This window comes from Phytomonospora endophytica, from assembly GCF_014202425.1.
Lineage (GTDB): Bacteria > Actinomycetota > Actinomycetes > Mycobacteriales > Micromonosporaceae > Phytomonospora > Phytomonospora endophytica.
This window is the reverse complement of record NZ_JACHGT010000011.1, coordinates 129,896-184,442: the sequence shown is the minus strand read 5'-3', so window position 1 is coordinate 184,442 and position 54,547 is coordinate 129,896. Positions and strand designations below refer to the sequence as shown.

56 protein-coding genes and 1 pseudogene (1 of these 57 only partly in view) are annotated in these 54,547 nt (G+C 71.7%); 24 read left to right on the top strand and 33 right to left on the bottom strand.

The window, feature by feature from the left end:
• Together HNR73_RS24695 and HNR73_RS24690 are read left to right on the top strand one after the other, a co-directional pair.
• On the top strand, positions 1 to 2,800 hold the final stretch of the coding sequence (locus tag HNR73_RS24695; protein WP_184789987.1) for a type I polyketide synthase. 7,091 nt of this gene lie to the left of the window's left edge; only the last 2,800 of its 9,891 coding nucleotides appear in the window; its start codon lies beyond the left edge, outside the window; it ends in the stop codon at positions 2,798 to 2,800.
• Between the two features lie 76 nt (positions 2,801 to 2,876).
• Positions 2,877 to 3,332: a YajQ family cyclic di-GMP-binding protein gene (locus tag HNR73_RS24690; RefSeq protein WP_221331136.1), complete on the top strand. Its 456-nt coding sequence runs from the start codon at positions 2,877 to 2,879 to the stop codon at positions 3,330 to 3,332.
• Here HNR73_RS24690 and HNR73_RS24685 read toward each other — a convergent pair.
• The 4 genes from HNR73_RS24685 to HNR73_RS24670 form a co-directional block, all read right to left on the bottom strand.
• Positions 3,316 to 6,345, bottom strand: coding sequence for an AfsR/SARP family transcriptional regulator (locus HNR73_RS24685; protein WP_184789985.1), 3,030 nt, complete (start codon positions 6,343 to 6,345; stop codon positions 3,316 to 3,318). The two genes, HNR73_RS24690 and HNR73_RS24685, sit on opposite strands and share 17 nt — an antisense overlap.
• Before the next feature lie 66 nt (positions 6,346 to 6,411).
• A complete protein-coding gene (locus HNR73_RS24680) occupies positions 6,412 to 7,308 on the bottom strand; it encodes a DUF2797 domain-containing protein (RefSeq protein ID WP_184789984.1) in 897 nt (298 codons plus the stop codon).
• Positions 7,309 to 7,414: 106 nt separating this feature from the next.
• Entirely contained in the window at positions 7,415 to 7,828 is a 414-nt protein-coding gene (locus HNR73_RS24675) for a response regulator transcription factor (RefSeq protein WP_184789983.1), read from the bottom strand.
• Positions 7,829 to 7,967: 139 nt separating this feature from the next.
• Entirely contained in the window at positions 7,968 to 9,797 is a 1,830-nt protein-coding gene (locus HNR73_RS24670) for an APC family permease (RefSeq protein ID WP_203687003.1), read from the bottom strand.
• Between the two features lie 109 nt (positions 9,798 to 9,906).
• Here HNR73_RS24670 and HNR73_RS24665 point away from each other — a divergent pair, with 109 nt between their 5' ends.
• Positions 9,907 to 10,635 carry an alpha/beta fold hydrolase gene (locus tag HNR73_RS24665; RefSeq protein ID WP_184789981.1) on the top strand — a complete coding sequence of 243 codons (729 nt, stop codon included), beginning with the start codon at positions 9,907 to 9,909 and terminating at the stop codon, positions 10,633 to 10,635.
• 30 nt (positions 10,636 to 10,665) lie between these two features.
• A complete protein-coding gene (locus HNR73_RS24660) occupies positions 10,666 to 11,568 on the top strand; it encodes an NADP-dependent oxidoreductase (protein ID WP_184789980.1) in 903 nt (300 codons plus the stop codon).
• On the opposite strand, the gene htpX is transcribed toward HNR73_RS24660, so the two are convergent.
• Complete coding sequence (gene htpX, locus HNR73_RS24655) at positions 11,565 to 12,419, bottom strand: zinc metalloprotease HtpX (RefSeq protein WP_184789979.1); 855 nt, start codon at positions 12,417 to 12,419, stop codon at positions 11,565 to 11,567. The two genes, HNR73_RS24660 and htpX, sit on opposite strands and share 4 nt — an antisense overlap.
• Before the next feature lie 35 nt (positions 12,420 to 12,454).
• Positions 12,455 to 13,324: a helix-turn-helix transcriptional regulator gene (locus HNR73_RS24650; RefSeq protein WP_184789978.1), complete on the bottom strand. Its 870-nt coding sequence runs from the start codon at positions 13,322 to 13,324 to the stop codon at positions 12,455 to 12,457.
• 141 nt (positions 13,325 to 13,465) lie between these two features.
• On the opposite strand from HNR73_RS24650, the gene HNR73_RS24645 reads away from it, so the two are divergent.
• On the top strand, positions 13,466 to 14,245 hold the full coding sequence (locus tag HNR73_RS24645) for an NAD(P)H-dependent oxidoreductase (protein WP_184789977.1): 780 nt from the start codon (positions 13,466 to 13,468) through the stop codon (positions 14,243 to 14,245).
• Here HNR73_RS24645 and HNR73_RS24640 read toward each other — a convergent pair.
• Genes HNR73_RS24640 through nuoK form a run of 4 tightly spaced genes read right to left on the bottom strand, consistent with a single transcriptional unit; the run spans position 14,242 to position 19,388 of the window.
• Complete coding sequence (locus HNR73_RS24640) at positions 14,242 to 15,741, bottom strand: NADH-quinone oxidoreductase subunit N (protein WP_184789976.1); 1,500 nt, start codon at positions 15,739 to 15,741, stop codon at positions 14,242 to 14,244. The two genes, HNR73_RS24645 and HNR73_RS24640, sit on opposite strands and share 4 nt — an antisense overlap.
• 10 nt (positions 15,742 to 15,751) lie before the next feature.
• Complete coding sequence (locus tag HNR73_RS24635) at positions 15,752 to 17,224, bottom strand: complex I subunit 4 family protein (RefSeq protein ID WP_184789975.1); 1,473 nt, start codon at positions 17,222 to 17,224, stop codon at positions 15,752 to 15,754.
• Positions 17,221 to 19,053 carry an NADH-quinone oxidoreductase subunit 5 family protein gene (locus tag HNR73_RS24630; protein WP_184789974.1) on the bottom strand — a complete coding sequence of 611 codons (1,833 nt, stop codon included), beginning with the start codon at positions 19,051 to 19,053 and terminating at the stop codon, positions 17,221 to 17,223. The genes HNR73_RS24635 and HNR73_RS24630 overlap by 4 nt, the downstream gene beginning before the upstream one ends.
• Complete coding sequence (gene nuoK / locus HNR73_RS24625) at positions 19,050 to 19,388, bottom strand: NADH-quinone oxidoreductase subunit NuoK (RefSeq protein ID WP_184789973.1); 339 nt, start codon at positions 19,386 to 19,388, stop codon at positions 19,050 to 19,052. The genes HNR73_RS24630 and nuoK overlap by 4 nt, the downstream gene beginning before the upstream one ends.
• Before the next feature lie 127 nt (positions 19,389 to 19,515).
• On the opposite strand from nuoK, the gene HNR73_RS24620 reads away from it, so the two are divergent.
• Complete coding sequence (locus tag HNR73_RS24620) at positions 19,516 to 19,812, top strand: type II toxin-antitoxin system Phd/YefM family antitoxin (protein ID WP_184789972.1); 297 nt, start codon at positions 19,516 to 19,518, stop codon at positions 19,810 to 19,812.
• Positions 19,809 to 20,087 (top strand): type II toxin-antitoxin system RelE family toxin, encoded by a 279-nt coding sequence (locus HNR73_RS24615; protein ID WP_184789971.1) that lies wholly within the window; start codon positions 19,809 to 19,811, stop codon positions 20,085 to 20,087. Before HNR73_RS24620 ends, HNR73_RS24615 begins: the two co-directional genes overlap by 4 nt.
• On the opposite strand, the gene HNR73_RS24610 is transcribed toward HNR73_RS24615, so the two are convergent.
• The 4 genes and pseudogenes from HNR73_RS24610 to HNR73_RS40095 form a co-directional block, all read right to left on the bottom strand.
• Positions 20,072 to 20,584, bottom strand: a complete 513-nt coding sequence (locus HNR73_RS24610) for an NADH-quinone oxidoreductase subunit J family protein (RefSeq protein ID WP_184789970.1) — start codon at positions 20,582 to 20,584, stop codon at positions 20,072 to 20,074. The genes HNR73_RS24615 and HNR73_RS24610 overlap by 16 nt on opposite strands.
• Positions 20,581 to 21,108, bottom strand: a complete 528-nt coding sequence (locus HNR73_RS24605; RefSeq protein WP_184789969.1) for a 4Fe-4S binding protein — start codon at positions 21,106 to 21,108, stop codon at positions 20,581 to 20,583. Before HNR73_RS24605 ends, HNR73_RS24610 begins: the two co-directional genes overlap by 4 nt.
• Positions 21,109 to 22,071 carry a complex I subunit 1/NuoH family protein gene (locus HNR73_RS24600; protein ID WP_184790091.1) on the bottom strand — a complete coding sequence of 321 codons (963 nt, stop codon included), beginning with the start codon at positions 22,069 to 22,071 and terminating at the stop codon, positions 21,109 to 21,111.
• Between the two features lie 623 nt (positions 22,072 to 22,694).
• Positions 22,695 to 23,258 (bottom strand): annotated as a pseudogene (locus HNR73_RS40095) (NADH-quinone oxidoreductase subunit C); the annotation flags it as partial.
• Between the two features lie 213 nt (positions 23,259 to 23,471).
• On the opposite strand from HNR73_RS40095, the gene HNR73_RS24590 reads away from it, so the two are divergent.
• Positions 23,472 to 23,648, top strand: coding sequence for a hypothetical protein (locus HNR73_RS24590; RefSeq protein ID WP_184789967.1), 177 nt, complete (start codon positions 23,472 to 23,474; stop codon positions 23,646 to 23,648).
• 46 nt (positions 23,649 to 23,694) lie between these two features.
• On the opposite strand, the gene HNR73_RS24585 is transcribed toward HNR73_RS24590, so the two are convergent.
• The 3 genes from HNR73_RS24585 to HNR73_RS24575 all read right to left on the bottom strand — a co-directional run bounded on the left by HNR73_RS24585 (position 23,695) and on the right by HNR73_RS24575 (position 25,928).
• A complete protein-coding gene (locus tag HNR73_RS24585; protein ID WP_184790090.1) occupies positions 23,695 to 24,936 on the bottom strand; it encodes a DUF2252 domain-containing protein in 1,242 nt (413 codons plus the stop codon).
• A gap of 68 nt (positions 24,937 to 25,004) precedes the next feature.
• On the bottom strand, positions 25,005 to 25,523 hold the full coding sequence (locus tag HNR73_RS24580; RefSeq protein ID WP_184789966.1) for an NADH-quinone oxidoreductase subunit B: 519 nt from the start codon (positions 25,521 to 25,523) through the stop codon (positions 25,005 to 25,007).
• A gap of 36 nt (positions 25,524 to 25,559) precedes the next feature.
• On the bottom strand, positions 25,560 to 25,928 hold the full coding sequence (locus HNR73_RS24575; protein ID WP_184789965.1) for an NADH-quinone oxidoreductase subunit A: 369 nt from the start codon (positions 25,926 to 25,928) through the stop codon (positions 25,560 to 25,562).
• Positions 25,929 to 26,020: 92 nt separating this feature from the next.
• On the opposite strand from HNR73_RS24575, the gene HNR73_RS24570 reads away from it, so the two are divergent.
• On the top strand, positions 26,021 to 26,530 hold the full coding sequence (locus tag HNR73_RS24570) for a SigE family RNA polymerase sigma factor (protein WP_184789964.1): 510 nt from the start codon (positions 26,021 to 26,023) through the stop codon (positions 26,528 to 26,530).
• Positions 26,527 to 27,855 (top strand): hypothetical protein, encoded by a 1,329-nt coding sequence (locus tag HNR73_RS24565; protein WP_184789963.1) that lies wholly within the window; start codon positions 26,527 to 26,529, stop codon positions 27,853 to 27,855. The genes HNR73_RS24570 and HNR73_RS24565 overlap by 4 nt, the downstream gene beginning before the upstream one ends.
• 60 nt (positions 27,856 to 27,915) lie before the next feature.
• On the opposite strand, the gene HNR73_RS39140 is transcribed toward HNR73_RS24565, so the two are convergent.
• On the bottom strand, positions 27,916 to 28,494 hold the full coding sequence (locus HNR73_RS39140) for a hypothetical protein (protein WP_203687001.1): 579 nt from the start codon (positions 28,492 to 28,494) through the stop codon (positions 27,916 to 27,918).
• A 361-nt stretch (positions 28,495 to 28,855) separates the two neighbouring features.
• On the opposite strand from HNR73_RS39140, the gene HNR73_RS24555 reads away from it, so the two are divergent.
• From HNR73_RS24555 to HNR73_RS24540, 4 genes are all read left to right on the top strand, one after another.
• Complete coding sequence (locus HNR73_RS24555; RefSeq protein WP_184789962.1) at positions 28,856 to 29,383, top strand: RNA polymerase sigma factor; 528 nt, start codon at positions 28,856 to 28,858, stop codon at positions 29,381 to 29,383.
• Positions 29,376 to 30,404 carry a hypothetical protein gene (locus tag HNR73_RS24550; protein WP_184789961.1) on the top strand — a complete coding sequence of 343 codons (1,029 nt, stop codon included), beginning with the start codon at positions 29,376 to 29,378 and terminating at the stop codon, positions 30,402 to 30,404. The genes HNR73_RS24555 and HNR73_RS24550 overlap by 8 nt, the downstream gene beginning before the upstream one ends.
• 213 nt (positions 30,405 to 30,617) lie before the next feature.
• Positions 30,618 to 32,510: a 2-oxoacid:acceptor oxidoreductase subunit alpha gene (locus tag HNR73_RS24545; protein WP_275414601.1), complete on the top strand. Its 1,893-nt coding sequence runs from the start codon at positions 30,618 to 30,620 to the stop codon at positions 32,508 to 32,510.
• Positions 32,503 to 33,576 carry a 2-oxoacid:ferredoxin oxidoreductase subunit beta gene (locus HNR73_RS24540; protein ID WP_184789959.1) on the top strand — a complete coding sequence of 358 codons (1,074 nt, stop codon included), beginning with the start codon at positions 32,503 to 32,505 and terminating at the stop codon, positions 33,574 to 33,576. Before HNR73_RS24545 ends, HNR73_RS24540 begins: the two co-directional genes overlap by 8 nt.
• Positions 33,577 to 33,625: 49 nt before the next feature.
• Here HNR73_RS24540 and HNR73_RS24535 read toward each other — a convergent pair whose 3' ends face one another.
• The 4 genes from HNR73_RS24535 to HNR73_RS24520 all read right to left on the bottom strand — a co-directional run bounded on the left by HNR73_RS24535 (position 33,626) and on the right by HNR73_RS24520 (position 35,288).
• Positions 33,626 to 34,012, bottom strand: a complete 387-nt coding sequence (locus HNR73_RS24535) for a DUF1304 domain-containing protein (protein WP_184789958.1) — start codon at positions 34,010 to 34,012, stop codon at positions 33,626 to 33,628.
• Positions 34,013 to 34,031: 19 nt separating this feature from the next.
• Positions 34,032 to 34,337, bottom strand: coding sequence for a hypothetical protein (locus HNR73_RS24530; protein ID WP_184789957.1), 306 nt, complete (start codon positions 34,335 to 34,337; stop codon positions 34,032 to 34,034).
• Between the two features lie 28 nt (positions 34,338 to 34,365).
• Positions 34,366 to 34,848, bottom strand: coding sequence for a hypothetical protein (locus HNR73_RS24525; protein ID WP_184789956.1), 483 nt, complete (start codon positions 34,846 to 34,848; stop codon positions 34,366 to 34,368).
• 86 nt (positions 34,849 to 34,934) lie between these two features.
• A complete protein-coding gene (locus tag HNR73_RS24520; protein ID WP_184789955.1) occupies positions 34,935 to 35,288 on the bottom strand; it encodes a hypothetical protein in 354 nt (117 codons plus the stop codon).
• A gap of 99 nt (positions 35,289 to 35,387) precedes the next feature.
• Here HNR73_RS24520 and HNR73_RS24515 point away from each other — a divergent pair, with 99 nt between their 5' ends.
• Positions 35,388 to 35,792: a phage holin family protein gene (locus tag HNR73_RS24515; protein ID WP_239122404.1), complete on the top strand. Its 405-nt coding sequence runs from the start codon at positions 35,388 to 35,390 to the stop codon at positions 35,790 to 35,792.
• Positions 35,793 to 36,480: 688 nt separating this feature from the next.
• Here the strand turns inward: HNR73_RS24515 and HNR73_RS24510 are convergent.
• Positions 36,481 to 37,410: a zinc-binding dehydrogenase gene (locus HNR73_RS24510; protein WP_184789953.1), complete on the bottom strand. Its 930-nt coding sequence runs from the start codon at positions 37,408 to 37,410 to the stop codon at positions 36,481 to 36,483.
• A 393-nt stretch (positions 37,411 to 37,803) separates the two neighbouring features.
• Here HNR73_RS24510 and HNR73_RS24505 point away from each other — a divergent pair, with 393 nt between their 5' ends.
• A complete protein-coding gene (locus tag HNR73_RS24505; RefSeq protein WP_184789952.1) occupies positions 37,804 to 38,421 on the top strand; it encodes a TetR family transcriptional regulator in 618 nt (205 codons plus the stop codon).
• A gap of 4 nt (positions 38,422 to 38,425) precedes the next feature.
• Here HNR73_RS24505 and HNR73_RS24500 read toward each other — a convergent pair whose 3' ends face one another.
• The 6 genes from HNR73_RS24500 to HNR73_RS24475 form a co-directional block, all read right to left on the bottom strand.
• A complete protein-coding gene (locus tag HNR73_RS24500) occupies positions 38,426 to 38,740 on the bottom strand; it encodes a hypothetical protein (RefSeq protein ID WP_184789951.1) in 315 nt (104 codons plus the stop codon).
• Positions 38,741 to 38,843: 103 nt separating this feature from the next.
• The gene (locus HNR73_RS24495) at positions 38,844 to 39,485 is read right to left on the bottom strand and encodes a DsbA family oxidoreductase (RefSeq protein WP_184789950.1); all 642 of its coding nucleotides are present in this window, start codon (positions 39,483 to 39,485) and stop codon (positions 38,844 to 38,846) included.
• Between the two features lie 122 nt (positions 39,486 to 39,607).
• Positions 39,608 to 40,783 (bottom strand): ABC transporter permease, encoded by a 1,176-nt coding sequence (locus HNR73_RS24490; RefSeq protein WP_184789949.1) that lies wholly within the window; start codon positions 40,781 to 40,783, stop codon positions 39,608 to 39,610.
• The gene (locus tag HNR73_RS24485; RefSeq protein ID WP_184789948.1) at positions 40,770 to 41,441 is read right to left on the bottom strand and encodes an ABC transporter ATP-binding protein; all 672 of its coding nucleotides are present in this window, start codon (positions 41,439 to 41,441) and stop codon (positions 40,770 to 40,772) included. The genes HNR73_RS24490 and HNR73_RS24485 overlap by 14 nt, the downstream gene beginning before the upstream one ends.
• Positions 41,438 to 42,490, bottom strand: a complete 1,053-nt coding sequence (locus HNR73_RS24480; RefSeq protein ID WP_184789947.1) for a peptidoglycan-binding protein — start codon at positions 42,488 to 42,490, stop codon at positions 41,438 to 41,440. Before HNR73_RS24480 ends, HNR73_RS24485 begins: the two co-directional genes overlap by 4 nt.
• On the bottom strand, positions 42,490 to 42,987 hold the full coding sequence (locus HNR73_RS24475; protein WP_184789946.1) for a hypothetical protein: 498 nt from the start codon (positions 42,985 to 42,987) through the stop codon (positions 42,490 to 42,492). The genes HNR73_RS24480 and HNR73_RS24475 overlap by 1 nt, the downstream gene beginning before the upstream one ends.
• Positions 42,988 to 43,096: 109 nt before the next feature.
• On the opposite strand from HNR73_RS24475, the gene HNR73_RS24470 reads away from it, so the two are divergent.
• The 3 genes from HNR73_RS24470 (at position 43,097) to HNR73_RS24460 (ending at position 45,541) form a co-directional block, all read left to right on the top strand.
• The gene (locus HNR73_RS24470; protein WP_184789945.1) at positions 43,097 to 43,753 is read left to right on the top strand and encodes a response regulator transcription factor; all 657 of its coding nucleotides are present in this window, start codon (positions 43,097 to 43,099) and stop codon (positions 43,751 to 43,753) included.
• Positions 43,750 to 44,907, top strand: coding sequence for a sensor histidine kinase (locus HNR73_RS24465; RefSeq protein WP_184789944.1), 1,158 nt, complete (start codon positions 43,750 to 43,752; stop codon positions 44,905 to 44,907). The genes HNR73_RS24470 and HNR73_RS24465 overlap by 4 nt, the downstream gene beginning before the upstream one ends.
• A 247-nt stretch (positions 44,908 to 45,154) precedes the next feature.
• Positions 45,155 to 45,541 (top strand): type II toxin-antitoxin system HicB family antitoxin, encoded by a 387-nt coding sequence (locus tag HNR73_RS24460; RefSeq protein WP_184789943.1) that lies wholly within the window; start codon positions 45,155 to 45,157, stop codon positions 45,539 to 45,541.
• An 8-nt stretch (positions 45,542 to 45,549) separates the two neighbouring features.
• Here the strand turns inward: HNR73_RS24460 and HNR73_RS24455 are convergent, their stop codons facing one another.
• Entirely contained in the window at positions 45,550 to 46,230 is a 681-nt protein-coding gene (locus tag HNR73_RS24455) for a response regulator (protein WP_184789942.1), read from the bottom strand.
• Entirely contained in the window at positions 46,227 to 47,438 is a 1,212-nt protein-coding gene (locus HNR73_RS40855; RefSeq protein ID WP_203686999.1) for a sensor histidine kinase, read from the bottom strand. Before HNR73_RS40855 ends, HNR73_RS24455 begins: the two co-directional genes overlap by 4 nt.
• A gap of 166 nt (positions 47,439 to 47,604) precedes the next feature.
• Between HNR73_RS40855 and HNR73_RS24445 the strand changes: the two genes are divergently transcribed.
• Positions 47,605 to 48,543, top strand: a complete 939-nt coding sequence (locus HNR73_RS24445; RefSeq protein WP_184789940.1) for an ABC transporter ATP-binding protein — start codon at positions 47,605 to 47,607, stop codon at positions 48,541 to 48,543.
• The gene (locus tag HNR73_RS24440; protein ID WP_239122403.1) at positions 48,540 to 49,367 is read left to right on the top strand and encodes an ABC transporter permease; all 828 of its coding nucleotides are present in this window, start codon (positions 48,540 to 48,542) and stop codon (positions 49,365 to 49,367) included. The genes HNR73_RS24445 and HNR73_RS24440 overlap by 4 nt, the downstream gene beginning before the upstream one ends.
• 13 nt (positions 49,368 to 49,380) lie before the next feature.
• Here HNR73_RS24440 and HNR73_RS24435 read toward each other — a convergent pair whose 3' ends face one another.
• Together HNR73_RS24435 and HNR73_RS24430 are read right to left on the bottom strand one after the other, a co-directional pair.
• Complete coding sequence (locus HNR73_RS24435) at positions 49,381 to 50,040, bottom strand: response regulator (protein ID WP_184789939.1); 660 nt, start codon at positions 50,038 to 50,040, stop codon at positions 49,381 to 49,383.
• Positions 50,037 to 51,215 carry a sensor histidine kinase gene (locus HNR73_RS24430; protein ID WP_203686997.1) on the bottom strand — a complete coding sequence of 393 codons (1,179 nt, stop codon included), beginning with the start codon at positions 51,213 to 51,215 and terminating at the stop codon, positions 50,037 to 50,039. Before HNR73_RS24430 ends, HNR73_RS24435 begins: the two co-directional genes overlap by 4 nt.
• 166 nt (positions 51,216 to 51,381) lie before the next feature.
• On the opposite strand from HNR73_RS24430, the gene HNR73_RS24425 reads away from it, so the two are divergent.
• The 3 genes from HNR73_RS24425 to HNR73_RS24415 are packed head-to-tail and all read left to right on the top strand — an operon-like array spanning position 51,382 to position 53,884.
• Positions 51,382 to 52,299, top strand: coding sequence for an ABC transporter ATP-binding protein (locus HNR73_RS24425; protein WP_184789937.1), 918 nt, complete (start codon positions 51,382 to 51,384; stop codon positions 52,297 to 52,299).
• Positions 52,296 to 53,099 (top strand): ABC transporter permease, encoded by an 804-nt coding sequence (locus HNR73_RS24420; protein WP_184789936.1) that lies wholly within the window; start codon positions 52,296 to 52,298, stop codon positions 53,097 to 53,099. Before HNR73_RS24425 ends, HNR73_RS24420 begins: the two co-directional genes overlap by 4 nt.
• Complete coding sequence (locus HNR73_RS24415) at positions 53,096 to 53,884, top strand: ABC transporter permease (RefSeq protein WP_184789935.1); 789 nt, start codon at positions 53,096 to 53,098, stop codon at positions 53,882 to 53,884. Before HNR73_RS24420 ends, HNR73_RS24415 begins: the two co-directional genes overlap by 4 nt.
• The last annotated feature ends 663 nt before the right edge of the window (positions 53,885 to 54,547 follow it).

Here is a 54,547-nt window from a genome sequence, read left to right as displayed (position 1 = left end):
GCCGCAGGCGGTCGCCGCGGCCTGCGGCCGCGACTCGCTGTCGTACTCCACATTGGACGCCTTGGCCAACCAGCTGGCGCATCAGCTGCGCTCGCTCGGCGTCCGGCCGTCCGATGTGGTCGGTGTGCTGATGCCGCAGGACCTGCGGCTCGTCGTCACACTCGTCGCCGTCGTCAAGGCCGGAGCCGCTTACCTGCCACTGGATCCGGCGAGCGGCCCCGAAGGCGTCGCACGGATCCTCGCCGACAGCCGCGCCCGGCTCACCGTCGTCGAGCAGGGTCTCGCGACCATGCTGCCCGCCGACGCCGCCAGGCTCCACCCGAGCCCCGCCGAGCTCGACACCTTCCCCAGCACGACCCCCGAGCGCGTCACCACCCCCGACTCCCCCTGCTACGTCCTCTACGATCCGCGCCGGCGCGGACCCGGCGTGGTCGTCGCGCATCGCAGCCTCACCAACCTGAGCGGCTGGTTCCGGCGCCGCTTCCGGGTCGGCGCCGAGGACCGGGTCGCCGCGGTCGCCGGACCGGGCACCGACGCCTCGGTCCTGGAGATCTGGCCCGCCCTGACCTCCGGCGCCTCGATCGTCATGGGCGGCGAGGACGTCCCGCGCGACGGCACGACCCTCGCCGAATGGTTCGGCTTCGCCAAGACGACCATCGCGGTGCTGCCGACCGGTCCGGGCGAGACGATGCTCGCGCTGCCCGCGCAGGCGCAGCCGCAGTCCCTGCGCGCGCTGATCGTCGGCGGGGATCCCCTGTACCGCAGGCCCCCGGCCGAGCTGCCCTACGAGGTCGTCAACGCCTACGGCCCGACCGAGGCGACCGTGATGGTCACCAGCCATCCGGTCACGCCCGGCGGGACGGGCGGTGTGCCGATCGGAACGCCCATCGACAACACCCGCCTCTACGTCCTCGACGGGGCGGGCCGGCCGCTGCCGGTCGGTGTCCCCGGCGAGCTCTACATCGCCGGTGACTGCCTCGCCTCGGGTTACCTGAACGCCGCTTCCCTGACCGCGCAGCACTTCCCGGTCGACGGCGCCGGTCAGCGCTACTACCGCACGGGCGATCTGGCGCGGTGGAACAACGACGGCGTCCTTGAGTACTACGGGCGCGTCACCGACCAGGTCCCGCTCGGCGGGCACAAGGTCGACCCGGCGGCCGTCGCGGGTGTGCTGCGGGCGCGTCCGGGCATCGCCGACGCGGCGGTGCTGGCGCTTCGCGGGCCCGACGGCGCGCCCTACCTGGCGGCCTTCCTCGCGCTCGAAGCAGGCGCCGAGACGCCCGCCGGTCTCGACCGGCTGTTCCCGGCCTATGTGGCGCCCAGGACGTGGACGGTCCTCGACGAGCTGCCGCGCGACGCGAGCGGGACGCACGACTTCACGGCCCTGCTGGCCCATGCCCCCGCGTTGTCCACAGGGGACGCTGAGTCACCTCGGATCGAAGGGGAGGAATCACCACAAGATCCCGCGAATCCACCCGCCGTAGAGCCCGAGCCTGTGGATAAACCTGTGGACGACGTCCTCGCGGGTCCCCTCAACAACGTCCAGAAGGGCATGACCGGCTTCTTCCGGCAGTTCGGTACGGCGCTCAACATCCCCGTCCAGGTCGACCTGTCCGGACCGCTCGACCCGGCCGCCCTCAAAGACGCCTTCACCGCCCTGAACACGCGCCACCACTCGCTGCGCAGCCGCTTCACCGAACACGAGGGCGAGTGGCTCCAGGAGGTTCTCACCGACACCGCCATCCCCGAGTCCCGCCTGAAGATGCTCGACCTGACCGCGCTCGCCGAGGACCAGCGGCCCGCCCGCGCCGACGCGCACGCCGAAGAGGCCCGCGCCGAGGACTTCGACCTCGGCGAGGGACACGCCTGGCGAGGTGTCCTCATCAGACTGTCCGAACAGGACTGGCGGCTGATCCTGGTCTTTCACCACGTCCTCATCGACGACTGGTCCCGCGCACTGTTCGTCACCGAACTCGCCGAGCTGTACAACGCGGCCGTCGAAGAGCGTCCGGCACGCCTCCCGGCGGCCACCCAGGCGATCACGCACGCGCTCGGCGAAGCCGAACCCGACCTCGCGCGCCGCCTCACCTACTGGACCGACCGGCTCGACGGCGTCCCGCTCGACCTGGTCCTCCCCTACGACCGGCCCGGCCGGCGCGACCGGCGGCGGGCGGTGCAGGAACTGATCCTCCCCGCGACGGTCGTCGACGCCGCCGCCGAACTCGGCGAGCGCCAGGACACCGGGCCGTTCGCGGTCTACGCGGCCGCGCTCGGGGTGTTCCTGTCGCGGCTGGCGGGGACGGAGAACCTGTTCCTGCGCACGCATTGCACGCTGCGGGAGGAGCCCGGCGACGAGACGGTGCTGGCGAGCCTGTCGCTGTCGGGCGCGCTGGAGCTGGATCTCACCGGGGATCTGGACTTCGCCGGTCTGGTGGCGCGGACGGGTGACGATCACGCCGACGGTTCGGCGCATCACGTCACCTTCCCGCGTCTGCTGGAGGCCTTGGCGGAGAAGGAGGGCGGCGAGCCGGTCGGGGACGTCGTGCAGTTCCTGTTCCCGGGTTCGACGGTGTCGGCGCTGCACTTCAACGGTGTCGAGGCGTCGTTCACGGCCGAGCCGGTCCACATGGTGCCGGGGACGATCTTCATGTGCGTGCCGGCTGCCGGGGGCTGGCGGCTGGCGTTGCAGTACTCGCCGGGTGAGCTTGACGAGGCGACCGCCGTGGGCTGGCTGGACACGTGGGCGACGGTGCTGGAGCAGTTGTGCGCGGATCCGGATACGCCGATCGCCGACCTGTAACCTGACCGGTGAACCTACGAGCGCAGGAGTTAGCACCGTGGCCAATCCGTCCTTCGACATCGTCAGCAAACTCGACATGCAGGAGCTGGACAACGCGATCAACCAGACCGCGAAGGAGCTGTCCACCCGCTTCGACTTCCGGGGTGTCAACGCCTCGGTCGAGCGCACCGGCGAAGAGGCGGCCACCCTCACCGCGGACACCGACGACCGCGTGAAGGCGGCCCTCGACGTGTTCAAGGAGAAGCTGATCAAGCGCGACATCTCGCTGAAGGCCCTGGAGGCCGGTGAGCCGCGCGCGTCGGGGAAGACCTACAAGATCGACTGCACGTTCACCGTGGGCATCGCCCAGGACGTCGCCAAGAAGATCAACAAGAAGATCCGCGACGAGGGCCCGAAGGGCGTGCAGGCGCAGATCCAGGGTGACCAGATCCGGGTGACGGGCAAGAAGCTCGACGACCTGCAGGCCGTCATCGCGCTGCTGAAGGGCGCCGACGACGTCGAGGTGCCGCTGCAGTTCACGAACTACCGCTAGCGGCGTCGATGCGGGCGCGCAGCCCGGGGACGTCGACGCCGATACGTTCGGCCGCTCCGGCGCCTTCGGCGTAGTCGCGCGCGAGCGCGTGGGCGCCCCGCGCGAGGTGCGCCTCGGCGAGTTCGACGAGGACGAGCGCCCGGGAGACCGGCTGGTGTTCGCCGACCAGGCCCAGTGCCTCCTCGAACAGGCCTATCGCGGTTTCCGTGCGCCCGTGCGCGGCCAGGATCCGGCCCTGGGTGCACAGCGCCGTGGTGATCCGCCCGTTCAGGCGCAGGGCGCGGGTGTCGGCGACGGCGCGCTCGATCGCCACGAGGGCCTCGTCGGGGCGTCCGTCGCGCTGGTACGCCTCGGCGAGTTCGACGCGCACGAAGATCTCCTCGACGCGGTCGCCCGCTTCGGCGAGGAGCACGGCGGCGGCCTCGGTCTGGGCGATGCCTTCGCGGAGTTCGCCGAGGCGCAGGTTCATCAGGCCCTGACCGCCGAGGGTGCGCGCCTCGCCGCCGCGATCGCCCGCGCGGACCATGAAGGGGTGGCCTTCGGCGAAGCTCTCCAGGGCCTCGGCGGGGCCGCGCGTATAGAGCCGCAGGACGGCCAGTTCCTTGTGGCACCAGCCGGTCTGGGCGACGGCGGTGCGGTCGGCGAGGTGTGGGGTGAGCAGCGCGAAGGCGTGCTCGTAGGCGGTGTAGGCCGCGGCGGGCCGGCCGAGGACGCGGAGGTTCTCGGCGAACTGGCAGGTGGCGGACCCGGCGCGGATGTCGTCGCCGAGCCGCAGGTAGAGGCGGCGGGCGAGTCCCGCGGCACGCACGGCCCGGTCGGTTCTGCCGAGTGAGCGGGCCGTGCGGGCGAGGGCCAGGTGCAGGGCGGCTCGCGCCTCGTCGCCGTCGGCCCGGTCGAGCGCCGTGCGGATCAGGACGATCGCGTCGTGGCTGTAGGCGTGCAGGTCCAGGAAGTTGACCATGGTGGTGAGCAGTCGCCAGGCGGTGGCGGGCGCGGCGAGGCCGACGGCGGCCGACAGGAGTTCGCGTTCGGCCTCGAACCAGGCGACCGGGTCGGCGCGGACGGCGGCGATGCTCTCGGGGTGCGGCCGGGGTGTTCGCGCGGGTGGCGGCGGGGTCGGGTAATAGCGGTAGCCGAGGGCGTCGTCGGCGTGGTGGGCCAGGGCGAGGAGTAAACCGAAGGCGCGGTCGAGGGCCGCGCGGATGTCGGCGGGGTCGTCTTCGTCGTCGGCGCGTTCGCGGGCGAAGAGGCGGACGAGGTCGTGCATGAGGTAGCGGGTTCCGTGGTCGACGGGTCGCAGGAGTTGCGCGTCGGCGAGTTCGTCGAGCACTGCTTCGGCGTCGAGGAGGTCGGTGCCGAGGAGCCCGGCGGCGGCCTCGACGCCGAATCTCGGTGTGGGCAGGAGCGCCGCCAGCCGCAGCAGGCGGGCGGCGTCCTCGCCGAGGTCGCCGTAGCTGAATCCGATGCTCTGGCGGACCTGGCCGGCGCCGGCGCTGAGTTCGTCGAGGCGGGCGCCCTCGTCGGCGAGGCGGGCGAGGACGGTGGCGAGGTCGCCGCCGGTCATGCGGGCGGTCCGGGAGCCGAGGATCCGCAGCGCGAGTGGGTGGCGGCCGGTCAGGTCGGCGATGCGGTCGAGGGCGGCGGGGGCGGCGATGCGTCCGCCGCCGCGGTGGATGCCGGTGAGCAGGCCGATCGCCTCGGGTGGGCTGAGCACGTCGAGTTCGACGACGAAGGCGCCGTCGAGCCCGGCGAGGAGGCGGCGGCTGGTGACAAGGGCGGCGCTGGCGGCGTGGACGGGCAGCAGCGGCCGCACCTGGGCCTCGCTGGCGGCGTTGTCGAGGACGAGCAGCACCCGCCGCCCGGCCATGACCGAGCGGTAGACACCGAGGCGCGCGTCGGGGTCGGCGGGCACGGCCTGCCCGGTGACGCCGAGGGCGTGCAGGAGGTCGCCCATGACGGCGTGGGTGTCCTTCGGGACGTCGTCGAAGCCGCGCAGGTCCACGAACAGGCACCCGTCGGGGAACAGCCCGGCGTGGCGGTGGGCGAGCCGCACGGCGAAGGTGGTCTTGCCGATCCCGCCGAGCCCGGCGATGACGACGACGGCCGGATCGCGATGCCGGGGGTTGGCGCGCAGGATCGCGGCGATGTGGTCGCCTTCGGCGGCGCGGCCGGTGAAGTCGCGCAGGTCGGCGGGCAGCCCGCCCGGCGACGCCGGGGCGGCCGCGCCGAAGGTCCAGGCGCGCACGGCGTCGAAGGCGGCGTGCGGCTCCCCGCGCAGGATCGCGCGCTCCAGCGCCGCCAGCTCCGGCCCGAGGGCCGTGCCGAGGTCGCGCTGGTGCAGCTCGCGGGCCGCGAGGTGCGCCTCCAGGGCCTCGGCGGAGCGGCCTCGCAGGGCCAGCGCGAGGATCAGCAGGTACCAGAAGCGCTGGTGGTAGGGGTGCTCGGCGACCAGCGCGCGCAGCTCGGCGAGCGCGGCCCGGTCGCCGCCGACGAGTTCGGCGGCGCGGGTGAGCTCGACGGCGGTGAGGCGTTCGGCTTCGGCGGCGCGGCGTGGCCCTGCGGCGCCGAGACCGTCCCAGGCCGGTCCCTTCCACAGGGCGAGGGCCGCGCGGCCGGTGTCGCGGGCGGCGGCCCAGTCCCCGGCGGCGGCGCGGGCGGCGGCGGTCGCCGACAGTTCGCGGAAGTCGTGCAGGTCGACGCGTGCGTCTTCGGGCAGGTCGAGGGCGTAGCCGCCGTCGCGGGTGCCGAGACGGCCGTCGAGTCCGGCGGCCGACAGGGCCGTGCGGAGCCGGTGGACGGCGATCTGGAGCTGGTTGGCGGCGGTCTTGGGCGCGTCGCCGTCCCAGATGAGCGTGATGAGTTCGGCGGAGGGCACGACGCGGCCCTCATGGAGGAGGAGCGCGGCGAGCAGGCCCCGGCTGCGTTTGCCCTGGAGTTCCACCTGCCGACCGTCCACGAGGATCGCGGCGGGTCCGAGGACGTGGAAGGCGACGTCCTTCGCTTCGGCGGGCATACGGACCTCGGGGTCGGGGGCGGGCGGCCTTCGATGGTAGCGCTCCCGCGCCGGACCGCCGGCGGGTCAGAACAGGGTGTCCTGCTCGGGCGCCGGGGTGCGGCCGAGGTCGAGGAGCGCGATGTCGACGCCGTCGGTGGGCGCGCCCTCCCCGTCGAGGATGGTGCGGCCGGCGAGGAGACGCAGGTCGACCAGCAGCGTGCCGTGCTCGGTGTCGAGGACCGCGTCACGCCCGGCGAGGCAACGCAGGACACCGGTGAGGCAGGCGTCGTACTCGATGTCGGTGACCTCGCGTTCGGGACGGCCGGTGCCGGGGAGGCCGTAGGTGGGGCGCAGGTCGGTGACCGCGAAGGGTTCGACGGTGAGTTCGCCGGCGATGACCGCCGCGAGCCGCCGGTGCGCCTCGCCCAGTTCGGTGGCCGCGTCGAAGGCGGGGTGCCAGCGTCCGCGCGTCTTGGTGCGGTGCCGGAGGCGTTCGGTGGCGAGTTTCGTGGCCGACGCGGCCATTTCCGCGCGGCGGATCGGGCGCAGCGGCCCGGTCGCGAGCCAGGTGTAGGCCAGCGCGGCCTGTTCGGTGAGGCGGTTCTGGCCGCGGTCGACGGCGGTGAGCCCGACCTTGACCAGGCCCGGACCGAAGTAGGCGAGGTAGAGGCGGAAGTCGCGCGGGTCGTCGAGGGCCTGTCCGCGGGCGAGGGCCTTGCCGGGATCGGTGCGCTCGCAGGGATCGCACTGCGCGGCGGCGCGGGCCGTCGGCAGGACCCTCTGATGTGGACAGTCGACGCGGCGGCGGGTGCTCGGGATCCACACCCCGATGCAGCGGCGGACGCCCGGCAGGCGCCAGGAGATCCGTTCGCCGAGGGCGAGCGGGACGTGTTCGTCGCGGCCTTCGGGCGAGGTGAAGCACAGACTGGCCCGGCCGTCGGCCCAGGTCACGCCGGTGTGCGGCCAGGTGGGCAGCGGCATGCGTGGGCTCCTCGGCTCGGGGGGAGTCAGTTTAGGCCGCGAGCGCAGAAGGAACGGAACGGGCCGACACCACCGTCGACCTCGGTTCCGCGGGACGGGACGGACGTCAGGTGATGATCCCCGCCCGGACCGCGATGATCACGGCGTGCGCGCGGTTGCGGGCGCCGAGCCGCCGGTAGAGGTGGGTGGCGTGGCTGCGGACGGTCTCGGTGGTCAGGCCGAGTTCGACGGCGATGTCGGTGAGGGCGGCGCCCGAGGCGAGCCCGGTGAGGACCTCCTTCTGCCGCCTGGTGAGCGGCTGCGGTGTGGGGACCTGGGCGTCGGGCGTCTCGCGCAGCATCGCCTGGAGCCTGGCGGCTCCGGTGATGGCGGTCTTGAGGGCGGTCAGCTCGATCGAGGTGAGGGTCGCGGTCTGGTATCCGTCGGCGACGCAGTCGGCGTGCCTGGCCACCTGCCGCCACTGATCGGCCAGGGCGGTGAGTCGGGGGTCTTCGGCGGGGACCGGGCGCGACCGCGTCATCGCGGGCATCGTTTTCCTCCACAGTGGAGCGAGTGCGGAAAGTGCACTCTAGAACGAATTTCGCCCACCTCGACTCACACCTTGTGCGACGTCAATCGAACGGGCGACGGAGGCATCCGCCGCGCGTACCGGCTTCGTTTCACATCGGCGCCGTCCCGGCGGCCGGAGCAGTCGGGAACGGCCTGGTCAGACGGAGGCGGTAGCGGCACACGACGGCGTCGGTGCCGCGCCGGACGGCCCGGTCGATCACGGTTCCGCGGCCGTTGCGCAGAACCCGCTGCCACCAGTGCGCGGGCTCGAACTCGGCGATGAGGACGACCACCCGGCGGCCGGCGTACTCGTCGCGGACGTACTGCGCGACGGGGTCTCCGAGGTCGCGGGTCGGCGAGTAGACCATCGTCATCGCGACGTCGGGATGCCAGGCGTCCCACTCCTTGAAGAAACCGGCGCCTTCGCGCGGCTCGTCGCCGAACACGACCCGCAGCGCCATCACCTCACCGCCGAGGGACATGGCCGCCGACAGGGCCTCACCGGTCAGCGCCGAGACGCCGAGGACCGGCACGACGACGACGGGCTTCTCCCCGCGCGGAGGCGCGGGCAGTTCGCCGACGCCGAGTTCGCGGCCGATCTTCTCGTAGGCGCGGCGGACGCGCGTGAACAGCCACACCAGCAGCGGCAGCGCGACGACGATCAGCCAGCCGCCCTCGGTGAACTTCGTCGCGGTGGTCACGACGGTCGCCACACCCGTCAGGACCGCGCCGAAACCGTTGAGTGCCAGGCGCCACCGCCATCCCGGGTCGCGGTGCAGCCACCAGTGCCGCACCATCCCGGTCTGCGCGAGGGTGAAGCCGACGAACACGCCGATCGCGAACAGCGGCACGAGCGTGTTCATCGCGCCCCCGGCGACCACCAGGATCACCGCCGACAGCGCCGCCAGGACGAGCACGCCGTGGCGGTGGACCTGCCGGTCGGCGCGCAGGGCGAAGACGTGCGGCAGGTGATGGTCCCGGGCGAGAAGCCTCGCCAGCACGGGCAACCCGCCGAAGGACGTGTTGGCGGCCAGGGCGAGCAGCACCATGGTCGCGATCTGCACGACGTAGAAGGCGGCGCCGTGGCCGAGGGCGGCGTCGGTGACCTGCGACAGGACGGTCGTGCCCGCGACGGGGTGGACGCCGAACTTCCCGATGAGGGCGGCGATGCCGATCAGCATCACCCCGAGCAGGCCGCCGAGGGCGAGTTCGGTGTGCTGGGCCCGTCGCACGCGCGGTTTGCGGAAACTGGGCACGGCGTTGGCGATGGCCTCGACGCCGGTGAGGGCGGCGCAGCCGTTGGCGAAGGCCTTGAGCAGCAACAGGACTCCGACCGTTCGCAGCGTCTCCTGCTGGGCCGGTGCGGCGGCCGACACGGCCGGGGCGTCGCGGAACAGTCCGACGGCGATGACCGTGACGATGGCGGCGACGTAGACCGCGGTCGGCACGATGAACGCGCGGGCGCTGTGGGCGACCCCGCGCAGGTTCACCAGGGTGATGACGGCGAGCACCGCCAGGCACAGCCACACCGTGTGCGGCAGGAGCGCGGGGAAGGCCGAGGTGAGCGCGGCGACGCCGGCGGCGACCGACACCGCGACGTTGAGGACGTAGTCGCAGACCAGCGAGGCCGCCGCGACGAGGCTCGCCGGTCGGCCGAGCCGGGCCTTGGCGACGCCGTAGGCGCCGCCGCCGTCGGGGAAGGCCGCGATGACCTGGCGGTAGGAGAAGACGAGGACGGCGAGCAGGACCGCGATCGCGATCGTGACGGGGACGGTCAGGCCGAGACCGGCGCCGCCCGCGACGGCGAGGACGAGGACGATCGCCTCGGGCCCGTAGGCGACCGAGGCCATGGCGTCGAGGGAGAGGGCGGCCAGGCCGCCGGTGACCGAGAGGCGGTGCCGGTCGCGGTCGGGGGTGCGCGGAGGGGTCGTGGTGAGCACAGGGCCGAGCATGTGCGCACGCCCGGGAGACTTCCAGGTGGTGTGACGGATTATTGACGGTGTGCCACCTTTCTTGTACGCGGCCTTGATGGGGTGCACGATTGATCCCATGTGGGTCGACGACTCAGGCGGCGACGGCCTCCCGGTGGTACTGCTCCACCCGGGATGGGGCGACTCCGCGATCTGGGAGCCGCTGCTGGAACTGCTGCCCGACGACGTCCGCACGATCCGCTTCGACGCGCGCGGCCACGGGCTCTCGCCCGCCCCCGCCTCCCCGTTCAGCGTCTACGACGACCTCCTCGACGTCCTCGACCACTGCGAGGTCGACGAGGCCGTGTTCGTGGGCAGCAGCGGCGGGGCGGCGACGGCGCTGTCCCTGGCCGTCGCCGAACCCGAGCAGGTCGCCGGGCTGGTGCTGGTGTCCCCGGGCGTGTCGGACTACCCGTGGGACTTCGGCGACCCCTACTTCGCGCGCTTCGGCGAGCTCTACGAGGAGCGCGACGTCGACGGCCTGCTCGATCTGGGCCGCGAGACCTGGGCACGGTCGGGGCTCTCCGACGCCGTCGAGGCCCAGTTGCGCAGCGGTGTGCTGGCGATGCTCGCGCAGGACGGGCTGGCCGAGGCCGACCCGCCCGCCTTCGACGGGCTCGACGAGATCGACGTCCCGGCCGCGGTCGTGCTCGGCGACCTCGACCATCCCCTCGTCAACGGCTGCGCGATCGAGGTCGCCGCGCGGATCCCGGACTGCGAGCTGGTGACCGTCACCGGCGCCGACCACCTGCTGCCGCTGCGGGCGCCGGAGATCCTGGCCCGGCTCGTCCTGCGGATCCGGGCCTAGGGCGCGCCGCCGGGGCGCAGACTGTCGGACATGAAGGCAGTCCGTTTCAGCGTGTTCGGCGGCCCCGAGGTTCTGGAGATCGTCGACGTGCCCGACCCGCGTCCCGGTCCCGGGCAGGTCCGGATCGCGGTCCGTGCGGCCGGGGTCAACGCCAGTGACTGGAAGAAACGCGCGGGCCTGATGGACCCCGAGCTCCCCCAGACGCTCGGCCATGAGGCCGCCGGCGTCGTCGACGAGCTCGGCGCGGGCGTCACGGGCGTGGCCGTCGGCGATCGCGTGTTCGGTTTCACCGCCGAGCCCGCGGCCCAGGCGGAGCTGGCGGTACTGGCCCACTACGCGCCCGTCCCGCCCGCACTCGACTTCGCGACCGCGGCGAGCCTGCCGGCGGCCGTCGAGACCGCGACCCGGGCCCTCGACCGGCTCGGGGTCGGCGAGGGCGACACGCTCCTCGTCAACGGCGCGTCCGGGAGCGTCGGCGGTGCCGCCGTCCAGCTCGCCGTCGCGCGTGGGGCGCGGGTGATCGGCACCGGGAGCGCGCCGAACCACGAGCATCTCCGCTCGCTCGGGGCCGAGCCCGTCGCCTACGGCGAAGGGCTCACCGCGCGGGTCCGCGCGCTGGCGCCCGACGGGGTCGACGCGGCGCTCGACGTCGCCGGAAGCGGTGTCCTGCCCGAACTCATCGCGCTCGCGGGCGGGACGGAACGGGTCGTCACGATCGCCGACTTCGCGGGCGCGGAAGCCCACGGCGTCACCTTCAGCAGGGGCGACGACGGCCGTGTCCTGCACGCCCTCGACGAGATCGGCGGGCTGGTCGAGTCCGGGCGCTTCACGCCGCCCGACGTGCGGACCTTCCCGCTCACCGAGGTCGCCGAGGCCCAGCGCCTCGGCGAGAACGGCCCGGTGCGCGGGAAGATCGTGCTGGTCGCCGGCTAACGGACCGCGCTGGCCATCTGTTCGAGGCGCCGGACCCGCTCGGCCATCGGCGGGTGCGTCGAGAACAGGTTCGCCATGCCACCCGCGCTGAACGGGTTGGCGATCATCAGGTGCGCCGAGCTGGTCACGGGCCCCTGAGCGCGCATCGGCAGTCGTCTCGCGCCCGCGTCGATCTTGCGCAGAGCCGAGGCGAGGGCGAGCGGGTCACCGGACAGTTCGGCGCCGGACTGGTCGGCCTGGTACTCGCGGCTGCGGCTGATCGCCATCTGGATCAGCCCGGCCGCGATCGGGCCGAGGATGATCGTCAGGAGCAGCACGACGGGGTTGGGGCCGTCGGAGTTGCCGCCGAGCGGCAGGAACAGCGCGAGGTTGGCGATCATGGTGATCATGCTGGCCAGGGCCCCCGCGACGCTGGAGATGAGGATGTCGCGGTTGTAGACGTGTGAGAGCTCGTGGCCGATCACCCCGCGCAGCTCCCGGTAGTCAAGCAGGTCGACGATCCCGGCGGTCACCGCGACGGCGGCGTGCTTGGGGTTACGGCCGGTCGCGAAGGCGTTCGGCTGGGCCGTCGGGCTGACGTACAGGCGCGGCATGGGCTGCCCGGCGCGGTCGGCGAGCTCGCGGACCATCCGGTACAGCTCGGGGAACTGCTGTTCGGACACCGGCTGGGCCCGCATCGAGCGCAGCGCGATCTTGTCCGAGAAGAAGTAGGAGACGCCGTTCATGACCAGCGCGATCCCGGCGGCGATGATCACGCCGGTCCCGCCGCCGAACCAGTAGCCGACGGCGATGATCAGGGCCGAGAGCAGGCCGAGCAGCATCGCGGTCTTGAGGCCGTTGAGGTAGCGCATCGATCACTCCCAATGGAAAGGTCGTGATCCAATTGTTACCCGTTGCGCTGAGTTTTACCTGTGGATGCGATGGTGGACACAGAGTGACCTAGTTCCGCGCCGCCCAGACTCGCCAGGAGCCGCAGGCCCGCCTCGGCCTCGCTGCCGACGGCCGCGGTCAGCACGACCAGCTCCTGCCCGGGCGCGCCCGGCAGCGCGAAGTTCTCCTGGTGCAGGTCCAGCTCGCCGACCATCCGGTGCCGGAAGACCTTGCGGCCGAAGGTGCGCATGCGCACGTCGGCCCGGCTCCACAGCGTCCGGAAACGGTCGCTGCCCATGGACAACTCACCGATCAGCGACACCAGCAGCGGGTCGTCGGGGAAGCGCCCGGCGGAGTGCCGGAGGTGGCCGACGACGTCGCGGGTGCACTTCTCCCAGTCGCCGTAGAGGTCGCGGGCGCCCTCGTCGAGGAAGATGTGCCGGGCCGTGTTGTAACCGGGCGCCGCGAGCCCGTAGAGCAGCTCGGTGAGACGGTTCCCGGCCAGCACGTCGAGACGGTGGTTGACGATCATCGCCGGGACCCCGTCGAAGGCGTCGAGCACACGCCGCAGCTCCGGGCGCACGCCCCCGGCGGGCGGCGCGCCCTCGCGCGGCGGCCGGGCCAGGCGATGCAGATGGAGCCGCTCGACGTCGTCGAGGCACAGCACGCGCGCCAGGGCGTCGAGAACCTGCTCGGAAGGCTGCCGGGCCCGGCCCTGTTCGAGGCGGACGTAGTAGTCGACGCTCACGCCCGACAGGTGCGCGACCTCCTCCCGGCGCAGGCCGGTGACACGGCGGCGGGAGTCGACGGGGATCCCCACGCTCGCGGGGTCGACGCGGGCTCGCCTGGTGCGCAGGAACCCGCTGAGATCGGCGGCGTCGTCCATCGGGCAAGTATGCGCCGGCCGGCGCGCGCGAACCTGGTCCCGCCGATACCAGGAAGTCCGGTCCGACGGTGGAAGCGCCCCTGAACGAAGCGCGCCGGAACGCACAGGATCGAGGCACGTCCCACCGACCGGAGGAAGCCCGTGAAGGTTCTCATCGTCCACGCCCACCCCGAGCCGCGCTCGCTCAACGGCTCCCTGAAAGACGTCGCCGTCGAGACCCTCGAAGGCGCCGGGCACGACGTGCGCGTGTCCGACCTGTACGCGATGAAATGGAAGGCACAGGTCGACGCCGACGACTTCGGCGCCGCCGCGGAGAGCCCACTGCGGGTCGTGCGGAACTCCGGCCGCGCGTTCGAACGCGGCGAACTCACCGCCGACGTGCTCGCCGAGCAGGAGAAGCTGCGGTGGGCCGACACGGTCATCTTCCAGTTCCCGCTGTGGTGGTACGCGATGCCGGCGATCCTCAAAGGCTGGGTGGACCGCGTGTTCACCTACGGGTTCGGCTACGGCGTCGGTGTGCACGACGACACCAGGTACGGCGACCGCTACGGCGAGGGGACCCTGGCCGGGAAGCGCGCGCTGCTGTCGGTGACCGTCGGCGGGCCCGAGGCCCACTACACCGCGCGGGGAATCAACGGCCCCATCGAGGACCTGCTGTTCCCGATCCACCACGGGATCCTCTACTACCCGGGCATCGAGGCGCTGCCGCCGTTCGTGGTGTACCGCGTCGACCGCTACACCGACGAGGACTTCGCCGTCGCCGCCAAGGCCTGGCGCGAACGCCTGCTCACGCTGGAGACGACCGCGCCGATCCCGTTCCGCCGGCAGAACTTCGGGGACTACACGATGCCGTCCCTGCGGCTCAAGCCCGGATTGGAGCGGCCGGGAACGAGCGGGTTCGGGCTGCACGTGGCGGGCTAGCCCCCCGCCGCCCCCAGCACCAGCTGAGGCGCGAACCCGACCACGACGCCCGCGACGGTCGCCGCCCCCAGGGTCAGCGCGACCGGCCACGGTACGCGCGGCCCGGGCGCGACCGCGCCCTCACCCGCCCGCACCAGCACGCCCGCGACGCGCACGTAGTAGACCAGCCCGATGACCGCGTTGACCGCGACGACCACCGCCAGCCACACCGCCTCGCCTTCGAGCAGGGCGTCGACGACCGTCACCTTCGCGAACAGCCCCGCCATGCCGGGCGGGAGCCCGGCGAGGCCGATCAGCGCGAGCACGAAGGCCCCGGCAAGGACCGGCGAGCGCCGGGCGAGGCCCGCGTAGTCGCTGATCAGGCCGCCCTGCGCGGAGCCGCGCACGGCGATGACGACGGCGAAGGCGGCGAGTTCGAGGACGACGTAGAAGACCGTGTAGGCCAGGGTCGCGGCGACGGCCGCGGTGATCGCGTCCTCCTCGCGCCCGGCGGCCATGGCGAAGGCGCCGAGGGGCGCGAGGATGTACCCGGCCTGCGCGATCGAGGAGAAGGCGAGCAGCCGGACCATCCGGGTCTGGCGCAGGGCGGCGAGGTTGCCGACGAACATGGTCGCCACCGCGATCGCCGCGAGGAGCACGCCGGAACGATCCAGCGCGGGCCGCAGACCGCCGACGGCGATGAGCAACAGCGCGAAGACCCCGCCGAGCTTCGAGGCCGTCGACAGGTAGGCCGCGATCGGCAGGGGCGCGCCGTCGTAGGTGCCGGGCGCCCACGCGTGGAACGGCACGGCCGCGATCTTGAACGCGATGCCGACGAGGACGAGCATGACCGCGACGCTCGTCAGCGGCAGGTCGATCGCGCCGGGGTCATGGGTGGCGACGGCGTCGGTGGTCGGCCCGCCCAGGTCGCGCCGCAGCTCGTCGAGGTGGACCGCCCCGGTCACCGCGTACAGCAGGGCCGCGCCCATGAGCGTGACCGCACTGGAGATGACGGACACGACCAGGAGGTTCACCGCCGACTCGGCGCTCGCCACGCTCTTGCGGCGCAGCCCGACCAGGGCGTACAGCGGCAGGGTGAGGGTCTCCAGCGCGACGATGATGGTGATGAGGTCGCGCGCGTAGGCGAGGACGACACCGCCGGTCAGGGAGCAGGCGAGCAGGAAGAGGTACTCGCCGGTCGGCGGGCCTTCCGGGTCGCGCAGGGCCGGCCAGGACAGCCCGACGACTCCGAGCGTCAGCACGCTGAACACGACCGCGACGAGCGCGCCCGTCCCGTCGGCGACGAAGGAACAGCCGCCTTCCAGGCAGAAGGTCTCCCGCTCCCCCAGCGACGACACCCACAGCGCCCCGGCGGCCGTCGCGACCGTGCCGAGGGCCGCCGCGGCGAGGGTGACCGCGCGGCGGGCGAGGAACAGGTCGGCGAGCAGGACGAGAACGGCCGTCCCGGCGGCGAGGTAGGCCGGGAGGAGCGCGACGTGGTCGATCGACTGGACCATCGGGTCTCCTTTAGATCGCCTGGAGGATGCCGGAGACGGCTTCGCCGATGGGCGCCTGCACCACGAAGGGGAGCAGGCCGACCACGAGCGCGCCGGCGGCGAGGGGCACGAAGGAGGTCACCTCGACGGCGCGCAGGCCGGTGCCGCTCATACCCGCGACGGCCTCACCGGGCGGGCCGTGCGTGACCAGCCGGAGCATGCGCAGGAGGTACGCGGCGGCCAGGGCGGCGCCGATCGCGGCGAGCACGGCCAGGACCGTCCACAGTGTCTGGTCGCGCTGGATCGCCGCGTACACCGCGAAGGCCTCACCCCAGAACCCGGCGAGGCCGGGCAGCCCGAGGGAGGCGATGGCGGCGAAACCGAGCATGCCCGACAGTCCCGGCGCGACCTCGCGCAGGCCGCCGAGGCGGGCGAGTTCACCGGTGTGGGCGCGGTCCTTGACCGAGCCGGCGAGGAAGAACAGCAGGCCGGTGATCAGGCCGTGGGCGACGTTGCCGATGAGGGCGGCGGTCAGCCCGGCCTGGGTGAGGGTCGCGATGCCGAGCAGTACGAAACCCATGTGCCCGACCGAGGAGTAGGCGATCAGCCGCTTCAGTTCGGTCTGCGCCAGGCAGACCAGCCCGGCGACGAGGATCGCGACGACGGCGAGGACCGCGAGCGTCGGCGCGGCCTGCCGGGCGCCTTCGGGGGCGACGCCGACGGCGACGCGGATGAGGCCGTAGGTGCCCATCTTGAGCAGGACGCCGGCGAGGATAACCGAACCGACGGTGGGGGCCTCGGTGTGGGCGTCGGGCAGCCAGGAGTGAAGCGGCCACAGTGGAGCCTTGATGGCCAGGCCCAGTGCCAGCAGGGTGAAGGCGAGCAGCTGGGTGCCGCGCGACAGGCCGCCGCCACCGCTCTCGGTGAGGGCGAGGATGTCGCCGGTCCCGGCCTGCGTGACGATCACGAAGATCCCGACGAGCAGCAGCAGGGAGCCCAGGAGCGTGTAGAGCGCGAACTTCACGGCGGCCCTGCGGCGGGCCGGTCCGCCCCAGCCGGCGATGATCGCGAACATCGGGAGCAGCACGATCTCGAAGAACACGAAGAAGAGCACGAGGTTGTAGGAGACGAAGACCCCGAGCATGCCGACGTTGGTGGCGAGGAGCAGGGCGATCAGCGCGTCGCCGCGTTCCGTGCCCTTCCAGGCGGTGTAGAGACAGCACAGGAAGGTCAGGAAGGCGCTCAGGAGCACCAGCGGGTAGGACACGCCGTCGACACCGATGTCGAAGCTCAGCTTGAGCTGCGGCACCCACTCCTCGGTGATGCGCGTCCACGGTCGTCCACTGTGGTCAAAGCCGAGGGCGACGGCCGCGAACAGCCCGACCCCGGCGAACACGGTCCCGAGGACCGCGCCGAGTCTGCGGTTCCCGGCCCAGGCCCCCGCGGCGACCGCGAGGATCCCGAGGACGGGGACGATCAGCACCGCGAGCAGAACCGCGTTCATCCCCACACTCCCATGACGACGGCGGCCGCGCCGATGAGCAGCGCCCCGGCGAGCACCGAGACCACCTGCCGGGGTATCCCGGCGCGGTGACCGATCGCGACGAGCCTGCCGAGCCCGCCGATCCCGCGGCCCGTGCCCTCCGCGGCACCGTCCACAACGGACACGTCGATGCGGCGGGCCAGGCGGGACAGGAAGTACACCGGCCGCACGACGAGGGCGTTCTGCACCTCGTCGAGGTAGAAGCCGCGCGCGAAGACCCGCTGTAGCGGGCCGAGCGCGCGAGCCGGGTCGGCGGCCTTATCGCCGCGCCAGATCCCGAAGGACAGGCCGATCCCGGCGGCGACGGCCGTCATCGTCAGGCCCATCGCGGTCGGGTGCGTCTTGCCGTGGAGCAGCGGCGTGAGCCCGGCGAACAGGCCGAAGCCGACCGTCGGGACGGCCAGAACGACCAGGGGCCACAGCATCCAGGCGCCGGGGTCGTGGGCACTCAGGCCCTCGGTGCGGGTCTCGCCGAAGAAGGTCCGCAGCCAGGCGCGGGTGGCGTAGGCGGCGGTGAGCAGCGCGGTCACCAGGCCGACGACGAAGAGGACCGTCTGGCCGCGGGTGTCGTAGATCCCGGAGAGGACGTGCTCCTTGGAGAAGAAACCCGACAGCGGCGGCAGCCCGACCAGCGCGGCGAAACCGATCGTCATCGACCAGAACGTGACCGGCGCGCCCTTGCGCAGCCCGCCCATCCTCTCCATCGAGTTCGTCTTCGCCATGTGGATGACCGCGCCGGCCCCGAGGAACAGCAGGGCCTTGAACAGGCCGTGGCTGACCAGGTGGAAGATCGCCGTCGCGGTCGCGCCGACCGAGACCGCGGCCATCATGTACGCGACCTGGCTGACCGTCGACCAGGCAAGGACGCGTTTCAGGTCGTCACTGGCGAGTGCGGCCAGCGCCGACAGGACCATGCTGATCATCGCGATGACACCGAGCACGATCCGCACGTCGCCTTTGACGAGCAGGTCCGACAGACGCACCAGGACATAGGCGCCGGCGGCGACCATGGTGGCGGCGTGGATCAGCGCCGAGATCGGCGTCGGTCCGGCCATCGCGTCGGGAAGCCAGGTCTGCAGGGGGAACTGGGCGCTCTTGCCGATCGCGCCGAGCATGATGAGCAGCGCGGTGACGGTGAAGATCGTCGTGCCGGTGCTCTCCGACATGAAGGCGGCGATGTCGCCGTAGCGGAAGCCCCCGGCGTGGAAGCCGAGGACGAGGATCCCCAGCAGGAAGCCGACGTCACCGACGCGCGTGACCAGGAAGGCCTTCACAGCCGCGCCGGGCGCCTCGGGGAGCTTGCGGTCGTGCCCGATGAGCAGGTAGGAGCACGCGCCCATGACCTCCCAGCCGATGAGCAGGAGGATCAGGTCGTCGGCGACCACGACCAGCAGCATCGCCGAGGTGAACAGCGAGATCTGGGCGGCGTAGGGGGCGTAGCGCTCGTCCCCTTTGAGGAGATAGCCGACGCTGTACACCTGCACCAGCAACGCGACCAGCACGACGATCGCGGCGACCCACCAGGTCAGCTGGCTCACGCCCGCGCTCAAGGTGACGGCGACGTCCCCGAAACGCACCAGGACCGGACCGTCCAGAGTGGACGAAGCGGTGTCGGGAAGCTCGGGGATCTCCTGCCCCAGCTGGAGGAACAGCACGACACCGGCGGCCGCGGCACCCGCGATACCGACACCGGCGGCGGTCCTACGGGCCGCCGACGGCACAAGGAACCCGGCGAGCGCGGCGATCGCCGGGACGACGGGGAGGGCCAGAGCCCACGCGACCGGGCTCACGCGACCACCTTCACGGGTTCTTCTTCGCCTTCGGCCGAAGCGGGTTCGGCGCCGACGTCGTCGGTGACGATCGACCGCCGCAGCCGGTAGAGCTGGAGCACGATCGCCAGCCCCAGGCCGACCTCGGCCGCGGCGACGACGATCACGAACAGCGCCAGGGTCTGGCCGGTGTGCAGGCGCATGGTCGCGTCGGCGGTGACGAGAACGAGGTTCACCGCGCCGAGCATCAGCTCGACGGCCATGAGGACCAGGACGGCGTTACGCCGGACGACGACACCGTAGACGCCCGCGCCGAAGAGCATGGCGGCCAGGACGTAGGGGATCACCGGGTGCACTCAGGACACCTCCGTCGACTCGCGGGGTGTGCGCATGGGTGACATCATGCCGCGTCGGGGAGGTGGGTGGGGAGACGGCCGCGCGGCGATACTTGACGGAGTTCCGTACAGAACGTACAGTTTGTACATGACAGCTGCACCCGTCCCCGGCGACCTGCCGGTCACCGATCTGCGCGAGCACCTCGCCGAGGTACTCGAAGGCATCATGCGCAGCGGCGACCGCACGTACATCACTCGCCACGGACGCAGGGTCGCCGCCATCATCCCCGCAGGCGAGGCCGAGCTCCTGGACGAACTCGAGGACGCGTACCTCGCCCGGCTCGCGATCGCGGCGAAGGCCGAGTCCGTCGCCTCCGGCGAGGCCAACATCCCGCTCGCGGAGCTCCTCGCCGAGTTCGCCGACGACGCTCGTGGTGACACGTGACCGACTCGACCGAACCCTTCGAGATCGAGATCAGTCCCGCTGCGGCTCGCCAGCTTCGGAAACTCGACCCGCCGGTCCGCCGGCGCGTCATGCTCGCGATCGCCGGTCTGGCCACCCTGCCGCGACCGTCCGGAATGAAGCAGCTCGTCGGACACGACGGCCTGATGCGCATCCGCACCGGCGACTACCGCATCGTCTACGAAATCCATGACGGCCGGCTCGTCATCGTCGTCGTCGCGGTCGCACATCGCCGAGACATCTACCGCGACCTCTGACCCACATCCGGCCGAGACACCACGATCGCGCCGATCAGCGCCGCCAGCAGCAGCACCGAGAGCAGCTCGAACGGCAGCACCCAGCTCGTGAACACCTCGCGGCCCATCGCCCCGGCGTCGCCGGGCTCCACATCGGACAGTCCCACCTCACGCCAGCGGTAGGCGTCGACGAGCACGGCCGCGAGGCCGAGGCCCGCACCGCCGCCGATGAGGACGCCGGGAACCTTGGCGCGGTCCAGGTCGTCGCTCGGCCCGATCGGCGCCCGGGTCAGCATCACCGCGAACAGCATCAGCACCACGACGGCGCCGACGTAGATGAGGACCTGCACCCAGGCCAGCAGTTCGGCGGTGAGCACGAGGTAGACCCCGGCGAGGGATCCCAGCGCCACCACCAGCCACAGGCCCGCCCGCACCAGGTGCTTGCTGGTCACGACCCGCAGCGCCGCGCCGAGACTCACCGCGCCGAGGGCGCAGACGAGGACGTCGGTCACGGTCACCGCGCACCGCCCTTCTTCGCCGCCGTCGACTCCTCTTTGGACGGTTCGCCGTTCGGGTCGTGCGGCGGGGGCGCGGGGACACCGGCCATGTGCTCGCCGAGTCGCCCGCGGTCGTGCAGGAGGTTGCGGATGTCGCCTTCGGCGTAGGCGAAGTCGGGCGCCCAGAAGAGGGCGTCGAAGGGGCAGACCTCGATGCAGATCCCGCAGTACATGCACAGCGAGAAGTCGATGTCGAAGCGGTCGAGGACGTTGCGCTGGCGGGCGCGGGCCGCGCCGGGGACCTCGACGGTCTCCTTGTGGGAGTCGATGTAGATGCACCAGTCGGGACACTCGCGGGCGCAGAGCATGCAGACCGTGCAGTTCGACTCCATGAGCCCGATGACACCGCGCGAACGCGCGGGGAGTTCGGGCTCCACGTCGGGGTACTGCTGGGTCCCGGCACGCGAGACCATCGTCTTCAGCGTGATCCCGAGACCCTTGATGAGGCCTTTCCCGGGGAAGCCGTTCTTCTCGGGCGTGGTCATCTATGTCGCCACCTTCACTGCCGCGGTGAGCACGAGCTGCGCCAGCGCGACGGGGACAAGGCCGAGCCAGCAGAAGCGCTGGAGCTGGTCGACGCGCAGACGCGGGAAGGACACCCGGACCCAGATGACCACGAAGGACACCGCGCCGACCTTGAGCAGCGTCCACAGCCAGCCGAGGTCGGCGTCGGCGAAGGGGCCCTTCCAGCCGCCGAGGAACAGCACCGTCGTCAAGGCCGCGATGACCACGATCCCGACGTACTCGGCGAGCAGGAAGAGCGCGAAACGCAGGCCGGTGTACTCGGTGAGGTAACCGAAGACGAGCTCGGAGTCGGCGATCGGGGCGTCGAAGGGGGGACGGCGGATCTCGGCGAGCCCGGCGAGGAAGAACACGCCGAGGGCGGGCAGCTGCCACAGCAGCCACCAGGGCCGCCACGCCTCGACGATGCCGGACAGGGAGAGCGTTCCGGCGGCCATCGCGACCGAGGCCGCGGCGAGCACGAGCGGGAGTTCGTAGGCGAGGAGCTGCGCGGCGGCGCGGAGGGCGCCGAGGAGCGTGTACTTGTTCGCCGAGGCCCATCCGGCCATGAGGACCGCGACGATCCCGACGCCGACGACGGCGAGGACCAGGAACAGGCCCATGTCGAGGGGCTGGGCGACGAGGTCGCCCGGGCCGAGCGGGATCACGATGATCGCGACGAGGTACGGGACGAGCGCGATGGCGGGCGCGAGCTTGAAGACGTGCTTGTCGGCGGCGGCCGGGGTCACGTCCTCCTTCTGCACGAACTTGACGCCGTCGGCGATCAGCTGCGCCCAGCCGTGGAAGCGCCCGGCGTACATGGGGCCGAGGCGGCCCTGCATGTGCGCCATGACCTTGTGCTCGGTCTGGCCCACGACGAGCGGCAGGACGAGGAACGCGGCGAACACCCCGGCGACGCGGATCGCGATCTCCAGCCAGACCGGCATCGTCACTGACCTTCCTGGGGGGAGTCCGCGGCTGGGGGCGGCGCGGGCGGTTCGGCGGGCGGCCCGGACTCGGGGGAAGCGGGCGTCGGGGGTGCGGGCTTGGCGACAGGATCGGGCGTCTCGCCGACCTTCGCGGGCCGGGCCGGGCCGGTGTGCGGCTCGGACGGGTCGGCGGGCGAAGCGGCCTCGACCGGTGCGGGACGTTCCGGCCGCTCGGACGCGGCGGGCGCATCTCCCGCCCCGGCGGGTGGCGCCGAGGGCCCCACGGACGCGGCGGAATCGGCCAGAGCGGGACGCTCGGGCGTCTCGCCGACCTTCGCGGGCCGGGCCGGGCCGGTGGGCGGCTCGGACGGGTCGGTGGGTGAAGCGGCCTCGGCCGGTGCGGGACGTTCCGGCCGCTCGGACGCGGCGGGCGCATCTCCCGCTCCCGCCGAAGGCTCCACGGGCGAAGCCACATCCCCCGGCGCGGAACGAGCGGGTCGAGCGGCGCGATCCGGCGGCGTCCGCCGGACAGGCCTTTCGGGCGCGGCCGCCGTCGCTCCCGCCTCCGCGGGATCCGCCGGTGCGGAACGTGTCGGCGGCGTCCGCCGAACGGGGCGGGCGGGCCGTTCGGCCACCGCCTCTCCCGCCTCCGTCGCGGGCTCGGCCGGTCCCCAGGTGCCCGGTTCGGGCACGCCGGGCGGGCGCATCGGCTGGCGTTTGCGGGCGCCGGGCGCGCCGTGGCCCTCGCCGGGCTCCTTCGCGCCGGGCCAGGGTTTGGCGACGCGGGAGGCGAGAATGAAGTCCTTGCGCAGCGGGTGGCCCTCGAACTCCGGCGGGAGCAGCAGCGGTTCGAGATGCGGGTGACCGGTGAAGTCGACACCGAACATCTCGTGCGTCTCCCGCTCGTGCCACTCGGCGCCGGGGTAGACGTCGACGACGGTGTCGGCGACGGGCGCGTCGGCGGGAAGAAGCGTCCGGACGATGACACCGGCCTTCTCCCGGATCGACCAGAGGTGCGCGACGAGGCGCACGCCGTCGTCGCCTTCGTCCACAGCGGACAGCCAGTCGAAGAAGTCGCAGCCCAGAACGTCCCGGGCCTTCAGAAGCGTGGTGTGCCAGGCCGCGACGCCGACGTCGACGACCGGCCGGGTGCCGTCCCCGGCGTCGGCCTCACCTTCGAGCTCCGCGACGTCCATGCGAGCCATCCTAGGGGTCACCGAGGCGGGATCGTACCCCCCTGTGTCGTGGCGGCGGGACCTTTCCGGATCCCGGCGACCGCCGTGACGGCCCCGGCCGGTCGCTCCCGGCGGACGACGCGGGTCCGCCGAACATCCGATTCGCCGGGCGGGCGGCAACCGCGGGGCGGCCCCGCGCGTTCATTGTTCACGGAAGTACCCGCAAGCAACGGGGAGTAAGCCATGCCCATGCGCAGCATCTGGACCACCACGACCGCCACCGCACTCCTCCTGCTCGTCGCCACGCCGCCCGCGGCCGCCGCCACGCCGAACGCCGCGCCGCAGCGGCCCGAGTCGTGCTCGTCGGTGCCGACCGACGGCAGCTGCTACGAGTGGCCCGGGGACCCTCGCGACGGCTGACCGGGAAGAGGGCCGCGCCTTCGCAAGGCGCGGCCCGCCGGTGTTCCTAGCCGCGCAGGGGAAGCTGGTCGTTGCGGAACAGGTCCACGAAGAGCTGGTGGTCGGCGCGCGCCCGAGCGCCGTAGGCGTGCGCGAAGTCGACGAGCATCGCGGCGAAGCCCTCGTCGTCGTCGCCGACGGCCTCGGTGATCGCCTCCTCGGTGGAATAATCCACCAGGGTGTGCTGGGACTCGTCGTCGGCCACGGCGTGCATGCGCGCCACCGCGCAGCCCAGGTAACCCACGATCAGGCCGATCTCGTCGACGTCGTCCACATCGGACCAGTCCAGGTCCTCGGCGTAGGGCGAGACCTCGGCGACGACCTGCCCGACGCCGTCGAGCGTGGCGTAACCGAGCCACGGGTCGGCGTGGGCCTGGAGCGCGCGCTGCGACTCGGCCGTGCGCTGCCCCTGGTGGGCGAAGTAGGAACGGATCTGCGCGTCGTCGATGACCCGCGACACCGCCGGGACCTGCCCCTGCTTCATGTACAGCACGACGTCGTTCTCCAGCGCCTGCGTGTGCCCTTCGAGCAGCAGGTTGTACGACGGCAGCCCGGCCGAGCCGATGCCGACGCCCTTGCGCAGCGTGACGTCCTTGATCTCGATCGCCGTCGCGCGCAGGCCCTCGTTGGCGGGCATGGTCTCCAGCGCGGTGTGGAAGGCGGCGATGACGCGCTCGCGCGTCTCGGCGTCCACTTCGTACACGCCGTCGGCCATCGTGAAGCGGCGGTCGTAGTCGACGATCGTGGTCTGCCGGTCCAGCATGGCGATGCGTGTGTTGAGGCGCGCCTCCTGGAGCACACCGCGCAGCGGACCCGTGGTGTTGGTCAGGGTCAGTTCGCCGATGGTGTCGTCGCCTTTCGAGGCGATCGCCCGGATCTCACCGAGGTAGGCCGACGCGAAACGCCGCACCAGCACGCTGATGTCCTCATCGGACAGTGCCTTGACGTAGCCGATGAGCGCGACCGAGGCCGCGAAGCGCTTCAGGTCCCAGGTGAAGGGCCCGACGTAGGCCTCGTCGAAGTCGTTGACGTTGAACACCAGCCGCCCGGCGGCGTCCATGTAGGTCCCGAAGTTCTCCGCGTGCAGGTCGCCGTGGATCCACACCCGCGAGGTCCTGGCGTTCAGGTACGGGTCGTCCTGCCCGTGCACGTCGGCGTAGAAGAGGCAGGCGCTGCCCCGGTAGAACGCGAAGGCGTTGGCGGCCATCTTGCGGAACTTCCGCTCGAAGGCACCGGGGTCGGCGGCCATCAGATCACCGAACTCGGCGGTGAGCACCTCGACGATGTGGGTGGCGCGGGAACTGTTCACTGCGGTCCTTAGGGAGGTGAGACAAGGGGCGCGTTCAACTCGGCGGCGCTCTTGCGGCGCACTCCACCGAAACCGGACTGTTCGGCGGCGATCTTCTCCTGAAGTTTGACGATCCCGTGCAGCAGGGCTTCAGGACGAGGCGGGCAGCCGGGCACGTACACGTCGACCGGGATGAGCTGGTCGACGCCCTTGGTCACGGAGTACGAGTCCCAGTACGGGCCGCCGCAGTTGGAGCAGGCGCCGAAGGAGATCACGTACTTGGGCTCGGGCATCTGGTCGTAGAGCCGCTTGATCGCCGGGGCCATCTTGTCGGTCACCGTCCCGGACACGACCATCAGGTCGGCCTGCCGGGGACCGTGCGCGAAGGGGATGACGCCGAGGCGGATGAAGTCGTGGCGGCCCATCGAGGTCGCGATGAACTCGATGGCGCAGCAGGCGAGGCCGAAGTTGAACACCCACAGGGAGTACTTGCGCCCCCAGTTGAGGATGAAGCGGATGGGCTCGCCCAGCACCTGCGGCAGTTCCATGTCAGCGGCTCCCGTAGAAGGCGGGGGTGGTGCGGGTCACGTCCACGTCAGGACGCCCTTGCGCCAGGCGTACAGCAGCCCGAGGGCCAGGACCGCCACGAAGACGCCCATCTCGGCGACGCTCACCATCCCCAGCCCGTCGAAGACGACGGCCCACGGGAACAGGAAGACGCTCTCGACGGCGAACAGGGCGTAGAGGAAGGCATAGACGTAGTAGCGGATCTGGGCCTGCGCCCAGTCGGAGCCCTCGGCGGGGTCGAGACCGCATTCGTAGCTGGTCGACTTCGCCGCCGACGGCGCGTTCGTCCGCAGGACCCGGTTGGCCGTGTAGGCGACCACGAAGAAGGCCCCCGCCACGACGAGCAGGACCCCGAGAGTCGCGTACGAGCCCAGGTAACCGTCCACAGCGTGTAAGCCTAGTGCTTCGCTCGGGGGGCGATGCAACCGTCGAGGACCGATCTCTCGTAGAGATGTCGAAGGCTACGAGGAGACGACATATGAGACCTGCCCAGGAAGCGGAGTTCCGCGAATTCGTCGCCGCCCGGCGCGAAGCGCTGCTCCGAACCGCCTATCTCGTGTGCGGGGACTGGCATCGCGCCGAGGACGCGGTGCAGACCTCGCTGGTCAAGCTTTACGCGGCCTGGAATCGCGCCCGGAGCCCGACGGTCGAGGCCTACGCCCGGAAGATCGTCCTGCGGACCCTCATCGACGAGGGCCGCAAGGGCTGGTTCCGACGGGAGCGCACCTTCGCCGCGCCACCGCGCGACACGCACGCCAACCCCGGCGGCGAGGACCGCCTGATCGCCCTCGCCGCCCTCGCGACCCTGCCGACCCGGCAGCGCGCCACGCTCGTCCTCCGCTTCTGGGAGGACCTTTCCGTCGAGGAGACCGCGCAGGCGCTGCGCTGCTCGGCGGGCACCGTCAAGAGCCAGACCGCACGGGGGCTCGCGACGCTGCGCCAACAGTTCCAGACAACGCGGGCCGGCGTTCAAGGAGTGAGGACATGAGAGAAGAAGAAGTCCGCGGGCTGTTGGCCCGGACGCTGGACGTGCCACCGGTTCCCGCGAGCGGCACCGACGACATCATCTCCGCCGGCCGGAGGCGGGTCCGCAACCGCAACGGCCTCCTCGGCGGCGGTTCGGCCCTGGCGGTCGTGACGGCGGCGGCGGTCGGCATCGCGATCCTCGGGCCCGGCGGAGGAGGCGGCGCGGTACCGAACGACGGCGCGGGACCGTCGGCCGTGGGTTACTGGACCCCGTCGGGCGAGCCCGATCCCCGCTCCGACTACACCGACTCCATGAGCGAGGCCGTCGGCGAAGGCCTTCCCCAGGTCGAGCTTGAGTCCCAGGGCGACTCCGGTTTCTTCAACTTCGAGTGGAACGAGGACATGACGGCGATCACCGCCCAGGAGCGCCTCAAGATCGAGGGCGACGACGCGCTGTGGCTCAACGTCACCGTGCAGGAGCCGCGGCTCGACGGCGATGTCGACGCGCGTCTGAAGGATCTCGCCGGCTGCGCCGAGGACTGCGCTCTCTCCGACCTCGATGCGGGCCGTCGCCTGCTGACCAGGGAGGACCAGACCCAGCCCGACGATTTCGGGCCGCGCACCCGATACCAGGCCCTGATCGCACGGCCCGACGGGACGGTCGCCACGACCGCGCTGTGGGTCGACGACAACACCCCCGGGACGATCGCGCTGACCATGGACGAGCTCGTCACGGTCGCGCGGGCGATCCCCGACACGGACGAGGCCCCGATCGGCGGACCGGCGCCCGAGGACACCGACGAGTCGAAGGACCCCGGTGACGGAGTGCCCGACCCCGACGGTCCCGCCGACGCCGACGGCACCCTGCTCGCGGCCGTCGAGAACGCCGTGGCCACCTTCACCGACGCCGAACTGACCAAGGTGCCCTACGACAACTGGGGGTACGAGTTCGTGTGGGGCTCGGCGATCGGCTCCAAGGAGTTCAGGGGCCTGCTCACCTTCCCCGACGGGTCGCGCTTCGAACTGACCGTCGAGATCGAGGCGTTCCGCACCTCCCTCCCCGCCGAGGACCGCGCTCAGCTGGAGTCCCGGGGCAAGTGCGGCGCCGGTGACAGCGACTGCGACTACTACGACCTGCAGCCCGACAACCTGGTCTTGACCAAGGTGCAGCCGACATCGGGCGAGCAGGTCCTGTACCGGGTGTGGACGACCCGTTCCGATGACTCCTACGTCGGGATCTTCATCGAGCCCTTCGAGGACGAGGACGCGCTCACGCCGCCGGTCGCCCTCGACACCATGGTCGCCATGGCCGGTGAGATCCCGCTGACCGACCTGCCCATGGACTAGCGAACGGGTACGAAAAAGGCCCGGTGGACCGAAACGGTCCACCGGGCCTTCACGTGTGCGTCAGGCGAACATCAGGGGCGCGAAGCACGAGCACAGGATGAGCAGGAACAGGACCGCGTAGATCCCGATCATGAGGCCCATGCCGTTGTACTTCTGCGGCGCCGGCCCGAGCGATCCGGGGGACCACAGGAACAGGGGCGCGCGGTATTCGAGCGCGACCTGCTGGCCGGGCCCGATCGGCACGGACGCCTCGGCCGGACCCATCTTGAAGAGGAACGGCGTGTGCACCTGCAGGTGGTGCTGGCCGGGGGGCAGCGGGAACTGGTTCTGGTTCCACTGCGCCGGGTACTCGTGGCCGTTGATGAAGACCTTCGGCTTGATCAGGAAGAGGATCCAGGCAAGCGGGAAGAACTTCGCGTCGAGCATGAGCCAGCCCTGCGAGCCGCCGCCAGCGTTCTGCGGCGGCGGTGCGTAACCGCCCTGCTGCGCGGTGTACGGGTCGGTGTAGCCCTGCGGGGCCTGCTGACCGTACCCAGGCTGCTGGCCGTACCCGGGCTGCTGTGGCTGCTGCTGGTAGGGATCGGTGTACGACGGGGGCTGCTGCTGCCCGTATCCAGGCTGCTGAGGTGGGTACGTCATTCTCTTTCTCTCTCGTCACGACAGGTGTTGCGCACGATACACGTCCACGGCATGTCACCACCCGTTCCACGCTCAAGGCCGACCGTGACGCAACCCAAAGCGGACCGGAGGCGTGTCCCTTGCGCATCCGAAACGTTGGACACTGGAGAAGGAGACGGCGATGGCGTTCGCGCACCCTCTGGCGGCGACGTCGTCCCCGATGGTCGGCAAAACGGCCATTTCGTATATTCCGGGCTCAGTACCGCCCCTGGCGAACCGTCCGGGAACGGGGCGGGGCAGGATGACCACAGCCGGATCGGGAGTCGACCGCGGTCTGACGGACCCCGGCGTTGCAGACGCGCACGTCGGTGAAAGGGAACGGATGCGCTCAGAGGCGGAGTTCATCGCGCTCTACGACGCGCGCTTCTCCGACCTGTCCGCCCAGCTCTACGCCTACACGGCCGATTCGACTGAGGCTCAGGACCTGGTCCAGGAGGCCTTCCTGCGCGCCTGGCAGCGCTGGGAGAAGATCGGCACCTACGACGACCCGATCGCCTGGGTCCGCCGTGTCGCGTGGAACCTGGCGATGAGCCGCCACCGCCGCCTGGCGGTCGTCCGCCGCTTCCTGGCCAAGAGCGGCCCGCCCGAACCGCACCCGGGCATGTCACCCGATCATGTGGCGCTCGTCACGGCCCTGCGGAAACTGCCCGACAAACAACGACGCGCCCTTGTCCTGCACTACCTCGCCGACATGCCCATCGCCGAGATCGCGCGGGAGACGGGAGCCAAGGAAGGCACCGTGAAATCTTGGCTGCACCGGGGGCGTACCGAGATGGCGAAACATCTCACCGAGATCGAACCCGGGATCGAAGCCGAACGGGAGAGAAAGGAGACGTCGAGACATGGCTGACCGTCCTGACCTGCACGTCGGCCCGGACTCGCCCGACGACGCCGACCGTCTCCTCGCCGAGGCGTTCTCGTCCTACCGCGCCGCCGCCACCGACGTCTTCGCCCGCACCGGCTCGCCGAACCTCTTCGGCGAGGCCAAACGCTCGCACCGCCGCCGCGTGGCCACCCTCGGCACGGCCGTCGTCGGTTCCCTGAGCCTGCTCCTGGGCGGGGTCGCGGTCGCCACGACCGTCGCCTACAACCCCGACCCGGACACCAACGCCACCGCCGGCGTGGACGACGGCGCCAACGGCGTCGACGACCAGCACGACCCCGACGGCATGAGTGTCAGCGCCTCCCCCAACCCCGACGGCGCGACCTCCACCGCCGACGCCGCGAACCTGCGAAACGCTGAACTGACCCTCCCGGCCTGGCCCGGCGGCCTCGCCTCGGCCTGCCCCGCCGGAACCTTCCAGTTCACCGACGGCGTCGTCGCCCCCCAGATCCCCGACGAGGCGACCCCCCTCACCGACCCCTCGGGCGACCCGAGCGGCGAACCCACCCAGCTCCCGCCGCCCCCCACCCCGGCCTGGCACGTCCTGCCCGGCTCGGCACCGGCGCTGTACGCCAACGTCGACGACGCCGACGGCGAGGAACTCCTCGTCCCGGTCGGCTGCGGCGACGAGATCGTCCACGGCCTGGTCGCCCTCTCCGGCGGCACCCCGCTCGGCTTCGTCTACGCCGGCGTCGACGCGTACGACCAGATCACCGGTGTCGACGTCACGGCCGGAGTGGTCGGCGTCGCGGTCACCGACGACGGCGTCGCCGCCATCCGCCACTACCGCTGGGAAGGCGGTTCGTTCGTCGAGGACCCCGCGGGTCCGTCGCCGTCCCCGAGCTCGCCCTCGGGGTCGCCGTCGGGATCACCCGGGACGACCGACCCGACGAACCCGGGCGACACGAACAACACCACGCCGCCTCCGGCGGGCGACGGCACGGGTGAGGACAAACCCGACGGCTCCGCCGAGACGAACGCGACCTGACGACATGCACCACCAGCAGCCCCGCGGCCGTCCATCGACGGCTCCGGGGCCGTTACCCGCGTGTCGCAGATTACGCGTCACCCACCGCGTGCGACGTAGCATCGCGGGTGTAGGACAGTCTTGCGTGGAGTGCCGCAACGACGCGGCGCGCTGCGCGGTACCCATGTTCTTCCGTCACCGGAAAAATTCAGGCGCCCAGCCCGAGGAGGGCCAGTGAACGAGTCTGCGGGCTCAAGTGCGAAACAGCCCGGCGATAAGCAGATCCGGCAGCTCGATCACGTGGTCATCCGCTTCGCGGGCGACTCCGGCGACGGCATGCAGCTGACCGGTGACCGGTTCACCTCCGAGACCGCGCAGCTGGGCAACGACCTGTCGACCCTCCCGAACTTCCCCGCCGAGATCCGCGCGCCCGCCGGAACCCTCCCCGGGGTGTCGAGCTTCCAGCTCCACTTCGCCGACCACGACATCCTGACCCCCGGTGACGAACCGGACGTCCTGGTCGCGATGAACCCGGCCGCGCTCAAGGCCAACGTCGCCGACCTGCCCGCCGGGGCGACCGTCATCGTCAACATCGACGAGTTCGGCAAGCGCCCGATGGCCAAGGTCGGCTACGCCGTGAGCCCCTTCGAGGACGGCTCCCTCGCCGACTTCACCGTGCACCAGGTGCCGCTGACCTCGATGACGGTCACCGCGCTCGAAGAGCTCGACGTGGCCAAGCGCGACGCCGTGCGCGCCAAGAACATGTTCGCCCTCGGGCTGATCAGCTGGCTGTACAGCCGCCCGGTGGAGTCGACGATCGCGTTCATCGAGCGCAAGTTCGCCTCCCGCCCGGAGATCGCCCGCGCCAACGTCGCCGCCATCAAGGCCGGCTGGGCCTACGGCGAGACCACCGAGGGCTTCGCGGTCCGCTACGAGGTCAAGCCCGCCAAGCTGCCCGCCGGCAACTACCGCAACATCACCGGCAACACCGCCCTCGCGTACGGGCTGGTCGCGGCGGGCGTGCAGGCGCGACTGCCGGTGTTCCTCGGGGCGTACCCGATCACCCCGGCCTCGGACATCCTGCACGAACTGAGCAAGCACAAGCGCTTCGGCGTGACCACCTTCCAGGCCGAGGACGAGATCGCCGCCGTCGGCGCCGCCGTCGGCGCGTCCTACGGCGGGGCCCTGGGCATCACCTCGACCTCCGGTCCGGGCGTGGCGCTGAAGTCGGAGACGATCAGCCTCGCCGTCGCCCTCGAACTGCCGCTCGTCGTCGTCGACGTGCAGCGCGCGGGCCCGTCGACGGGCCTGCCGACCAAGACCGAGCAGGCCGACCTCAACATCGCCCTCTTCGGCCGCCACGGCGAGGCCCCGGTCGCCGTCGTCGCGGCCAGCTCGCCGTCGGACTGCTTCCACGCCGCCATCGAGGCCTCCCGGATCGCGCTGAAGTACCGCACGCCGGTGATCCTGCTGTCGGACGGCTACCTCGCCAACGGCTCCGAACCCTGGCGCCTGCCGGAGATCAGCGAACTGCCCGACCTCCAGGTGTCCTATGCGGACGGCCCGAACCACACCCTCCCGAACGGCGAGGAGGTGTTCTGGCCGTACAAGCGCGACCCGGAGACCCTCGCCCGGCCGTGGGCGATCCCCGGCACCGCCGGTCTCGAACACCGCATCGGCGGGCTGGAGAAGAAGGACGGCACCGGCGACATCTCCTACGATCCCGCCAACCACGACCTGATGGTCCGCACCCGCGCCGCCCGCATCGAGGCGATCGACGTGCCCGACCTCGAAGTCGAGGACCCCGACGGCGACGCGCGCGTCCTCGCGCTCGGCTGGGGCTCCACCTACGGCCCGATCGGTGCCGCCTGCCGCAAGCTGCGCGCCAACGGTCACTCCATCGCCCAGGCCCACCTGCGGCACCTCGCGCCGATGCCGGCCAACCTCGGCGCGGTGCTCGCCTCCTACGACAAAGTCGTCATCCCCGAGATGAACCTCGGCCAACTGTCCCAAGTGCTCCGTGCCCGCTTCCTGGTCGACGTGGTCGGCTACCAGCAGGTGCGCGGACTGCCGTTCACGTCGACCGAACTCGAGTCGGTCTTCGAGGAGGTCGTCAAGAATGTCTGAGGCCATCACCGAGTCCGGTCCCCGCCCGGGAACGGCGTTCGACCTGGTGCCCAAGGCAACCGCTCCCCAGACCGCCAAGGAGTTCAAGAGCGACCAGGAGGTCCGCTGGTGCCCCGGCTGCGGGGACTACGCGATCCTCGCGGCGATGCAGGGTTTCCTGCCCGAACTGGGCTTGAAGCGGGAGAACATCTGCTTCGTGTCGGGCATCGGCTGCTCCTCGCGCTTCCCGTACTACCTCGACACCTACGGCATGCACTCGATCCACGGGCGCGCCCCGGCGATCGCGACGGGCCTCGCCGTGTCGCGGCCCGACCTGTCGGTGTGGGTCGTCACCGGTGACGGCGACGCCCTGTCGATCGGCGGCAACCACCTGATCCACGCGCTGCGCCGCAACGTCAACCTCAAGATCCTGCTGTTCAACAACCGGATCTACGGCCTGACCAAGGGCCAGTACTCGCCGACCTCCGAGGTCGGGAAGCTGACGAAGTCGACGCCGATGGGCTCGGTGGACTGGCCCTTCAACCCGCTGTCGCTGGCCCTGGGCGCGGAGGCCTCCTTCGTCGCGCGGACCATCGACTCCGACCGCAAGCACCTCACGTCGGTGCTGCGCGCGGCCGCCGAGCACGAGGGCAGCGCCTTCGTCGAGATCTACCAGAACTGCAACATCTTCAACGACGGCGCCTTCGAGGTCCTCAAAGACCCGGAGTCGCGCGACGAGGCCCTCATCCGCCTGGTCCACGGTGAGCCGATCACCATGGGCAAGGAGGCGGAGTGGTCGGTCGTGCGCACCGGCTGGGGCCTCGGCGTCGTCGAGTCGTCGACGGTCGACCCGGCCGACGTCGTCGTCCACGACGAGACCGTCGCCGACCCGAGTTACGCCTTCTCGCTGTCGCGCCTGCCCGGCCTGGACCTGCGGCACACGCCGATCGGCGTGCTGCGTTCGGTGAAGCGGCCGACCTACGACTCGATCGTGCGCGACCAGCTCACCGAGGCGTCGACCGGCACCGAGTCGGGTGCCGAACTGGAGAAGCTGCTGCACAGCGGCGACACCTGGACGATCCTGTAGGACCGCGTTTCGACGGAACCCCCGGCTCCGGCCGGGGGTTCTTTCGCGTCTAGACCGCGCTCGCCGTCATCACCAGCAGCGCCAGCAGCGGCGCCACGCCCTGGACGAGCGCGCCGCGCAGCATGCGCCGGTCGGTGGCGACGAGGACGACGGCCGCGCCGAGCATGCACGCGCAGGCGAACCCGGCCAGCGCCTTCCCGGCCGGGTCGTCGCCGGCCCAGATCCGGGTCAGGCCGAAGAGCACGCCGAGTCCCAGGAAGAGGTTGTAGAAGCCCTGGTTGAACGCCCAAGGGCGCACGGCGTTCACGTCCTCCGGGGCGACCCGGAAGTTCGCCTGGACCTTCGGGTCGCGCGGGAAACGGACGCTCTCCAGCACGAAGATGAGCACGTGGACGATCCCGGCGACACCGGCGAACACCTGCGCGAAGACATTCATGCGTCCATCATGGACCCGGCTACGCGACGCCGAAGGCCTGATAGACCGGAAAGGCCAGCAGCAGCGCGAGCACGGCCGCGGCGATCCAGGCGCCGGTGAACACCGCCTTGAGCCCACCGGCCTTCGCGACCAGCGCGACCACGACCGGACCGGCGAGCGTCACGCCCGCCAGCCACACCGTGTCGACGGCGTTGCGGTGGGCCTCGTCGCGATCCGGCGTCGTGAACAGCACGGCCGAGTCCAGCCAGCGCGAGGCCAGCGCGCACACCGCCACGGCCCACACGAGCCCGATCACGGTCACCGCGATGACGTATCCCTTGCGCATGCCCGGGGGATACCCGCGCGGTGGCGTTTCACTCCACGACGTACTGGGACGTGGGTTCGGGCTTCTCCGGCGTGAAGTCGTCGGCGTATCCGGCGAGGCCGTGCGCGAGCAACGCGCACAGCAGCGCGACGGCGGCGTAGACGACCGCGATCCACGGCAGCCGCCCGAAGGCGGCGATCAACGCGATCAGCAGCGGCCCGGCGACGGCGACGACGCCAAACCACAGGGGCAGCGCGTCGAAGGCGCGTTCGCGGGCGGGGTCGCGGGTCGCGTACGGGTAGAGCAGGTAGTTACCGGCGAAGCCGGTGACGAAGGCGCACATCGCCGTCGCCCACACGGCGGTGAACAGGACGATCGTGGCGACGAAGCGCGACCGTAACTTCCGTGCGCAGTCGACGGGCGTACCGGCCGGTGCTCCGGCGGGGCGAGGCCGCGAACGGCGCCGCCGGTCGGCGCCGAGCAGTTCGGCGATGGTGTGGTCGCGGTGTAAGCGGTTCTGCTCTTCTTCCATGTCGACCCCCTCCGCCTTGGACGATAGCGGCATCCCCGGCGCCGGGGGTCACACGAGAGTCACGGATCGGCACCGGGCCTTCGCCGCTAGGGCGTCCGCGTCGCGATGTCCCACGCGATCAGCGACACCGAGGCCGCCGTCGACGCGACCGTCACGCCCGCGAAGACCCACATGACCGCCCGGAGGCGCACGCGCCAGGCGTAGAGCGTGATCCCGAGCGGCGCGAGGACCGAGCCGACCGCGACCAGGATCAGGAAGACACCGGCGTCGCGTTCGGCCTCGCCGCGGAACTGGCCGCCAGCCGGGCCGGTGTCGACAGCCGTGGTGAACCAGGCGGCTCCGAACGAGCAGCACAGGAGGAGCCACAGGGCACCGATCGCGCCCATGACCCAGGGCGCGGCCTGGCGCGCGACCGAGGGCGGTCCGTCCACTTGGTACACACGCGGCACGCTAGCGGGCGCGCGCCAGTGCCCCGCCGGAGCGGAATGGTCACGAATCGGGGATCACCACGTGTGCGCGCAGGTGGCACCATGGGCCGCGTGCTGAAGAAACTTCTCATTCTGCTGCTGAAGATCGCCGCGTCCGCCCTGTCCATCTGGGTCGCCACGCTCCTCATCGACGACATCACCATCGGTGACGGGAAGGTCATCGAGAAGATCGGCGTGCTCGTGGCCGTCGCCGTGATCTTCGGGCTCGTCAACGCCGTCATCAAGCCGATCGTGAAGACCATCGGCTGCGCCTTCTACGTGCTGACGCTGGGGCTCCTCGCCCTGGTGGTCAACGCGCTGCTGTTCTTGCTGACCAGCGCGATCGCCGGTGCGATCGACCTCTCGTTCCACGTGGAGGGTTTCTGGGCGGCGCTGTGGGGCGCGCTGATCGTGGGCCTGGTCAACTGGGGCCTCAACCTCGTCATCCCCGACAAGAAGGGCAAGAAGAAGCGCTAGCGCCTCTCGCCTCCGACGCGGGCCCGGCCGGTGGCGGCCGGGCCCGCGCGGGTTGGGGGATGCTGACGGCGGGCCGGCACCTTGGGGTTGGCGGGCCTGCGCGTGCCTAGGGATGCTGACGGCGGACACCGGCCCATCGGGGCGGGCGGGCCCGCGCGTCAGGAGACGTCCACGGCGGGCCGGCACCTCGGGACGGGCGGGCCCGCGCGGGTCAGGAGACGCTGACGGCGGGCACCGGCCCATCGGGATTGGCGGGCCCGCGCGTGCCTGGAGACGTCCACGGCAGGCCGGCACCTCGGGACGGGCGGGCCCGCGCGTGTCAGGAGACGCTGACGGCGGGCACCGGCCCATCGGGATTGGCGGGCCTTTGCGCACCTGGAGACGTTGACAGCGGACACCGTGCCCATCAGGGCGGGCCTGCGCGTGTCAGGAGACGCTGACGGCGAGCCGGCACCTCGGAATTGACGGGCCTTCATGTGCCTGGAGACGTCCACGGCGGGCACCCGCCCATCAGGGCGGACGGGCTCGCCCGTGCCTGGAGACGCTGACGGCGGGCACCGGCCCATCGAGATTGGCGGGCCTTTACGCGTCAGGAGACGCCCGCGGTGGGCCCGGCCGGTGACGGCCGGGCCTTCACGTCGGGAAACGTCCACGGCGGGCCGGTACCCCGGGACAGCCGGGCCGCGAGTCAGGAGACGTCAAGGACGATCTTGCCGAGCCGTTCGCCGGCCGCGTGGGCGGCGACGAGCGCAGGCGCCCGCGACCAGTCGGCGCGGTGACCGACGCCCGGGTCGAGGCGCCCGGCGGCGACCTCATGGGCGAGCCAGCCGAGGTCGGCGCTCAGGTCACCTTCACCGGTGATGATGAAACTGGAGATCCGGCGGTCGTGGGTGGCGGCGTCGGCGAAGAGCGCCCCGAAGGGGAAGTGCTCGCCGGTGGCCGAGGTGTTGCCGATGGACACGAGCAGCCCGCCGCCGGTCATGGCCGCGAAGGCCTCGACGAGGGTCTCGCCGCCGACGTGGTCGAGGACGGCGTCGACGGGTCCGGCGATCTCGGCCGGGGTGACGACGACCTCGTCGGCACCGAGGGCCTTGAGCGCCGGCCCGTTGGCGGCCACGTTACGGGTGGCGGCGATGACGTGGGCCCCCGCCCGGTGCGCGAGCTGCACGGCGTAGCGGCCGACGGCTCCCGTCGCCCCGGTGACCAGCACGCGCCGGCCGAGGATCGAGCCCATCTTGCGCAACACGCGCAGGGCCGTCCCCGCCGCGACGGGAATCGTCGCGAGGGCACCGAAGTCGGCGCCGTCGGGCGCGACGCCGAGCCAGGCGGTGTCGACGGCGCGGAGACGCGCCCACGCTCCAGTCCACCGGAGGGTGACGACGGGCGTGCCGACGGCCGGGCCGCTGCCGTCGTCGGCCGCCCGCACCACGACACCGGCGGCGTCCCAGCCGTACACCTCGCCGTCGGCGCCCTCTGGCAGGAGGTGGAGTAGCTCGCCGGGGTTGAGGGAGACGGCCTTGACCTCGACGAGGGCCTGGTTCGGGGCCGGGACCGGGTCGGCGACCTCGGCGAAGGCGAGACCGCCGGGAGCGGAGTGGTCGATGGCAAGTGCGCGCATGGGGAGCTCCAGAGGCAAGGAAACTGCACTGCGTGCAGTTTGGCATTCATAGGCGATTGCCTACGATAGGCTAACGCCTATGAATGTCGACCGCCGCCCATGGGCGAAAGCCCACCACCGCCGATTGCCCCCCGTCGGCGAACGCGCTCCGGTGCCCAACGCCCATCAACGGCGAACGCGCGCGGGTGCCCCATGCCCATCGGCGGCGAACGCCCGCGAGAGGCGGACGCCGCTCACCGCCGAACGCCCATGCGCGCCGAACGCCGGTGGGCGGCGAACGCGCGCGGCAGGCCAACGCCCACCACCGCCGAACGCCGCTCGCCGGCCGACGCGCCCGCCTGCCGGAAGCCGCGCAACACGCGAAACCGCTCCCCCGCCACTAGACTCGCGGCCGTGACCGTCACCGACCTGTCCCTGCGCGAACGCAAGAAGCTGCGCACCCGCCGCGAACTCGTGGAGGCGGCGATCGCACTGTTCGGCGAGCACGGCTTCGACGCGGTGACCATCGAGCACCTCACCGACAGCGTGGAGGTGTCGACCCGGACCTTCTTCCGGATCTTCGCCTCGAAGGAGGACGTCGTCCTCGCACCCGAGCAGCGCCTGTGGAGCGTCTTCGGCGAGCTGATCGCCGAGGCCCGGCTCGACGGGCCGCTCATCGGCGTCCTGGAACGGCTCCTGCTGGCCTCGATCGAGGCGATGGAGCCGGAGTGGGCGGGTCAGTTCCTGGCCTGCCGCCGCATCGCCGACCGCACCCCCGCCCTCACCGCGCGCGAGCTGCGTTTCTGCGCCGACACGACCGCCGAGATCGCGCTGATCCTCGGCGGCCGTGCCGGTCTCGACCCGACCGACCTGCGGCTCCGCCTGGCACTGGAGCTCATGCTCGCGGTGTGGCACACGGCCAACCAGGACTGGGCGGTGAAGGAGCCCGCCGACGCCACGTGGCTCGCCGTCCTGGTCCGCGACGGCTTCGCCGCCCTCCCGGGCGCGCTCGACCTGTCGGTGGGGTCGTAGGCGGTCAGCCGAACATGACCCCGTGCGGAATCGGGTCGTAGAAGTCGGCCATCGTCCCCGGCGTCATCATGATCACCGGGCCTTCGCAACCGTGCTCGGCGTAGACCCACGCGACCGTGTCGGTGAAGTTGCCCGCCCGCCGGGCACCGCTGACGAGCAGGTAGCACTCGCCGTTCTCGGGGTCGTCGATGTTGAGTTCCTCGCCGTTGTCGCCGACATAGAAGAACGTGCCCTGCGCGGCCAGGGCCTCCCCCGCCGGGGCGAGCGCGAGTACGGCCGCGGTCGCCGCCGCGAGTCCCGCGCGTGTGAGCGTGCGCATGTTTCCTCCCCCGTCGGCCGCGTGAGTGCGGCCGAGTGCGATCGTGGCACGCCCCTGGTGGGGCCGTCCGGTGCTTCGGCGCGGGTGGCCGAAGCCCGCCATGTCAGCCGTTGCGAGCCCTGGTGAGCAGGTCGGCGAAGACCTCGACGGTCTGGGCGCCGGAGGTGGCGAGGCGTTCGGCGAACACGAAGGTCGGCACGCCGGTGACGCCGAGGTCTCGTGCCCGGCGTTCGTCGGCGCGGACCTGTTCGCCGTAGGCCCGCGATGCCAGGACGGCCATGGCGCCGTCCTGGTCGAGTCCGGCTTCGGCGGCGAGTGCGGCGAGCAGTTCGTGGTCGGAGAGGTCGGCGCCTTCGGCGGTGTAGGCGGTCATGAGGCGTTCGCGGAGTGGTTCGCCGAGTCCTTCGGCTTCGCCGTGGTGCATGAGGCGGTGGGCGTCGAAGCTGTTGACGGGTCGTGCCCGTTCGAGCCGGTAGGTGAGCCCGACCTCGGCGGCGAGCCGGGTGACCTTGTCGGCGACGCGGTCGGCCTCCGGTTGCGGGAGGCCGAGGTCGCGGCTGATGTGCTGGGGGATGTTGAGTTCGGGGCCGGTGCCGCGGCCGGGGTCGAGTTCGAAGCTGCGCCAGGTGACGCGGACGTCGTCGCGGTGCTCGAAGGCGGCGAGCGCGGCCTCGAAGCGGCGTTTGCCGATGAAGCACCAGGGGCACAGCAGGTCGGACCAGATCTCCACGTGAATCTCGGACATGTGGTGACCATAGGCTGGAACCTTACGTTCGGTAAGTCCATACCTCTGGGTAAGCCCGGCACCGCCGGGTCGGTCTCCTGGCAGCTTCGGCGCCGCCAGGAGACCGGGTGACGGATGCCATGTCAGGGCACGGCGAGCGCCTCGGTCGGTGAGAGCCGGGCGGCCTTGGCGGCCGGGTACCAGCCGGCGACGGCGCCGATGAGGACGGTCGCGGCGAAGCCGCCGGCGAGCACCCACGCGGGGACGGCGACGGGCCAGTCCTTGCTCAGCGCGTAGGCGGCGGTGACGGCGGCGCCGAGCGCGACGCCGCCGGCGCCTCCGAGCAGTGACAGGAGCGCCGACTCCATGAGGAACTGGACGCGCACGTCGCCCCGGGTGGCGCCAATCGACCGGCGCAGGCCGATCTCGCCGCGTCTTTCCAGCACCGAGATGACCATCGTGTTGGCCACGCCGACACCCCCGACGACCAGGGCCACCGCGCCGAGGCCGAGCAGCAGCCCGGTGAAGGCCTCGTCGGTGGCGTTCTTGGCCGCGAGCGCGTCGGAGGGCCGCGAAACGTCGACCTCGTCGGGGTGTTCGGGGTGGGCCGTGGCGCCGAGGACGGCGCGGACGTCGTCGACGGCGGTCTCGGCGGCGCGGGTGTAGACGGTGGTGGCGTGCGCGTCGAAGTCCAGATAGGACTGTGCGGCGGGCCAGCCGACGAGTGCCGAGGTGTCGAGTTCCGGGGCGAGCTCGATCTCGTCGAGGATCCCGATGACGGTGAACCATTGTCCGCCGAGCCAGACCTGGAGATCCGGGTCGGCGGCGGCGATCCCGAGGCGTTCGGCGGTGCGCGCGCCGAGCACGACCGTCGGATAGGCCTCGCTCGCCGGGTCCAGCCATCGTCCACTGTGGATGGTGCCGCCGACGACGTCGAGCAGGTTGAGCCGGGCCGCGCGCACGCCGATGCTGTTGGTGCGCCCGGGATCGACGCGGTCGTTGCGGTAGACGGCCGCCTCGGTGAGCATCCCCGTCGCCGACAGTGACTCGACCGGCCCGATCGCGCCGATCATCGTCTCGGCCGACAGCGGCAGCTGCGATGCGTCGCCGAACAGGGACTGGCCGGGCGCGACGGTGAGCAGGTTGGTGCCGAGGCGGTCCAGCTTCTGGTCGAGCAGTTCCCGGCTCGACGCCGAGATGCCGACCACGGAGACCATCGCGGCGATCCCGATCGCGATGCCCACCGCCGACAGCACCGCCCGCAGCGGCCGCGCCCGCAGTCCGTGCGCGCCGACCCGGAACGCGTCAGCCCAGCGCATCGCCGACCACCTTCCCGTCGCGCATCTCGATCCGGCGCGGCAGGGCCGCGGCGATGTCCCGGTCGTGGGTGATGACCACGACCGTGGTCCCGCCGGAATGCAGGTCCCGCAACAGGTCCATGACGATCACCCCCGAGGCCGAGTCGAGGTTGCCGGTCGGTTCGTCGGCCAGCAGCAGCGACGGTCCGCCGACGATCGCGCGGGCGATCGCCACCCGCTGCCGTTCCCCGCCCGACATCTCATGTGGACGGTGGCCGGTCCGGTGGCCGAGTCCGACCCGCTCCAGCGCGAGGGACGCACGCCGGCGCCGCTCGGGTCGGGCGACATCGGCGTACAGCAGCCCGTCGGCGACGTTGTCCACCGCCGAGACCCCCGCCGCCAGATGAAACTGCTGGAACACGAAGCCCAGCTCGGCCGCCCGCAACCGCGACAGTTCCCGGTCGCCGAGGGAAGCGATGTCGCGTCCGGCGACGGTGACCGTCCCCACCGTCGGACGATCGAGCGTCCCCGCGAGGTGCAGCAGCGTCGACTTCCCCGAACCGGACGGGCCGGCGATCGCGACGAGCTCGCCGCGGCCGATGGACAGCGAGACGTCGTCAAGGGCGACGACGTCACCCGGGTAGCTCTTGGTGACGCCCTCCAGAACGACCAGGCTCATGACGGCAGCCCCACGAGCACGCCTTCGGCGAGGCCCTCGCCACTGACCTCGACCAGGCCGGAGGCGAACATCCCGGCCGTGACCGCGACGATCCGGGTGGAGCCGCCCTCCACGAGTTGCAGGCCGTATCCGCCTTCCCGCAAGGCGAGCAGCGCCTCGACCGGGACGACGAGCACGTCTTCTCTGGTCTCGGCGGTCAGCTCGACGGTGACCGGTGCCGAGTCGAGCGACCCGAGCGCCTTCTGGTCCTTTATGGACACGTTGACCTCGATGGTGTCGGCACCGTCCTCGCCGCCGGTCGCGGCCTCTCCGGACTGCACCGCCGTCCCGATCCGTGCGACTTCGGCATCCACAGTGGACCCGTCGGGCAACGTCACCGCGACGCCGAGTCCCTTCTTCACCAGATCCTGATCGGCCACGTCGAGGTCGACGCGCACCTCCCGCTTCCCGCCGGTGTAGGTGAGCACCGGCCCCGAGGCGGGCCCGCCGACCGCGACCGACAGTTCGGCGACGCGCGCGGCGCCGTCGGCGAACACGACCCGGCCGGGCGCGACCGTCCCGGTCTCGGGCAGCCCGGCGTCGTCCTGCCAGGCGCGGACGGCGTCGGCGGTGGCGCCGGTGTAGTCGGAGTCGACGGTGAGACCGGTATATCCCAAGGCCTCCAGGTTCTCCTCCAGCTGCCGCACGTCCGGCCCGCTCGTCCCCGGAGAGAGCTCACGCCACAAGGGAAGCAGGCCGTACATGACGACCACCGCATCGTCGTCCACTTTGTACAGAGCCTTGCCGCGCCGGACGGTCGCGCCCGCCGCCGGCAGCCACGTCACCGTCCCCGGCAGGCTCCCCGACAGCGGCGTCGCCTCGCCGTAGGTCAAGGTCCCGTCGACGCGCTCGGTGCGCGTCAGGTCCTGGCGGCGGACCTCCGTCGTACCCGGCGGCAGGTCGGTGGAGGCCGCCTCCCCGTCCCCGCCGAAGGCACCGAGGGCGACCACGACCGCGCCGGCCACGACGACCACGGCCGCGCCCCCGGCGGCCCAGATCCGTCCCCTCATCACTCGCCCCGCAATCCGGACAGCAGGTCCTGGCAGGCGTTCATGGCCGTCTTGAAATCCGGGTCGTCGAGCAGCTTCGGGTCGAACTGCGGCTTGCCGTTCGGGTCCGGGTCGGGCATGTCGACGCCGTTGTCGCGCATGCACGCCACGAACTCCATCATCGCCTCCTGGTCGGCCGGGTCCAGCTCGGTCGGCTGGTCACCGGTCGGGAGCTTGTCGCGGCAGGCGTCGACGGCCTCCGGGTTGTCCAGGAAGTAGTCGCGCAGCCCGGTCAGGTCCCCACCGGGGCCCGGGTCGGGCATGTCGACGCCCTGCTCGCGCATGCAGCCGACGAACAACTGCAGCATCTCCTCCTCGGAGAGCTCCGCCGGCGCCGAGGCGCCCGAGGCGGGATCCCCGCCCGCCGTGGCGACGTCCTCGCCGTCACCCGGCCCGCAGGCCGACAGCAGCAGTACCGCGGCGGCCGCCGCCGCGGCGGCCCAGATCGCTCGTCTCATCGTGAGACCTCCTTCACGTGTGCGGTGAAGTGAAGTCCGCGGGCCATGTGGTGGGCGTCAACGCCGATCCTTACGCCGGTCTTATGCCCCGGCGGGGAGACTCGACGGCATGCGCGTACTGGTGGTCGAGGACGAACGGATGCTCGCCGACGCCATCGCCGAGGGCCTGCGGGCCGAGGCGATGGCCGTCGACGTCTGCTACGACGGGAACTCCGCGCGGACCAGGCTGGCCGTCTACGACTACGACGTGGCCGTCCTCGACCGCGACCTGCCCGGCATGGGCGGCGACGAACTGTGCCGGCGCGTCGCCGAAGGCGGGCGCACCACACGCGTGCTCATGCTGACGGCCGCCACCGGCGTCGCCGACCGCGTGCACGGCCTGTCGATCGGCGCCGACGACTACCTCGGCAAGCCCTTCGCCTTCGCCGAACTCACCGCCCGCGTCCGCGCGCTGGCCCGCCGCTCGGCACCGGCCGCGCCGCCGGTGCTGGAAAGGGCCGGGATCTCCCTCGACAGCGTCCGGCGCCAGGTGTTCCGCGACGGGCGGTACGTGCCGCTGTCGAACAAGGAGTTCGGCGTGCTCGCCGAGCTGATGCGCGCCGACGGGGCCGTCGTGTCCGCCGAGCGGCTGCTGGAGAAGGTCTGGGACGAGCACATCGACCCGGCCACGAACGTCGTGCGGGTCACGATGATGACGCTGCGGCGCAAACTCGCCGACCCGCCCGTCATCGAGACCCTCGCGGGAGTGGGGTACGTGATCCGATGAAACTGCGCACACGGCTGACCGTGCTCTACGGGGGCGCCTTCCTGCTGGCGGGGAGCGTGCTGATCGCCGTCGTCTACTTCCTCGTCCGCGAGCGGCTGTACGCGACGGGACTGACCCGCACCGACGCCGCCGAACTCGGCAGCATGAGCGGTGCTCAGCTCCCGCCGGACAAGGACACGGTGATCGCCCTGGTCAACAGCCTCATCGAAAGGCAGGACGCGACCCGCGCGGCGACGCTGGAGTCGCTGCTGGTGTGGTCGGCCGTCGCGCTGGTCCTCGTCGGCGTGTTCGCCGTGGGTTTCGGGTGGCTGATGGCGGGACGCGTGCTCCGGCCGATCGAGGCGATCACCGAGACCGCCCGGCGCGTCGCCGACCGCAACCTGCACGAGAGGATCAACCTCGCCGGGCCCGGCGACGAGCTGAAACGGCTCGCCGACACCTTCGACGAGATGCTGGAACGGCTCGACAGGTCCTTCGACGGGCAGCGGCGCTTCGTGGCCAACGCATCCCACGAACTGCGCACGCCGCTGGCCATCAACCGGACGCTGCTGGAGGTCGCCGCCGCCCGGCCCGACCCCGACGGGCGCGTCGGGGACCTGACGGCCAACCTGCTGGCGGTCAACGTGCGCCACGAGCGGCTCATCGACGGGCTGCTGACCCTCGCCGCCTCGGAGAACCCCGTCCCGAGACCCGCGCCGGTCGACCTCGCCGACGTCGTCGCCCACGTCGCCGGCCAACTCACCGGCGAAGCCGTGGACGCCGGCGTGACGGTGTCGGTGGACGCCTCGCCCGCGTTCACCTCCGGCGACGCCATGCTGCTGGAGAGGCTCGTGCAGAACCTGATCGCCAACGGCATCCGGCACAACACCAAAGGCGGCACCATCGACGTCGCCACCACCTCGGAGGACGGGAAGGCGGTGCTGACCGTGACGAACACCGGCCCGCACGTCCCGGCCTACGAGATCCCGGCGCTGTTCCAGCCGTTCCGGCGAGGCGAGGGCAACGACCGCGTGGAGTCGGCGAGGGGCGTGGGGCTGGGACTGTCCATCGTGGACGCGGTCGTGCGAGCGCACGACGGGCGGATCGAGGTGGAGGCGCGCGACGGAGGCGGGCTGGTGTTGCGGGTGGAGCTGGAGGGGGAGGGAAGGAGATAGAGGATGTTCACCCTGACTAGACGATGATTGTTCGTGTAGGATAGACATGCGTCATGAAATTGGACAAACTCATCCGAACTCTCCGAAAGATCGCGAAGTCGCACGGGGCCGAGCTCGTCCTGGTGCGGCACGGTGCGAGCCATGACGTCGTCCGACTCGGTACCGTCCAGTTCACGATCCCGCGCCACCGTGAGATCAATGAACGCACGGCCAAGGCGATCATCCGGATCGCGGAAGGAGCTTGCCGATGAGCACCTACCAAGCGGTCGCCGAACGCGAAGGCGCCTGGTGGGCCGTCACCGTGCCCGAGCTGCCCGGCGTATTCACCCAAGGCCGCACCTGGGCGCAGGCTCAGGAGATGGCCCGTGACGCCATCGCGTCCATGCTCGACGTCGACCCGGAGCACGTTGACGTCGAACTCGTCCCGATTCTCCCTGACCACGGGGAAACGGCCATCGAGGCCCTCCAGGCCGCCCGCGATCGAAAGCGGGCCGCCGTTGCCGCCGAGGCGCAGGCGATGCGCGACGCGATCGATCGCCTCAAGGCCGCCGGCGTGTCCGTCCGCGACGCAGGCGCGATCCTCGGCATCTCGTACCAGCGGGTGTCCCAGCTGTCGGCGGGGTCGTCGGGCTGATCCAGCCCCTACTTCTCCCCCCTCTCCCCCACCCCCACCAGTCCCGACTCGTACGCGATGATCACCAGCTGCGCCCTGTCCCGCGCCCCGAGCTTGGCCAGCAGCCGCCCGATGTGCGTCTTCACCGTCGCCTGCGACAGGTGCAGGTGAGCCGCGAGGTCGGTGTTCGACAACCCTTTCGCGATCAGCGTCAGCACCTCCCGCTCCCGTTCGGTCACACCCGCCAGTTCCGCCGAGAGTTCGGCCGAAGGCGCCTGCGGGCGCTCGGCGAACTCGCGGATCAGCCGCCGCGTCACCGAAGGCGCGAGCAGTCCCTCCCCCGCCGCGACGACACGGATCGCCGACAGCAGCTCCCCGGGCGGCGTGTCCTTCAGCAGGAACCCGCTCGCCCCGGCGCGCAGGGCGGCGTAGACATAGGCGTCGAGGTCGAAGGTCGTCAGTATCAGCACCCGCGTGTCGCCACCGGCGGCGGTGATACGGCGGGTCGCCTCGATGCCGTCCATCTCGGGCATGCGCACGTCCATGAGCACCACGTCGGGCGAGGTCTCGGCGGCCAACGCGACCGCCTGCACCCCGTTGTCGGCCTCACCGACGACCGTCAGGTCCGGCGCGGTGTCCACGAGCAGCCGGAAACTGCCGCGCAACAGCGCCTGGTCGTCGACGATCAGCACCTTCACCGGCTCGCTCACGCCGTGTCCACCCCACCTTCGGCCGCGTCGCGGACGGCGTAGGGGATCCGCGCGCGGACCGCGAACCCACCACCGGGTCTTCGCCCGGCCTCGAACACGCCGTCGTACATCATCACCCGCTCGCGCATGCCGGCCAGCCCGTGCCCCGGCTCGTCGCTGAAGCGTTCGGGCATGGTCCGGTGCCCGGGACCGTCGTCGACGACTTCGACGCGCACCTCGCCGTCGGCCCCGGCGACGAGCACGTGCGAGTCGGCCGGGGCGGCGTGCTTGACGACGTTGGTCAGCGCCTCCTGCACGATCCGGTACACCGCGAGGGCGACGCCGTCGGGCAGGTCGTCCACCCCGGACACGTCGAGGTCGACGCCGACGCCCGCCTGTCTCGCGCGCTCGGCGAGCGCGGGGATGTCGGCGAGCCCGGGCGCGGGCGCGAGGTCGAGTTCCTCGTCGCCCTCGGCGCGCAGGACCCCGAGCATTCTGCGCATCTCGGTGAGGGAGCCGCGGCTGATCGTCTCGATGACCTTCAGCGCGTCCCTGGCGGCCCCGGGGTGTTCCTCGGCGACGTGGTTGGCGATCCCGGCCTTGACGGCGATGACGCTCAGGGAGTGCGCGACGACGTCGTGCATCTCCCGGGCGATCCTGAGGCGTTCGTCCACGATGGCCTTCTCCGTCCGTTCCTCGTTGGCGCGCATCTCCGCCAGCCGCAGCCTGCGCGTGACGTGCCCGATGACCCAGGAGGCGATGAGCGCGGCGGTCAGGAAGACCAGGAGGCCGAGGGCGTCCTCCCAGCTCGTCTCGTAGATGCCGACGGTCGAGATGAGCGACCCGGCGGCCACGACGATGACGGTGACGAGGGCGATGATCGAGCGCGCGCGGGGCTCGGCGAGCGCGACCATGTACATCACGAGGATGGTCGCGGTGTAGGGCTCGCGTGTCATGGCGGTGATCGTGGCCAGGGAGGAGCACGCGATGACGACGGCCAGGGCGGGCAGTGGCCATTTCCTTCGCACGGCGATGGGCAGGCCGACGCCCATGGCGACGATGACGGAGACCCACGTGGGGCCGGTGTAGTCGGGTGAGGCGTCGCCGGACTCGGTGCCGAAGCCGATGTAGATGGCGGTCATGACGATCCCGGCGAGCACGTCGATCACGATGAGGTGCCAGGCGGCGGGCCACCTGGTCAGACGGGTGCGGAGCGCGGGATCGGTCACCATTCGAAGGTATAGGTGCTGATCAGTGGGCGCATCGGACCGGTGGATGTCATACCTGGGTCCGAGGGGGGCCGGGTCCGGGGGCGGATCGTCCGTCCTGGGTCCTACCGGGATTCCAGGCCACGGTCCGATGCGTCCGGGCGGGGTTTTCGCGATCGTTGAGGACATGATCGAGGTCAGGCAACTCACGAAGCGTTACGGCGCCAAAGCGGCCGTCGACAACCTCTCCTTCACCGTCAAGCCCGGTCGGGTCACCGGTTTCCTCGGTGCGAACGGCGCCGGGAAGTCGACGACGATGCGGGCGATCCTCGGCCTCGACCGGCCGAGTTCCGGGCAGGCGCTCGTCAACGGCAAGCCCTACGCGGCCATGCGCAACCCGGTGCACCACGTCGGTGCACTGCTCGACGCCGGCGCCGTGCACGGCGGCCGTTCGGCGTTCAACCACCTGCTGTGCCTGGCCACCAGCAACGGCATCGGCGGCGCCCGCGTCACGCGCGTGCTGGAGCAGGTCGGGCTGGCGGGCGTGGCCCGCAAGCGCGTCGCCGGTTTCTCCCTGGGCATGAAGCAGCGCCTGGGCATCGCCGCGACGCTCCTGGGCGACCCGGGCGTCCTCATGTTCGACGAGCCCGTCAACGGGCTCGACCCGGAGGGGATCCGCTGGATCCGCGAGTTCATGCGCGACCTGGCCGCCGAGGGCCGCACGGTCCTGGTGTCCAGCCACCTCATGAGCGAGATGGCCCTCACCGCCGACCACGTGGTCATCATCGGCCGCGGGAAACTCATCACCGAGGCGTCGATGGCCGAGCTGGCCGAGCGCCACCAGAGAGGCGTGCTGGTCCGCTCCCCGCAGGCCGAGGCCCTGTCGGCGGCCCTGGTCGCGGCCGGTGCGGCGGCCACCGCCGCCCCCGACGGCTCCCTGTCGGTGACCGGGATGGAGGCCGCCGCCATCGGCGAGCTCGCCTTCGCGCGCGGTGTCGTCCTGCACGAGATCACCCCGCGCACGGCCTCCTTGGAGGAGGCCTACATGGAACTGACCGACGACACCGTCGAGTACCGGGCCACCAGGATCAACGCCCGCGGCGAGACCGAAAGGAGCGCGGCATGAGCACCCTCACCGCCACCCGCCCGGCGGCACCCGCCGCCGAGCGCAACACCTCGGGCCTGACCCGCACGATCGCCTCGGAGTGGCAGAAGCTGCGGTCGGTGCGGTCGACGTACATGTACCTCTCGGCGGTGGTCCTGTCGGTGGCCGTCGGCGGGTTCGTCGCCTACCTCATGACCGCCGACTACGACTCCTCCACACCCGACGTCCAGGCCGTCTTCGGCTCGGCGGACCCGGGGCAGCTGGCCCTGCCGGTCACCCAGTTCTGCCTGGCGGCGCTGGCCGCGCTGGTCATGACCTCCGAGTACGCCACCGGCATGATCCGCACGAGCCTGACGGCGGTTCCGGCGCGCGGGCGGATGTTCGCCGCGAAGGCCGTCGTCGCGGCGGCCGTCGCCGCCGTGGCCGGGCTCGCCATGTCCTTCGGGTCCTACTTCCTCGGCGCGGCCATCACCGGGGACCGCCCGGCCCCCATCCGCGCATGGGAGTCCCTCGGGGACGCCATGCCCAGCCTGCTGGCCAACTCGGCCTCCGTGGTCGCGATGGCCCTGCTCGGTCTCGGCCTCGGCGCGATCCTGCGAGCGACGGCGGGCGCGCTGGTCGCCGTCACCGCGATCCTGTTCGTGCTGCCGATCGTCGCGCAGTTCCTGCCCGCCGAGCTCGGGATGAAGGTCTTCGCCTCCCTCCCGATCCAGCTGCCCGGCCAACTCGCCGGCATCGACCCGAACGCGGTGTACGACCCGTGGGGTGCCGGGGCCGTGCTCGCCGCCTACGGCGTGGTCGCGCTGACGGCCGGGTGGTTCCTGCTCAAGCGAAGAGACGCCTGACCGCCCTTCCTGGTCACCGCTTCGCTGCGGTGACCAGGCCCGACTCGTAGGCGACGATGACCAGCTGCGCGCGGTCGCGCGCGGCCAGCTTCATCAGCAGGCGTCCGACGTGCGACTTGACCGTGGGGAGACTGACGTGGAGATGTTTGGCGATCTCGATGTTCGACAGGCCTTTGGCGACCAGCCCGAGGACCTCGCGTTCGCGTTCGGTGACTCCGTCGAGGCCCCGCGCGAGGGGCTTGTCCGGGCCGGGCTGGGCGGCGAAGTCGGCGATCAAGCGCCGGGTCACGGCCGGCGCGAGCAGGGCGTCCCCGGCGGCGATGACGCGGATCGCGTTGAGGAGTTCGGCGGGCGGGGCGTCCTTGAGCAGGAAACCGCTGGCGCCGGCGCGCAGGGCCTCGTAGACGTAGGAGTCCAGGTTGAACATGGTCAGGATCAGCACCCGCGTGTCCGAGGCCGGGCAGATCCGGCGGGTGGCCTCCAGGCCGTCCATCTCGGGCATCCGGACGTCCATGAGCACGACGTCGGGGGCGGTGGAGGCGGCCAGTTCGACGGCCTCGGCGCCGGTCGCGGCCTCGCCGACCACCTCAAGGTCCTCGGCGCTGTCGACCAGTACCCGGAAACTGCCGCGCAGCAGCGCCTGGTCGTCGGCGATCAGGACTTTCGTCGTCACGTATCCCCCTCGGATCGGTACGGCAGGGTCGCGGCCACCCGGAAGCCCCCACCGGGCAGCGGACCGGCGTTGAGCTCACCGCCGTGGACGGCGACCCGCTCGCGCATCCCCAGCATCCCGTGCCCGCCGGGGCCGGGCGGGAGGACCCGCCTGCCGGGGCCCTCGTCGGCGACCTCGATGCGCAGCGCCCTGCCGTCGTCGGTGAGACGGACCCGGCAGCGCGTGGGGGCGGCGTGCTTGACCACATTGGTCAGTGCCTCCTGGATTATCCGGTACGCGGCCAGTTCGACGCCTCCGGGCAGCCCGCCCGGCGAGGCGAGGTCCAGTTCGACGCCGACTCCGGCCAGTCGCGCGCGTTCGGCGAGACCGGGGATTCCGGCGAGTCCGGGCGTGGGGGCGAGGGGGTCGTCCTCACCGGGTTCCGCCGCGTGACGCAGGACGCCCAGCATCTGCCGGAGCTCGACCATCGCGCTGCGGCTGGCGGACTCGATGACGCGGAGGGCGTCGCGCGCCTCCTGCGGGCGGGACTCGATGACGTGGTTGGCGACGCCCGCCTTGACGGCGATGACGCCCATGCTGTGGGCGACGACGTCGTGGAGCTCCCTGGCGATGCGCAGCCGTTCCTCGGCGGCGGCCTGCCCGGCGATCTGGGCGCGGGTGCGTTCGGCATAGGCGCGGCGTTCACGGACCGCCCGGCCGACCGTCCACGCCGAGCCGAGGACGGCCGCGCCCACGACGAGGACGCCGAAGTCGGCCGCCCACCAGTCACGGGTGCCCACTCCCGACGAGCAGACGATGATGAGAGCGCTGGTCACGCCGATGGCGAAGACCGGTTCCCAGCGGCGCCGGGGTTCACGCACGGCGACGATGTAGAGGGCCAGGGCCGAGGAGATGAGGGGCTCCCGGAGGAGCCCGGCGGCGAGGGCGCCGATGGTCGCGGCGAGCACGACACCGAAGACCGGCAGCGGCCACAGGCGTCGCACGGCGAGCGGGAGGGCGATGGCCGCGGCGCCGGCCAGGCGCGCGCCGTAACCGAAGTCGGTGCCTTCGGCGGAGGAGCTGAGCCCGGCGAGCGCGAGCGTGTACAGCAGCGCGAAGCCGACGTCGACGGCGATCAGCTGCGCCCGGCTGAGCCGTCGGCTGAACAGCGGGCGGATCTCCTCTTCGATGACCACGCACCCGACGGTAACGCCACTGGTCAGCCGTCGCCTTGGACCAGGGGACGTCATACCCGGGGATGAGACGGCCCGCTTCCGGGGCTTCGACCTATACCCGGGTCGAGTCCGCGAGTGCGGTTCCTGGACCGATGTGGAAGAGCGCCGCGAAGCCCAGGCTTGACACATGATCGAAGTCATCGAACTGACCAAACGCTACGGCCGGACCCTCGCCGTCGACGGTCTGTCCTTCCAGGTGAAGCCGGGCCTGGTGACCGGCTTCCTCGGGCCGAACGGCGCCGGCAAGTCGACGACCATGCGCGCGATCCTCGGCCTCGACGCACCGGATTCGGGCCGTGCCCTCGTCGACGGTCGGCCGTACATCGAGATCAGGCAGCCGATGCGCGTCGTCGGTGCCCTGCTCGACGCCTCCTCGGTCCACCCGGGCCGCAGCGCGCTGAACCACCTGCGCGCCCTGGCCCGCACGAACCGGATCGGGACCTCGGCGGTGGTGTCGGTGATGGAGCGCGTCGGTCTCGCCGGGGTCGCCAGAAAGAAGGTCGGCGCATTCTCCCTGGGCATGAAGCAGCGGCTCGGGATCGCCGCGGCCCTGCTCGGGGACCCGGCGGTGCTGATGTTCGACGAACCGGTCAACGGCCTCGACCCGGAAGGCGTGCGCTGGATCCGCGAGCTCATGCGCGGCCTGGCCGGGGACGGCCGCACGGTCCTGGTGTCGAGTCACCTGATGAGTGAGATGCAGTTGACCGCCGACCGCCTGGTCATCATCGGCCGCGGGAAGCTGATCGAGGACGCCACCGTCGGCGAACTCACCAAGCGTTTCCAGCGGGGCGTGCTCGTCCGCAGCCCCCGTGGCGAGGAGCTGGCGGCAGCCCTGAGCTCGGCGGGAGCGACGGTCACGCCCGAGGGCGGCGGACTTTCGGTGCAGGGCCTCGACGTCCCGTCGATCGGCGACCTGGCCGCCGCCAAGGGGATCCCGCTGCACGAGGTGACCCCGCGCGGAGCGAGCCTCGAAGAGGCCTACATGCGACTCACCGCCGACAGTGTTGAACACAAGAGCGCCGGCTACAAGGCGGTGGCGTCATGACCGGCGTCCTGTCGGCCGAATGGCTGAAACTGCGGTCGGTGCGGTCGACGCACTACCTGTTCGGGGTGGCCGTGCTCCTGATCGGCGGGGCCGCGCTGCTGAGCCTCGCGCGGGTCACCGCCTGGGAGAACCTCTCGGCGCAGACCCGTGCCGAGAACTCCGGCGGTGGGACGACCGAGGAGACGATCCTGCAGTTCGTGCAGCTCCTCGGCGGGATCGTCGGGGTCCTCACCTTCACCTCGGAGTACGCGACGGGCCTGATCCGCTCGACCTTCGCGGTCGTGCCCAGACGTCCCATCGTGCTGGTCGCGAAGGCGGCCGTCGTCGCGGCGGGCACCGCGGTCATGGCCTCCGCGGTGATGTTCATGTCCTACGCCTTCAGCGAGGCCGTCGTCGGCGACCGGATGCCGGCCTACGAGCCGGGTTTCGGTGAGCAGCTGCCGCACCTCGCCGCGCTCGCCGGCTCGGTGGTCGTGGTCGCGCTGCTCGGGCTCGGTCTGGGCGCGCTGCTGCGCTCGGCGACGGGCGCGATCGCGATCCTGGTCGTGCTGCTGTTCATCGGGCAGATGGTGGTGATGTTCCTGCCGGAGCCGTTTAGCCACTGGATCTACTCGGCGCTGCCGGTCAGCCTCCCCGACCAACTCGCCGGGGTGCCGCCCAGAATCGTGGACGGCCCGGCCGGTGACCCGGTCCCGCACACCGTGCTCTCCGTGCCGGGCGCCTGGGCCATGGCCGCCGGTTACGTCGTCGCCTCCCTCGGCGCCGCCTACCTCGCGATCACCCGCCGGGACGTGCGATGACCGGACTCATCTCCGCCGAGTGGCTCAAGCTCCACTCGGTGCGGTCGACCCGGATCGTCGCGGCCGTCATCGCCGCGAGCATCGCCGGGGGCGCCGCCCTCACCTGGTACGTGGCCTCGATGTGGGACAAGATGTCCCCCGCCGACCGCGAGCACCTCTCGATCTCCTCGGTGGAGGAGCTGACGCTGTCGGTCAACCAGCTGTGCTTCGCCGTTCTGGGGATCCTCGCCATGACCGGCGAGTACCGGACGGGACTGATCCGCTCGACCTTCGCCGCGACCCCGGCACGGGGAAAGGTGCTGGCGGCCAAGGCGATCGTTCTGGGCGTCTGCGCCCTCGTCGTCGGGACGGCGACGTCGCTGCTGACCTACGCCGTCTGCGACGCCATCATCGGCGAGCGCCCGATCCGCTTCTACGATCAGCCGGTCGACCTCACCGCACTCCTCACGGCGGGGCCGTCGACGCTCATGTTCGCGCTCATCGGTCTCGGTCTGGGGACGGCGCTGCGCTCCTCGGCCGGCGCCATCGCGGCGGTCGTGGCGCTCTGGTACGTCCTGCCGATCGTCGCGATGAATTTGCCGTCTCCCTGGGACAACCGCATCGGTGCCGTCCTCCTCACCCGCCTCGACCCCCAACTCGCCGGCGTGGACCTGGCGGCGAAGTACGGCGCCGACGGCATGCCCGGACTACTCCTCTCCCCGGCCGGCGCCGCGGCCGTCATGGCCGCCTACACCCTCGCCGCCCTCATCCCGGCAACCCTCTCCCTCCGCCGCGACACCCGCTGAGACCACGACGCCCGAGGACACGACGACGCCCCGGGCCGCCAGCCCCGCTCACCAAGCCACCCACCCACTCACACCAGCCCGACAGCCCCTCCCCTCCCCAGCCCGCCCGCCGCACCCCCCGCCGGGCGGGCTGGGGGCTTGGGGGCTTGGGGGCTTGGGGGCTTGCGGGCTTGCGGGCTTGCGGGCTTGCGGGCTTGCGGGCTTGCGGGCTTGCGGGCTTGCGGGCTTGCGGGCGCACGGACTCGCAGGCTGACGGACTTGTGACCGCCCGGCTCACAAACTCGCAGCATGGCCGACTCGCCGACTCGCCGACGCACGGACGCACGGACGCACGGGCTGACGGACTTGTGACCGCCCGGCTCACAAACTCGCGGCATGACCGACTCACGGGCTCACGGGCTCACGGACTCGCGGGCTCACGGCTCGGCCAGCTCACGGATGGGCGGGCTTGCGGACTCAAGGACGCCACAGACACGCACTCGTGGCCCTCGCACCATGGGCGACTCGGACTCTCGCGGCCTCTGCCGCCCGACACCACGCAGCCTCTGCTCCGGTGAGTCCCCGCCACCCGCCACCCGCCACCCGCCACCCGCCACCCGCCACCCGCCACCCGCCACCCGCCACCCGCCACCCGCCACCCGCCACCCGCCACCCGCCACCCGC

Excerpts from the sequence above, each read along its gene's own strand:
- HNR73_RS24690 (WP_221331136.1), top strand. The coding sequence starts at position 2,877 with ATGCAGGAGCTGGACAACGCGATCAACCAGACCGCGAAGGAGCTGTCC.
- HNR73_RS24685 (WP_184789985.1), bottom strand. The coding sequence starts at position 6,345 with ATGCCCGCCGAAGCGAAGGACGTCGCCTTCCACGTCCTCGGACCCGCC.
- HNR73_RS24680 (WP_184789984.1), bottom strand. The coding sequence starts at position 7,308 with ATGCCGCTGCCCACCTGGCCGCACACCGGCGTGACCTGGGCCGACGGC.
- HNR73_RS24675 (WP_184789983.1), bottom strand. The coding sequence starts at position 7,828 with ATGACGCGGTCGCGCCCGGTCCCCGCCGAAGACCCCCGACTCACCGCC.
- HNR73_RS24665 (WP_184789981.1), top strand. The coding sequence starts at position 9,907 with ATGTGGGTCGACGACTCAGGCGGCGACGGCCTCCCGGTGGTACTGCTC.
- HNR73_RS24660 (WP_184789980.1), top strand. The coding sequence starts at position 10,666 with ATGAAGGCAGTCCGTTTCAGCGTGTTCGGCGGCCCCGAGGTTCTGGAG.
- htpX (WP_184789979.1), bottom strand. The coding sequence starts at position 12,419 with ATGCGCTACCTCAACGGCCTCAAGACCGCGATGCTGCTCGGCCTGCTC.
- HNR73_RS24650 (WP_184789978.1), bottom strand. The coding sequence starts at position 13,324 with ATGGACGACGCCGCCGATCTCAGCGGGTTCCTGCGCACCAGGCGAGCC.
- HNR73_RS24640 (WP_184789976.1), bottom strand. The coding sequence starts at position 15,741 with ATGGTCCAGTCGATCGACCACGTCGCGCTCCTCCCGGCCTACCTCGCC.
- HNR73_RS24635 (WP_184789975.1), bottom strand. The coding sequence starts at position 17,224 with ATGAACGCGGTTCTGCTCGCGGTGCTGATCGTCCCCGTCCTCGGGATC.
- HNR73_RS24620 (WP_184789972.1), top strand. The coding sequence starts at position 19,516 with ATGACAGCTGCACCCGTCCCCGGCGACCTGCCGGTCACCGATCTGCGC.
- HNR73_RS24605 (WP_184789969.1), bottom strand. The coding sequence starts at position 21,108 with ATGACCACGCCCGAGAAGAACGGCTTCCCCGGGAAAGGCCTCATCAAG.
- HNR73_RS24600 (WP_184790091.1), bottom strand. The coding sequence starts at position 22,071 with ATGCCGGTCTGGCTGGAGATCGCGATCCGCGTCGCCGGGGTGTTCGCC.
- HNR73_RS24590 (WP_184789967.1), top strand. The coding sequence starts at position 23,472 with ATGCCCATGCGCAGCATCTGGACCACCACGACCGCCACCGCACTCCTC.
- HNR73_RS24585 (WP_184790090.1), bottom strand. The coding sequence starts at position 24,936 with ATGGCCGCCGACCCCGGTGCCTTCGAGCGGAAGTTCCGCAAGATGGCC.
- HNR73_RS24580 (WP_184789966.1), bottom strand. The coding sequence starts at position 25,523 with ATGGAACTGCCGCAGGTGCTGGGCGAGCCCATCCGCTTCATCCTCAAC.
- HNR73_RS24570 (WP_184789964.1), top strand. The coding sequence starts at position 26,021 with ATGAGACCTGCCCAGGAAGCGGAGTTCCGCGAATTCGTCGCCGCCCGG.
- HNR73_RS24565 (WP_184789963.1), top strand. The coding sequence starts at position 26,527 with ATGAGAGAAGAAGAAGTCCGCGGGCTGTTGGCCCGGACGCTGGACGTG.
- HNR73_RS39140 (WP_203687001.1), bottom strand. The coding sequence starts at position 28,494 with ATGACGTACCCACCTCAGCAGCCTGGATACGGGCAGCAGCAGCCCCCG.
- HNR73_RS24555 (WP_184789962.1), top strand. The coding sequence starts at position 28,856 with ATGCGCTCAGAGGCGGAGTTCATCGCGCTCTACGACGCGCGCTTCTCC.
- HNR73_RS24550 (WP_184789961.1), top strand. The coding sequence starts at position 29,376 with ATGGCTGACCGTCCTGACCTGCACGTCGGCCCGGACTCGCCCGACGAC.
- HNR73_RS24540 (WP_184789959.1), top strand. The coding sequence starts at position 32,503 with ATGTCTGAGGCCATCACCGAGTCCGGTCCCCGCCCGGGAACGGCGTTC.
- HNR73_RS24535 (WP_184789958.1), bottom strand. The coding sequence starts at position 34,012 with ATGAATGTCTTCGCGCAGGTGTTCGCCGGTGTCGCCGGGATCGTCCAC.
- HNR73_RS24530 (WP_184789957.1), bottom strand. The coding sequence starts at position 34,337 with ATGCGCAAGGGATACGTCATCGCGGTGACCGTGATCGGGCTCGTGTGG.
- HNR73_RS24525 (WP_184789956.1), bottom strand. The coding sequence starts at position 34,848 with ATGGAAGAAGAGCAGAACCGCTTACACCGCGACCACACCATCGCCGAA.
- HNR73_RS24510 (WP_184789953.1), bottom strand. The coding sequence starts at position 37,410 with ATGCGCGCACTTGCCATCGACCACTCCGCTCCCGGCGGTCTCGCCTTC.
- HNR73_RS24500 (WP_184789951.1), bottom strand. The coding sequence starts at position 38,740 with ATGCGCACGCTCACACGCGCGGGACTCGCGGCGGCGACCGCGGCCGTA.
- HNR73_RS24495 (WP_184789950.1), bottom strand. The coding sequence starts at position 39,485 with ATGTCCGAGATTCACGTGGAGATCTGGTCCGACCTGCTGTGCCCCTGG.
- HNR73_RS24490 (WP_184789949.1), bottom strand. The coding sequence starts at position 40,783 with ATGCGCTGGGCTGACGCGTTCCGGGTCGGCGCGCACGGACTGCGGGCG.
- HNR73_RS24485 (WP_184789948.1), bottom strand. The coding sequence starts at position 41,441 with ATGAGCCTGGTCGTTCTGGAGGGCGTCACCAAGAGCTACCCGGGTGAC.
- HNR73_RS24480 (WP_184789947.1), bottom strand. The coding sequence starts at position 42,490 with ATGAGGGGACGGATCTGGGCCGCCGGGGGCGCGGCCGTGGTCGTCGTG.
- HNR73_RS24475 (WP_184789946.1), bottom strand. The coding sequence starts at position 42,987 with ATGAGACGAGCGATCTGGGCCGCCGCGGCGGCGGCCGCCGCGGTACTG.
- HNR73_RS24470 (WP_184789945.1), top strand. The coding sequence starts at position 43,097 with ATGCGCGTACTGGTGGTCGAGGACGAACGGATGCTCGCCGACGCCATC.
- HNR73_RS24465 (WP_184789944.1), top strand. The coding sequence starts at position 43,750 with ATGAAACTGCGCACACGGCTGACCGTGCTCTACGGGGGCGCCTTCCTG.
- HNR73_RS24460 (WP_184789943.1), top strand. The coding sequence starts at position 45,155 with ATGAGCACCTACCAAGCGGTCGCCGAACGCGAAGGCGCCTGGTGGGCC.
- HNR73_RS24445 (WP_184789940.1), top strand. The coding sequence starts at position 47,605 with ATGATCGAGGTCAGGCAACTCACGAAGCGTTACGGCGCCAAAGCGGCC.
- HNR73_RS24440 (WP_239122403.1), top strand. The coding sequence starts at position 48,540 with ATGAGCACCCTCACCGCCACCCGCCCGGCGGCACCCGCCGCCGAGCGC.
- HNR73_RS24425 (WP_184789937.1), top strand. The coding sequence starts at position 51,382 with ATGATCGAAGTCATCGAACTGACCAAACGCTACGGCCGGACCCTCGCC.
- HNR73_RS24420 (WP_184789936.1), top strand. The coding sequence starts at position 52,296 with ATGACCGGCGTCCTGTCGGCCGAATGGCTGAAACTGCGGTCGGTGCGG.
- HNR73_RS24415 (WP_184789935.1), top strand. The coding sequence starts at position 53,096 with ATGACCGGACTCATCTCCGCCGAGTGGCTCAAGCTCCACTCGGTGCGG.